Source organism: Actinocorallia sp. API 0066 (assembly GCF_020991275.1).
In the GTDB taxonomy this organism is placed as follows: domain Bacteria; phylum Actinomycetota; class Actinomycetes; order Streptosporangiales; family Streptosporangiaceae; genus Actinocorallia.
In genome coordinates this window covers 1-56,787 of sequence record NZ_JAJLQY010000012.1, presented here as the reverse complement: position 1 = coordinate 56,787, position 56,787 = coordinate 1, and the positions used below count along the sequence as shown (strand labels likewise).

General features: G+C 70.9%; 52 protein-coding genes and 2 tRNA genes. 33 read left to right on the top strand and 21 right to left on the bottom strand.

Going from position 1 to position 56,787, the window contains the following annotated elements; all coding sequences use genetic code 11:
* The first annotated feature begins 93 nt into the window (after positions 1-93).
* Together LO762_RS26745 and LO762_RS26740 are read left to right on the top strand one after the other, a co-directional pair.
* Entirely contained in the window at positions 94-1,092 is a 999-nt protein-coding gene (locus LO762_RS26745) for a hypothetical protein (RefSeq protein ID WP_230618794.1), read from the top strand.
* 51 nt (positions 1,093-1,143) lie between these two features.
* A complete protein-coding gene (locus tag LO762_RS26740; RefSeq protein WP_230618793.1) occupies positions 1,144-2,088 on the top strand; it encodes a phosphatase PAP2 family protein in 945 nt (314 codons plus the stop codon).
* Positions 2,089-2,142: 54 nt separating this feature from the next.
* Here the strand turns inward: LO762_RS26740 and LO762_RS26735 are convergent, their stop codons facing one another.
* Entirely contained in the window at positions 2,143-2,406 is a 264-nt protein-coding gene (locus tag LO762_RS26735; protein ID WP_230618792.1) for a hypothetical protein, read from the bottom strand.
* A 337-nt stretch (positions 2,407-2,743) separates the two neighbouring features.
* Between LO762_RS26735 and LO762_RS26730 the strand changes: the two genes are divergently transcribed.
* Complete coding sequence (locus LO762_RS26730; protein ID WP_230618791.1) at positions 2,744-3,076, top strand: hypothetical protein; 333 nt, start codon at positions 2,744-2,746, stop codon at positions 3,074-3,076.
* A gap of 171 nt (positions 3,077-3,247) precedes the next feature.
* On the opposite strand, the gene LO762_RS26725 is transcribed toward LO762_RS26730, so the two are convergent.
* Positions 3,248-4,090 (bottom strand): RNA methyltransferase, encoded by an 843-nt coding sequence (locus LO762_RS26725; RefSeq protein ID WP_230618790.1) that lies wholly within the window; start codon positions 4,088-4,090, stop codon positions 3,248-3,250.
* A 40-nt stretch (positions 4,091-4,130) separates the two neighbouring features.
* Complete coding sequence (locus LO762_RS26720; RefSeq protein ID WP_230618789.1) at positions 4,131-5,093, bottom strand: endonuclease/exonuclease/phosphatase family protein; 963 nt, start codon at positions 5,091-5,093, stop codon at positions 4,131-4,133.
* 294 nt (positions 5,094-5,387) lie between these two features.
* On the opposite strand from LO762_RS26720, the gene LO762_RS26715 reads away from it, so the two are divergent.
* The gene (locus tag LO762_RS26715) at positions 5,388-7,550 is read left to right on the top strand and encodes a substrate-binding and VWA domain-containing protein (RefSeq protein WP_230618788.1); all 2,163 of its coding nucleotides are present in this window, start codon (positions 5,388-5,390) and stop codon (positions 7,548-7,550) included.
* A 176-nt stretch (positions 7,551-7,726) separates the two neighbouring features.
* Positions 7,727-9,244, top strand: a complete 1,518-nt coding sequence (locus LO762_RS26710; protein ID WP_230618787.1) for a sigma-70 family RNA polymerase sigma factor — start codon at positions 7,727-7,729, stop codon at positions 9,242-9,244.
* Here LO762_RS26710 and LO762_RS26705 read toward each other — a convergent pair.
* Positions 9,189-10,214, bottom strand: coding sequence for a phosphotransferase family protein (locus tag LO762_RS26705; protein ID WP_230618786.1), 1,026 nt, complete (start codon positions 10,212-10,214; stop codon positions 9,189-9,191). The two genes, LO762_RS26710 and LO762_RS26705, sit on opposite strands and share 56 nt — an antisense overlap.
* Positions 10,215-10,402: 188 nt before the next feature.
* Here LO762_RS26705 and LO762_RS26700 point away from each other — a divergent pair, with 188 nt between their 5' ends.
* The 5 genes from LO762_RS26700 to LO762_RS26680 all read left to right on the top strand — a co-directional run bounded on the left by LO762_RS26700 (position 10,403) and on the right by LO762_RS26680 (position 13,899).
* Positions 10,403-11,047, top strand: a complete 645-nt coding sequence (locus LO762_RS26700) for a hypothetical protein (protein WP_230618785.1) — start codon at positions 10,403-10,405, stop codon at positions 11,045-11,047.
* 35 nt (positions 11,048-11,082) lie between these two features.
* Positions 11,083-12,036, top strand: a complete 954-nt coding sequence (locus tag LO762_RS26695) for a DUF2510 domain-containing protein (RefSeq protein ID WP_230618784.1) — start codon at positions 11,083-11,085, stop codon at positions 12,034-12,036.
* A 182-nt stretch (positions 12,037-12,218) separates the two neighbouring features.
* A complete protein-coding gene (locus LO762_RS33225; protein ID WP_230618783.1) occupies positions 12,219-12,854 on the top strand; it encodes a hypothetical protein in 636 nt (211 codons plus the stop codon).
* Positions 12,855-13,150: 296 nt separating this feature from the next.
* A complete protein-coding gene (gene orn / locus LO762_RS26685; protein ID WP_230618782.1) occupies positions 13,151-13,765 on the top strand; it encodes an oligoribonuclease in 615 nt (204 codons plus the stop codon).
* 58 nt (positions 13,766-13,823) lie between these two features.
* A tRNA-His gene (locus LO762_RS26680) sits at positions 13,824-13,899 on the top strand.
* Between the two features lie 190 nt (positions 13,900-14,089).
* On the opposite strand, the gene LO762_RS26675 is transcribed toward LO762_RS26680, so the two are convergent.
* Complete coding sequence (locus LO762_RS26675; RefSeq protein ID WP_230618781.1) at positions 14,090-14,551, bottom strand: hypothetical protein; 462 nt, start codon at positions 14,549-14,551, stop codon at positions 14,090-14,092.
* A 552-nt stretch (positions 14,552-15,103) separates the two neighbouring features.
* Positions 15,104-15,739 (bottom strand): hypothetical protein, encoded by a 636-nt coding sequence (locus tag LO762_RS26670; protein WP_230618780.1) that lies wholly within the window; start codon positions 15,737-15,739, stop codon positions 15,104-15,106.
* A gap of 617 nt (positions 15,740-16,356) precedes the next feature.
* Here LO762_RS26670 and LO762_RS26665 point away from each other — a divergent pair.
* From LO762_RS26665 to LO762_RS26655, 3 genes are all read left to right on the top strand, one after another.
* On the top strand, positions 16,357-17,676 hold the full coding sequence (locus LO762_RS26665; protein ID WP_230618779.1) for a S1 family peptidase: 1,320 nt from the start codon (positions 16,357-16,359) through the stop codon (positions 17,674-17,676).
* Between the two features lie 217 nt (positions 17,677-17,893).
* Positions 17,894-18,385 carry a SigE family RNA polymerase sigma factor gene (locus LO762_RS26660; RefSeq protein WP_230618778.1) on the top strand — a complete coding sequence of 164 codons (492 nt, stop codon included), beginning with the start codon at positions 17,894-17,896 and terminating at the stop codon, positions 18,383-18,385.
* Positions 18,386-18,389: 4 nt separating this feature from the next.
* A complete protein-coding gene (locus LO762_RS26655) occupies positions 18,390-19,190 on the top strand; it encodes a hypothetical protein (RefSeq protein ID WP_230618777.1) in 801 nt (266 codons plus the stop codon).
* A gap of 405 nt (positions 19,191-19,595) precedes the next feature.
* Here the strand turns inward: LO762_RS26655 and LO762_RS26650 are convergent, their stop codons facing one another.
* Positions 19,596-20,147, bottom strand: a complete 552-nt coding sequence (locus LO762_RS26650; protein WP_230618776.1) for a hypothetical protein — start codon at positions 20,145-20,147, stop codon at positions 19,596-19,598.
* A gap of 286 nt (positions 20,148-20,433) precedes the next feature.
* On the opposite strand from LO762_RS26650, the gene LO762_RS26645 reads away from it, so the two are divergent.
* A complete protein-coding gene (locus tag LO762_RS26645; RefSeq protein ID WP_230618775.1) occupies positions 20,434-22,308 on the top strand; it encodes a glycoside hydrolase family 15 protein in 1,875 nt (624 codons plus the stop codon).
* An 82-nt stretch (positions 22,309-22,390) separates the two neighbouring features.
* On the top strand, positions 22,391-23,167 hold the full coding sequence (locus tag LO762_RS26640; protein WP_230618774.1) for an MBL fold metallo-hydrolase: 777 nt from the start codon (positions 22,391-22,393) through the stop codon (positions 23,165-23,167).
* 19 nt (positions 23,168-23,186) lie between these two features.
* On the opposite strand, the gene LO762_RS26635 is transcribed toward LO762_RS26640, so the two are convergent.
* Entirely contained in the window at positions 23,187-24,923 is a 1,737-nt protein-coding gene (locus tag LO762_RS26635) for a GMC oxidoreductase (protein ID WP_230618773.1), read from the bottom strand.
* A 121-nt stretch (positions 24,924-25,044) separates the two neighbouring features.
* Between LO762_RS26635 and LO762_RS26630 the strand changes: the two genes are divergently transcribed.
* Positions 25,045-25,323, top strand: coding sequence for a DUF6401 family natural product biosynthesis protein (locus LO762_RS26630; RefSeq protein WP_230618772.1), 279 nt, complete (start codon positions 25,045-25,047; stop codon positions 25,321-25,323).
* 144 nt (positions 25,324-25,467) lie between these two features.
* Here the strand turns inward: LO762_RS26630 and LO762_RS26625 are convergent, their stop codons facing one another.
* The 6 genes from LO762_RS26625 to LO762_RS26600 form a co-directional block, all read right to left on the bottom strand.
* Entirely contained in the window at positions 25,468-26,334 is an 867-nt protein-coding gene (locus tag LO762_RS26625; protein ID WP_230618771.1) for a hypothetical protein, read from the bottom strand.
* A gap of 193 nt (positions 26,335-26,527) precedes the next feature.
* Entirely contained in the window at positions 26,528-27,796 is a 1,269-nt protein-coding gene (locus LO762_RS26620) for an ABC transporter substrate-binding protein (protein ID WP_230618770.1), read from the bottom strand.
* Positions 27,793-28,374: an ATP/GTP-binding protein gene (locus tag LO762_RS26615; RefSeq protein ID WP_230618769.1), complete on the bottom strand. Its 582-nt coding sequence runs from the start codon at positions 28,372-28,374 to the stop codon at positions 27,793-27,795. The genes LO762_RS26620 and LO762_RS26615 overlap by 4 nt, the downstream gene beginning before the upstream one ends.
* On the bottom strand, positions 28,355-28,726 hold the full coding sequence (locus tag LO762_RS26610; protein ID WP_230618768.1) for a DUF742 domain-containing protein: 372 nt from the start codon (positions 28,724-28,726) through the stop codon (positions 28,355-28,357). Before LO762_RS26610 ends, LO762_RS26615 begins: the two co-directional genes overlap by 20 nt.
* 1 nt (position 28,727) lies before the next feature.
* The gene (locus tag LO762_RS26605) at positions 28,728-29,135 is read right to left on the bottom strand and encodes a roadblock/LC7 domain-containing protein (RefSeq protein ID WP_308104611.1); all 408 of its coding nucleotides are present in this window, start codon (positions 29,133-29,135) and stop codon (positions 28,728-28,730) included.
* Positions 29,125-31,389 carry an ATP-binding protein gene (locus tag LO762_RS26600; protein WP_230618767.1) on the bottom strand — a complete coding sequence of 755 codons (2,265 nt, stop codon included), beginning with the start codon at positions 31,387-31,389 and terminating at the stop codon, positions 29,125-29,127. Before LO762_RS26600 ends, LO762_RS26605 begins: the two co-directional genes overlap by 11 nt.
* A 128-nt stretch (positions 31,390-31,517) precedes the next feature.
* Between LO762_RS26600 and LO762_RS26595 the strand changes: the two genes are divergently transcribed.
* From LO762_RS26595 to LO762_RS26580, 4 genes are all read left to right on the top strand, one after another.
* The gene (locus tag LO762_RS26595; protein WP_230618766.1) at positions 31,518-32,429 is read left to right on the top strand and encodes an LLM class F420-dependent oxidoreductase; all 912 of its coding nucleotides are present in this window, start codon (positions 31,518-31,520) and stop codon (positions 32,427-32,429) included.
* 113 nt (positions 32,430-32,542) lie between these two features.
* Positions 32,543-33,052, top strand: coding sequence for a response regulator transcription factor (locus tag LO762_RS26590; RefSeq protein ID WP_230618765.1), 510 nt, complete (start codon positions 32,543-32,545; stop codon positions 33,050-33,052).
* A 170-nt stretch (positions 33,053-33,222) separates the two neighbouring features.
* Complete coding sequence (locus LO762_RS26585; RefSeq protein WP_230618764.1) at positions 33,223-34,527, top strand: nitrate/nitrite transporter; 1,305 nt, start codon at positions 33,223-33,225, stop codon at positions 34,525-34,527.
* A 6-nt stretch (positions 34,528-34,533) separates the two neighbouring features.
* Positions 34,534-34,610 (top strand) — tRNA-Lys (locus tag LO762_RS26580).
* Positions 34,611-34,805: 195 nt separating this feature from the next.
* Here LO762_RS26580 and LO762_RS26575 read toward each other — a convergent pair.
* The 3 genes from LO762_RS26575 to LO762_RS26565 form a co-directional block, all read right to left on the bottom strand.
* A complete protein-coding gene (locus LO762_RS26575; RefSeq protein WP_230618763.1) occupies positions 34,806-35,042 on the bottom strand; it encodes an EF-hand domain-containing protein in 237 nt (78 codons plus the stop codon).
* 86 nt (positions 35,043-35,128) lie between these two features.
* On the bottom strand, positions 35,129-35,983 hold the full coding sequence (locus LO762_RS26570; protein ID WP_230618762.1) for an alpha/beta hydrolase: 855 nt from the start codon (positions 35,981-35,983) through the stop codon (positions 35,129-35,131).
* Positions 35,980-36,168: a hypothetical protein gene (locus LO762_RS26565; protein ID WP_230618761.1), complete on the bottom strand. Its 189-nt coding sequence runs from the start codon at positions 36,166-36,168 to the stop codon at positions 35,980-35,982. Before LO762_RS26565 ends, LO762_RS26570 begins: the two co-directional genes overlap by 4 nt.
* 85 nt (positions 36,169-36,253) lie before the next feature.
* On the opposite strand from LO762_RS26565, the gene LO762_RS26560 reads away from it, so the two are divergent.
* A complete protein-coding gene (locus LO762_RS26560; protein WP_230618967.1) occupies positions 36,254-36,616 on the top strand; it encodes a helix-turn-helix domain-containing protein in 363 nt (120 codons plus the stop codon).
* An 88-nt stretch (positions 36,617-36,704) separates the two neighbouring features.
* Here LO762_RS26560 and LO762_RS26555 read toward each other — a convergent pair whose 3' ends face one another.
* Both LO762_RS26555 and LO762_RS26550 read right to left on the bottom strand, forming a co-directional pair.
* Positions 36,705-37,442, bottom strand: a complete 738-nt coding sequence (locus LO762_RS26555) for a polysaccharide deacetylase family protein (RefSeq protein WP_230618760.1) — start codon at positions 37,440-37,442, stop codon at positions 36,705-36,707.
* A gap of 129 nt (positions 37,443-37,571) precedes the next feature.
* Positions 37,572-38,474, bottom strand: a complete 903-nt coding sequence (locus LO762_RS26550; protein WP_230618759.1) for a family 16 glycosylhydrolase — start codon at positions 38,472-38,474, stop codon at positions 37,572-37,574.
* A gap of 198 nt (positions 38,475-38,672) precedes the next feature.
* Between LO762_RS26550 and LO762_RS26545 the strand changes: the two genes are divergently transcribed.
* The 3 genes from LO762_RS26545 (at position 38,673) to LO762_RS26535 (ending at position 41,144) form a co-directional block, all read left to right on the top strand.
* A complete protein-coding gene (locus LO762_RS26545; RefSeq protein ID WP_230618758.1) occupies positions 38,673-40,208 on the top strand; it encodes a glycosyltransferase family 2 protein in 1,536 nt (511 codons plus the stop codon).
* Positions 40,205-40,375, top strand: a complete 171-nt coding sequence (locus LO762_RS26540) for a hypothetical protein (RefSeq protein ID WP_230618757.1) — start codon at positions 40,205-40,207, stop codon at positions 40,373-40,375. Before LO762_RS26545 ends, LO762_RS26540 begins: the two co-directional genes overlap by 4 nt.
* A gap of 424 nt (positions 40,376-40,799) precedes the next feature.
* Positions 40,800-41,144 (top strand): hypothetical protein, encoded by a 345-nt coding sequence (locus tag LO762_RS26535; RefSeq protein WP_230618756.1) that lies wholly within the window; start codon positions 40,800-40,802, stop codon positions 41,142-41,144.
* 181 nt (positions 41,145-41,325) lie between these two features.
* On the opposite strand, the gene LO762_RS26530 is transcribed toward LO762_RS26535, so the two are convergent.
* A complete protein-coding gene (locus LO762_RS26530; protein WP_230618755.1) occupies positions 41,326-42,198 on the bottom strand; it encodes an alpha/beta hydrolase in 873 nt (290 codons plus the stop codon).
* A gap of 202 nt (positions 42,199-42,400) precedes the next feature.
* Between LO762_RS26530 and LO762_RS33720 the strand changes: the two genes are divergently transcribed.
* The 8 genes from LO762_RS33720 (at position 42,401) to LO762_RS26490 (ending at position 52,342) form a co-directional block, all read left to right on the top strand.
* Entirely contained in the window at positions 42,401-43,564 is a 1,164-nt protein-coding gene (locus LO762_RS33720) for a sensor histidine kinase (protein WP_230618754.1), read from the top strand.
* A complete protein-coding gene (locus LO762_RS26520) occupies positions 43,561-44,223 on the top strand; it encodes a response regulator transcription factor (protein WP_230618753.1) in 663 nt (220 codons plus the stop codon). The genes LO762_RS33720 and LO762_RS26520 overlap by 4 nt, the downstream gene beginning before the upstream one ends.
* 130 nt (positions 44,224-44,353) lie before the next feature.
* Positions 44,354-47,497: an efflux RND transporter permease subunit gene (locus tag LO762_RS26515; RefSeq protein WP_255687910.1), complete on the top strand. Its 3,144-nt coding sequence runs from the start codon at positions 44,354-44,356 to the stop codon at positions 47,495-47,497.
* A 656-nt stretch (positions 47,498-48,153) separates the two neighbouring features.
* The gene (locus LO762_RS26510; protein WP_230618751.1) at positions 48,154-49,743 is read left to right on the top strand and encodes a sensor histidine kinase KdpD; all 1,590 of its coding nucleotides are present in this window, start codon (positions 48,154-48,156) and stop codon (positions 49,741-49,743) included.
* Between the two features lie 17 nt (positions 49,744-49,760).
* Positions 49,761-50,186, top strand: coding sequence for a roadblock/LC7 domain-containing protein (locus LO762_RS26505; RefSeq protein ID WP_230618750.1), 426 nt, complete (start codon positions 49,761-49,763; stop codon positions 50,184-50,186).
* On the top strand, positions 50,183-50,539 hold the full coding sequence (locus tag LO762_RS26500) for a DUF742 domain-containing protein (RefSeq protein WP_230618749.1): 357 nt from the start codon (positions 50,183-50,185) through the stop codon (positions 50,537-50,539). Before LO762_RS26505 ends, LO762_RS26500 begins: the two co-directional genes overlap by 4 nt.
* Positions 50,520-51,134: an ATP/GTP-binding protein gene (locus LO762_RS26495; protein WP_230618748.1), complete on the top strand. Its 615-nt coding sequence runs from the start codon at positions 50,520-50,522 to the stop codon at positions 51,132-51,134. The genes LO762_RS26500 and LO762_RS26495 overlap by 20 nt, the downstream gene beginning before the upstream one ends.
* A complete protein-coding gene (locus tag LO762_RS26490) occupies positions 51,131-52,342 on the top strand; it encodes a cytochrome P450 (RefSeq protein ID WP_230618747.1) in 1,212 nt (403 codons plus the stop codon). The genes LO762_RS26495 and LO762_RS26490 overlap by 4 nt, the downstream gene beginning before the upstream one ends.
* Before the next feature lie 7 nt (positions 52,343-52,349).
* Here the strand turns inward: LO762_RS26490 and LO762_RS26485 are convergent, their stop codons facing one another.
* Positions 52,350-53,537 carry a cytochrome P450 gene (locus LO762_RS26485; protein ID WP_230618746.1) on the bottom strand — a complete coding sequence of 396 codons (1,188 nt, stop codon included), beginning with the start codon at positions 53,535-53,537 and terminating at the stop codon, positions 52,350-52,352.
* 429 nt (positions 53,538-53,966) lie between these two features.
* On the opposite strand from LO762_RS26485, the gene LO762_RS26480 reads away from it, so the two are divergent.
* On the top strand, positions 53,967-56,787 hold a 2,821-nt coding region (locus tag LO762_RS26480; protein ID WP_230618745.1), incomplete at its 3' end, for an amino acid adenylation domain-containing protein.

Genomic DNA, 56,787 nt, shown 5'->3' with positions numbered 1-56,787 from the left:
GAAAGATCCGGGCATCCGATAGATTCGAGATGCCGGCTCGTGGTTCGATGTCGGCGATGGGTGGAGAGCTCTTGATATGGAGGTCGCGGAGTCGTGCGCCCGACATCCCGGTTCGGCACTGCACTGGCGACGGCGGCGCTCGTCCTGACGGCGACCCCGGCCGTCGCGGACGACCCCCCGGATCCGACGGCCGCCCCGTCGCCCACGACGGGCACGAGCGCGTCACCGAGCCCGACCAGCACCTCCAAGGCGCCGGGCGACGACGACGGCGCTGAGACGCCCACCGCGGCCCCGACCGACGACGAGCCGACCCAGGAGCCCCCGGCCGCCCCTCCGGTCCTCTACATCGCGCTGACGCTCCCGCAGGCGACGCTGGCGCCCGGCGACCAGGTCACCGCGACCGTCCACGTGTACGCCACCGAGGCCGTCGCGCGCGCGGCGCGGCTCGCGCTCAGCGCGACCGGCGGCGTCGAGCTGTCGCCCACCTGCACGCTCGCCGCCGGCGCGTGCAACCTCGGCGACGTGACGGCGGCGGGCGACTTCGTGCCGGTCCGGCTCACCGTGCCGGCGACGGCCGCCGCAGGCCAGGTCAGGCTCACCACGACGGCGAGCGCGACGGGCGCCGCCGACCGCACGGTCGTCCACCTGCTGACGGTCGCCCCGAAGGCGTCGCCTTCGCCGAGCGCACCGGCGACGCCCTCGTCCACGCCGACGCCGACGCCGAGCCAGCCGCCGTCCACCCCGCCGCCCGTGGTGCCCCCGGCCGTCGTGCCTCCGGTCACCGTCACGCCGTTCGTCCCTCCGGCCGACGCGGGTGGCGCACCCCCCGGCGCGCTGCCTCCGGCCGACCCGACGGAGGGCTTCCCGCAGGTCCTGGACTCGACGACGCGGCAGCCGTACACGATGTCGGTGTCCACGATCCGTCCGGACACCTCGGCCGACCCCGTCCTCACCTCGCTGGTGCGCGCGCAGGCGGTGTGGCTCGGTGTGCTGTTCGCCGTCGTCGGCCTGCTGTTCGCCCGCGCGCGCCGTACCCCGGCCGTCGCGCGGGGCGCCCACCGCAGACCGGGACGGGGCAGGTTCGCACGCTGAGCACACCGACCCGAAACACGACCATAACCACTTCGCCCATAGCATTTCCCAATGCGTTCACGTAGCCAAGGCGCCGGGATGGGCAGGCCGGTCATCCGGTACGTCCTGATCCTCCTGATCCTGACGCTTGCCGTGTCGCACTACACCGTCTGGCCGCCGGACACCATGCTGATGCTGGTGCTGCTCGTGTGCGCGGGCCTGGGCCAGTTCCGCGCCTTCACCCGGCACCTCGTCCCGTTCATCGCGCTGTTCGCCCTGTACTCGGTGGCCAGCGGCGTCGCGGACGACATCAACCCGAACGTGCACTACCTGCCGATGGCACGGTTCGACGAGTGGCTCGGAGCCGGACGGCTGCCCACCCACCACCTCCAGGACCTCCTGTGGGACGGGCACGTGCAGTGGTACGACTACTACTTCTACGTCCTGTACACAGCCCACTTCGTGGCGCCCGTCGCGCTGGCGCTCTTCCTGTGGAAGCGCCGGGGGCGGCTGTACTGGGGCTACCTGACGAGCCTCGCCCTACTGTCGTTCGCGGCGTTCCTCACCTACGTGCTCTTCCCGGCGGCCCCGCCTTGGATGTCGTCCCAGTACGGCTACATCGAGCCGCTGCACCGGGTCTCCTACGACATCTGGACGGCCGTCGGCATCGACAGCCCGGACACGCTCTACAGCAAGCTGTCACCCAACCTGGTGGCCGCCGTGCCGTCCCTGCACTCGGCGTTCCCGCTGCTCATCTTCTTCTTCCTGGTACGCAGCTTCGGCCTGCGCCGCGTCTGGTGGGCGGGCCTCTACCCGGCGTCCATGTGGCTGGGCGTCGTCTACCTGGGCGAGCACTACGTCTTCGACGTCCTGTGCGCCATCGTCTACACGTGCTTGGCTTACGTCGCGGGCACGCGGCTCGCCTCTCGTTGGCGTGAGCGGCTTCCCTCTCCCACGCCGCCTCCCGAGCCCGTCCCGACGCCTGTGCCCGCGGACGCCGCGGTTCCCCACCCCTGAGCACGGGAAAGGCCCCGCCACGACCCGGGGTCGCGGCGGGGCCTCACTCCTTGATCACATCATGGGCCGGCGTTCCTCGGACTCACCCGAGTGCGGGTCGCGCTCGTCGTACTGGTCGCGCGCCTTGTTCGGGTCCCTGTCCTTGCCGGAACGCTGCTGCTGCTGGTCCCGCCGGTTCTGCTGCGCGGCCTTGTCAGCGGGCGTCTGCTGCCCCCTCTGCTGCTGCTGCTGAGCCTTGGCCCTGCTGTCGGTGTCCCGCGCGGCCCCCGACTGCGTCCGGTGAGCCCCGCCCTTGTCCATCGGAGTGTTCTTCGCCATACCCCCGTCATACCCACCCACCGCACCCAATATGTCACCCTCAGTGACTTTACCGTTCTTTTCCCGACAAAGCCGACGGCGCACCCTGCGCGCATGAGGGGTTCCTCATGGGGGGCTCACTGGTGGCTCATGGGGGGTCGGGAGGGTCGGGGGCATGAGGAAATCCGTGGTTCTGTTGCCCCTGGTGTTCGTTGCTTCGCTTGTTGGGGGGGCGGGGGCGTCCGCCGGTGATGATGTGACGTGTCGGGGGACGATCGGGGTTCGGTCGATCGACGGTGACGTCAACGTTCCGAAGGGGGCCACGTGCCGTCTTGTTGGGACTCGGGTCGATGGGAACGTGAAGGTTCGGAAGAACGCGACGCTGGTGGCGCGGGGCATCCGTGTCAACGGCAACATCCAGGCGGCGGGGCACAAGCGGGTGGACGTTCGGCCGCGTAAGAACAGTCGCTCCTATGTTGACGGGAGTATCCAGTTGGTGCGGGGGCGCCAGGCCGTTCTTGTTCGCACGACCGTGAACGGCGACATCCAACTCTTCAACAACCGCGCCCGCCAACAGGTCAGTTCCAACCGGGTCGACGGCAACCTCCAGTGCAAGGCCAACAGCCCCAGACCGCACGGTGGTGCGAACCGCGTCAAGGGCAACAAGGAAGACCAGTGCCGCCGCCTCTGACCAGGGACCGAACCGCCACCACCGCCTGAAGGCTTTTGCCGGACGCGCGGAATCCAGGCGGGAGAAGAATCACCTGGATCGCCGTTCGACGACCTCGTCCATGGGGTCCGTCGATTACCGACCGGCCCATTTTCCGCTAGGAGAGATCGCGCCGGCTCGTTTGGCGGGGGATTAGTGGGTGACGAGGGTGTGGCAGGCGATGGCGGTGGCGGCGACGACGTTGAGGGAGTCGACGCCCTGGGCCATCGCTGACGCGCTCATGGGGATGGTGACGGCCTGGTCGGCTTCCTTGATCCAGTGGGGGGACAGGCCGTCGCCTTCGGAGCCCAGGAGGAGGGCGACCTTGGGGCCCATCTCGGCTTTGTCGAAGGGGACGGCGGACTGGTCCGGGGTGAGGGCGAGGAGGCGGAAGCCGGCGGTGCGGATCACCGAGAGGTCGTGGTGCCAGTCGGTCATGCGCACATACGGCACGGCGAACACGGCCCCCATCGACACCTTCACCGACCTTCTATAGAGGGGGTCGGCACAACGGGGGCTCAGGACGATGAGATCAACGCCCAGAGCCGCGGCGCACCTGAAAATGGCCCCGACGTTCGTGTGATTCGTCAGATCTTCCAAGATCAGGACGCGTTTGGGCTCGGAAGTGGGCTGTTCAGGGATGTGAGGGGTGAGGGCGGAGTGGAGGGTGGGGAGGGGGAGGCGGGAGAGGGAGGCTAGGGCGCCTCGGTGGACGGCGAAGCCGGTGAGGGACTCGGCGACGGCGTCGGAGACGAGGTAGACGGGGCAGGAGAGGGTCGCCAACAGGTCGGCCAGGGAGGGAAGCCACTTTTCGGTCATCATGACGGAGCGGACCGGATGGCCCGTCTCGACGGCACGGCGGATGACCTTCGCGCCCTCGGCGATGAACAGGCCCTGCGACGTCTCCAGGCTCTTGCGCAACTGGCCGTCGGTGAGGCGCACGTAGTCGGCGAGCCGGGGGTCGTCGGCGTCGGGGACGTGGAGGATTTCCGCCATGCGCGGCATTCTCCCAGGTCGACGGGCCCGCCCGGGACGATCAGGGCAACTGCAACTCGGCGAGCACCGCCCGGTGGTCGCTGCCCGAGACGGCGTGCACCGCGTAGGACCGGACCGCCACCGACGACGTCACCAGCACGTGGTCGAGGGTGAGCGGCGGCCCCATCATCGTCACGCCCCAGGTGGGGGTGAACCCGGCTCCGCGCGCGTCGGCGGCATCGGTGTACCCCCGCGCGAGCAGGCCCCGGAACCGTGCGTGGTCCAGGCTCCCGTTGAAGTCCCCGGCAAGCACCTGGATCGCCCCGCCATCGCCGGACGGGAACGCCGCGTAGGTGCGTCGCCAGTCCGAAACCCCGGAAGGGCTGATCGGCGGAAGCGGATGGACGGCTGTCACGTGCACCGCCCGCCCCGAGACGGTCAGGGAGGCACGCGGCTGGTGGAGTGTCGTCTCCGGGATGGCCGGTAGGGCCGTCAGCGGGTAGCGCGAGTACAGGCCGGATCCCTCCGCGCCCCATTCAGCGGCGAGCACCTCGTAGGGCAGGTGGTCCTGCAGTCCGTTCTCCCGGAAGGCGGCCTGCGCGTCGTAGGTGAACTCCTGGACGCTGAGCACGTCCACCCGGTGCGCGGCGACGAGGTCGACGATCTCGGCGGCGTCCGCGCGGCCGAACATGAGGTTCGCGGTGAGCACCGTGAGCCGGGGCCCGGTGGCGTCGGGCGGGGTGGCGGCGACGGCGCGCGGCAGCGTCACGGCGGCGAACACCACGGCGACCCCGGCGGCGGTGAGCGCCGCCCACCGGTCGCGCACGAGCAGCGCGAGCCCGACGGGGACGGCGGACGCGGCGGCGACGAAGGGGGTGAGGGCCATCAACGGAAGTCCAAAACCGTCGAGGACCGGTATCCGGTCGGCGCCGGCGACGCGGGCCACCGCCCAGGCGCCCCAGAGCGCGGTGAGGGCCCAGGCGATGCGGCGTCGGGTCCCGCGTCCGGGCAACGTTTCGGTCACGGATTCAGTGTCCACGACAACCCCAACGAACGGAGGCGGAAGGGAGTTGTCACCACGGGGCGAGAGACCGCTAACTCGGCGCAGGGTAGGGATGCGGTCGCGCACCGTACCTCGAACACCGCTCAAGTTACTGCTTGGTAATGCAAATAAATCAGGACACGCGCGCTTGTACCGATAGATCGCCTGTTTGCAGCCCTTTGTAACCGATGGGTGATAACGCTACAGTGCCTCCGACCGACGCCCGGCGCCCTCATGACCAGGCAGGGCCCCCGATGACAGAACCCGGAGAGCACCATGACTCGTCCCCCCGGAGACCTCCCGGGCGAGGGTGGATACGGCTCCTCCTCGGAGTACCCCTCCCCTGACAGCGCCGACTGGTTCAGCCCTCGGACGGGCGGTTCCTCCTCGTCGCACGGTCTTTCCGCGGGGCCGCCGCCGCGCCCCGGCGACTCCGCCTGGTCGCAGGACCGCTACGGCGCGGGCACGTCCGGCGCCGCCTACGGAGCCAACGGGGCGGGCGGCCCCGGCGCACCGGGCAGCGGCTCCTACCCCCAGAACTCCGCCGAGGGCTCCTACTACGGCGCGCCCGTCACGGGCAGCGCCTACGACCGACCGTTCCCGACCGGCCCGGGTGAGCCCTCCCCCGGCGCGTCCAACGGCGGCGGAAGCAGCGACTACGGCTTCGGCTCGGGCGAGCACGGCGGCCGCAAGCGCAAGAAGAGCGCGCTGATCGGGCCGCTCGCCGGCGCGGTCGGCCTCGCGATGCTGCTCGGCGTCGCGGTGTGGGCGTTCAACGAGAAGGCCGGCGGCTGCGCCGGCGACCGCACCACCCTGACGGTCGCCGTGGCCAAGGAGATCGCCCCGGGCGTGGAGAAGGCGGCGCAGGCGTTCACCGACGCGGGCAAGGACTTCGGCGGCGTCTGCTACACGGCCGAGATCGTGGCGACGGAACCGAACGCGGTGCGCACGGTGCTCACCGGCGAGGGTGTCTCCGGCGGCCAGACCGACCGCCCCGACGTGTGGATCCCGGACTCGTCCCTGTGGGTCGGCCTCGTCCAGGCCGCCGACCCCAAGCTGGTGACGCCCACGACGTCGTCGGTGGCCACCTCGCCGGTCATCGTGGCGGTGCCGCAGACGCTCGCCGTGCAGCTCGCCAAGGAAGGGATCATCGACAACCCGTCCTGGGACAACCTGCTCCAGGCGGCGGGCGGCGTGCGGGGCGGCGGCGTCACCAAGAACCAGCTGATCCCGGCCGAGCTGCTCGACATGCGGGTGCCCGACCCGGTGAACACCGGCACCGGCATGTCCGCCATCTCGATGCTGCGCACCCTGCTGGCCAGCGACAAGGCCGCCGACACCATCTTCACCGGGGTCGCGCAGACGATCCGCAGCCACACGGTGCCCAGCACCGAGGCGCTGTTCAAGAACTTCCGGCAGAACGCGCGCGGGCAGTTCCCGCTGCTCATCGCCCCTGAGTACGCGGTCTACCAGCACAACACGGGCAAGCCGAAGGTTCCGGCCGTAGGCATCTACCCGAACGAGGGCATGGTGAGCCTCGACTACCCCGTCGCCATCACCACGACGGACTCCAAGAAGGCGGAGGCCGCGCAGGAGCTCGCGAAGACGCTGGCCGCCCCCGAGGCGCAGAAGAACTACGCGGCTCTCGGCTTCCGTACGCCGGACCGTAAGGCGCCGACGACCTTCACCCAGGACATCGGCCTTTCCCCCGGCCGGATCGAGAAGCTGCCGCTGGCCGGGCCGAAGGAGATCTACAAGATCACCCAGGACTGGTCGAAGCTGTCGCTGGCGATCCGGATGCTGTCGGTCCTCGACATCTCCGGCACGATGAACCAGCCGGTCCCCGGCGGCAACGGCGCCACCCGCATGCAGGTCATCCTGCAGATCGCCGCGCAGGGCCTCACCCAGTTCCCGCCGGACAGCCAGATCGGCACCTGGGTCTTCGCGGACCTGCTCGAAGGCAAGCAGGACTGGAAGGAGATCGTGCCGGTCGCGCCGCTGAACAAGCGGTTCGGTTCGGTGACGCAGCTGGAGCGGCTCAAGCAGAGCCTGCTCACCACCAAGGCGATGCCGGCGAACAACACCGGCCTGTACGACACCGTCCTGGCGTCCTACCGGTACATGAAGAAGACGCACCAGCCGGGCCGCATCAACTCGATCGTGCTGTTCACCGACGGCCTGGGCAACGACGACCCGCACGGCGGCATCACGCTCCCGCAGCTGCTGAAGACGCTGAGGAGCGAGGTCGACGAGCGCAAGCCCGTCCAGTTCATCATGATCAGCATCGGCTCCGGCAAGGAGCAGCTGAAGATCATGAACCAGATCACCGGCATCACCGGCGGTGACGCCTACATCCCGAAGAGCGCGTCGGAGATCCAGCAGATCTTCCTGAAGGCGCTGGCGAAGCGCATGTGCGCGGGCGAGCAGACCACCTGCTGACCGCGGCACGGCCCTGACGACGAGGGGGGCACGGTCACCGGCGACCGCGCCCCCCTCGGCACGCAAGATCGGAATTTCTCCGACAGATAATGGACGTACCACTGTCAACCGTGACACAGTGCGAGCCGTCCTTCCTGTCGGATCCCTACACCCGACTCCGCGCTGGAGGTCCCGAGTTGACCGCATGGCAGGGTCAGCACGAGCATGTGCCCGACAACCCGCGCGAGGACCACGACCTCGTCAAGGCGCTGCGCAACCGCTCCACGGACGCGCTCACGCTCGTCTACGACCGGTACGGCCCGCAGCTCTTCGACTACTGTCACGCGATCCTGCGGGACGAGCCGTTCGCGTCACGCGTCGTGCACGACACGCTCCTCGCCGCCGAGGCGCACATCGAGCAGCTACCCTCGACCGACCGTCTGCGCGGCTGGCTGTACGCGCTCGCCCGGCGCGAGTGCCAGCGCATCCTGCGCGGCCCCGACCGGCCCACCCGGCGGCGTCCCGCGGCCGAGGCGCCGGACCACTTCGCGTCCTACGAGGAGCAGCAGCGCCACCAGGACGCCAGGCTGCTGGCCCACGGGGCGCTGAACCGGCTCTCGGGGCGCCAGCGCGAGGCGGTCGACCTGACCGTCCGGCACGGGCTCACCGACACCGAGCTGGCCGGGGTGCTGGCCATCCCGCTGGACGAGGCCGCCGCGCTGGCCGAGGGTTCGCGTGACGACCTCGCCGAGGCGGTCTCCGAGCTCGTCGGGCACGACCGGATCAGACTCAGCAGGCTGCTTTCGGTGCTGCCGATCGCGATGGCCCCCGAGACGCTCCAGTCGCGGATCCTCGCGAGCGGGCTCGACCCGGAGATGAACGCCGAGCGGGCGGCGATCGCCCGTCGTGCGATGCCGTTCGCCGCGAGCGGGTGGCCGGTGGAGGGCGACGGACGGCAGGGGCACCGCGCGCCCGTCACGGACCGGACGACGGTGGACCGCGCGCCGCGGCGCAAGGAGAAGCCCGACGGCGTCCCGGCGTACGTGTGGCCGCTGGTCGGGGCCGCCGCGGTCGGCGCGCTGATCGCGGGCCTGTTCGCGGTCGGGTCGGGTGATCCGAGCCCGCAGGCCGCCGAGACCGTCGCGCCCGCCAGCCCGTCGGAGAGCGCGGACGACGCCTTGGACGAGGAGCCTACGGAGCGTCCGACGAAGACGAAGACGCCGAGCGCCAGCCCGTCGGAGGAGACCGAGACGCCTACCGCGACGCCCAGCGCGTCCACCTCCACGCCCACGCAGACGCCCAAGCCCACCCAGACGGCGCCCAAGACGGGCCAGCTCGTCGTCGGCAACGGTTGTGCGATCGGCCCTCAGGCCGCCCAGTGCTCCATCACCATCGCGGCGAGGGGCGGGCCCGTCAGGTGGTCGGCGCAGGGGTACGGGCCGGTGGCGGGGGGCGGCTCGGGGCTGCTCACGGCCGGGGCGACGAGGCTCGTCACGTTCACCGTCACGCGCGAGGAGCCTTGTGTGGAGGGCGAGGTCGTCATCGACTTCAGCCCGGCGGGCACCAGCACCATCACCTGGGACTGCCCGCCGGTGGCACCGCCGCCCGCCCCCGACCCGCCGCCGCCCGGCGACGACGGGGACGACGCCAGGACGGTCGTCAGCGCAGCGTCTCGTGCGCGCGTTCCAGCAGGATGGGCACTGCCTCGCCTATGAGGTCGAACCCTTCACCGACGGTCTTGCCCTGCACGAAGCGCGCGTGGATGCCCTCAAGGATGACGGCCAGCTTGAAGCAGCCGAACGCGACGTAGTAGTCGAGGCCGCTTACGTCGAAGCCGGTGAGTTCCGCGTACCGCTCGGTGAAGGCGGCCCGGGTGGGGAACCCGGGCGCCGCGGTGATGGTCGAGCCCACGGGCAGTTGCGGTTCGCCCGGCTCCGCCCAGTAGACGAGGGTGAGCCCCAGGTCGGCGAGCGGGTCGCCGAGCGTGGACATCTCCCAGTCGACGACGGCGGCGATCGTGGGCTCGGGCTTCAGCCGCACGAGCGCGTTGTCCAGCCTGAAGTCGCCGTGCACGAGGCTGCTGCGCGGGTTGTCCGGCAGCCCGGCCTCCAGCCGCGCCACGAGCCTGTCGTAGGCGGGCAGCTCCCTTGTGTTCGAGCGCTCCCACTGCTGGCCCCAGCGCTTGAGCTGACGCGCCATGTAGCCCTCGGGACGGCCGAAGTCGCCGAGTCCGGCTTCGGCCACGTCGAGGGTGTGGATGGCCGCGAACGCCTCGGCGAGCCGGTCGGAGATCACGGCGGCCTGTCCGGGCTCCAGCCGCTCGGCGTCCTCCAGCGTGCGCAGGATCGTCCCGTCCACCCAGTCCATGACGTAGAAGTCGGCGCCGAGGACGTCCTTGTCGGTGCACAGGCCGAGCGGGCGCGGCACGGGCACGCCGCCCGCGGCGTCGAGCGCGGACAGGACGCGGTGCTCACGGACCATGTCGTGCGCGGTGGGCAGCACGTGCCCGAGCGGCGGGCGGCGCAGCGCGACGGAGCGGTCCGCGAAGTCGACGCGGTAGGTCAGGTTGGACCGGCCGCCCGCGATGAGCGCGGCGCCGGTGGGCTCGCCCGCGTCGGGCAGCGTCTCGGCGAGCCAGCGCGTGAGACGGGGGAGGTCGAGGCCGGGTACGGGTTCGAGGCTCATGACGTCCTATTAGAACGCAGCTCGGTCCGGCAGCGGCCAGCGGCCCCGCCACAGTGAGCACTTTCTCGCCGTGTGGGGGACTTTCCGCACGGGTAATGCCTGACTGGACTATTGCCGTAGTCATGGGCATGTTTCGCTTAATCAGCCAGACGCGACGTCACGGGCAGGCGTCGCGGATAGGGGGAGATGTGGTCGAAGCCTGGATACCCGGCGCCGGGAGGGTACACACCGGCGCGGACGGAGGGGCGCTGAAGGGCGGCGCGCCGCGTGCCGTCTGGAGCACCAGCGAGAACGACCCGGACACCGTCTCGGCGCGGTCGGCGGCGCAGGTGCTCGCCGCCTCCGGCGCCGCCGCGCACGTGGTCTGGAACCCCGTGCGCGGCGAGCTCGTCCAGCTCCTGCCCGCCACCCGCGCGGCGCTCCTGCTCGGCGGCGACGTCGGCCGCGAGGGCCGGGCCTGCCTCCAGATCGCCGTCGTCGGCACGGCACGGACACCGTTCACGCACGGCCCGCTGCTCGCGCTCGACCGGCTGCTCGCCTGGCTCGACGCCTGGGGCGTGCACCGCCGCTGGCCCGCCGGGCCGCCCCTGGCCGTCCCGGCCGCCTACGAGCCCGCGCACGGCCGCCGCACCTGGGCGAGCGGAGGGCACTTCGGCCACTCCCAGGTGCCGGGCGCGGGACGGCCCAGCCCCGGCGGCATCGACGTCCGCAAACTCACCGGACCCGACACGTTCCCCGCCGAACTGCCCAGGCCCCGGCTGAGCACCGAGCAGCTCGGCGTCCTCACCGCGCGGCGCGCGCCCCGGCGGCTGGAGGCGGCAGGCGGTGTTTGACACCTTTGTGACTCTTATGCCATAGGGTCTGCGCCATGAACGGCCAGACTCCGCCAGGCTGGTACCCCGACCCGTACGGGGCTCCCGGTCTGCAACGCTGGTTCGACGGCACCCAGTGGACGCAGGCCACCCAGCCGACCGGACCTTCCACTCCCCCGCCATGGCAGCCGTCCGGGACCCCGGCCCCCTGGCAGCCGCCCTCCGGCAACCCCGGAACACCTCCCCCCTGGCAGGGCCCCGGACAACCCGGCCTTCCCGGTCCCCCCGGCACTCCCGGCGTGCCCCGACAGAACAACAAGGGCGTCCTCCTGGCCCTCGTCGGCGGCGGCGTCCTCGTTGTCGTCGTCGTGCTCGTCCTCGTGCTCGTCGCGGTGCTGTCAGACGACGACCCGAAGGGCACCGTCGCCCGTCCCAACCAGCCGACGCCGAGCGCCAGCGCCCCCGCCGGCACGTCCTCACCCGTCGTCGGGACGATCAACGACAGCACGTCCGGACTCTCCTGGCCGAGGCTCGGCGGCGACTGGTCGGTCCCCACCAACGGCACCGGCGACGACGCGCACGGCCTGAGCACCGGCCAGACCGCCGTCGTCCAGCAGGCCTACAACGGCGTCGGCGACTACGTGGCCTCGGTCTACGCCGCCGTCCTGCCCGCCACCGTGCCCTACGAGGGCGGCGCGGGCGCCGACCTGGAGGCCGCCGCCAAGCGGTGGTTCGACAGCGTCAAGCCCGACTTCTACCCGGCGAACGAGGCGGCGCAGACGGTCTCGCGCGCGCACAGCGTCAGCGGGAAGAAGGCGTGGTACCACGAGGTCCTCATCAAGTTCCCGCAGGCGCAGGCCGAAGGCTGGAACTTCAGGCAGGAGCGGGCCATCATCATCCTCGTCGACCGCCCCGGCTCCCGCCCCGCCGGGCTCTACCTGTCCGTCCCCGACAGCTGGAAGAACCAGGCGGACATCGACACCATCATCAGCGGCCTCAAGGCGTCCTGAACGCCCGGCCCCACGCCGTCACCCGACGCCCCCGTCCGCACCCGCCGGACGGGGGCGTCGGCGTCTCCGCCGGGCACCTCCGCGACGCGACACGCCGGAGATCCACGACAGGATGGTCAAGCCTGCCAAAAACTCTTGATCTTGGCTGATCCTTCCCGGCTCGGGCGGGGACCTAGCCGAACATGATCACTCTGAAATCGGTCGCCCCGGCGCTGATGGCGACGGCCGTGGCGGCACCGGTGCTCGCCCTGTCCTTCGCCGTCCCCGCCCGCGCGGCCACGCCGTGCGTCGAGGGGGAGGACCTCAGCGACCTCACCCGCGTCGCCACCCACTGCTGGCACCAGGGCCAGGTGGGGCCCGTGGGCCCGCCCGGCCCTCCCGGACCGCAGGGCCCACAGGGGCCCCCCGGGGCGCAGGGTCCCGTGGGCCCCCCTGGGCCTCCCGGGCTGCAGGGGCCCGCGGGTGCGGACGGCGCGGACGGCGCCGACGGCGTGGACGGTGTGGACGGCGCGCCCGGCGCGCAGGGCCCGCCCGGACCCCAGGGGCCCGCGGGCCCCGGCCCGGTGCTGAGCTTCGGCATCGGCACGGTCGCCACCATCCCGGCGGGCGGGAGCGCGACGGTCCGGGGCGGCAACTGCCCGGCCGGCACGCTTCCGATCAACGGCCAGTTCACCACCGCGGGCACCGGCACGCTCCTCGTCACCGGCGACCGGATCACCGACGACTTCGTCGCGTGGCAGTTCGGGTTCACCGAGTCCACGGGGGTGAACGCGATGAACGTCCTCGTCATCACCTACTGCATGAACGTCACGGTCTGACCCGCCGCCCGGCGAACCGCGGCGCCGCTCCCGTCCCGTCCTGCCGACCGGACGGGAGCGGCGGCCCCGCGCGCACGGCTGGAATGCCGTCACGGAGACCACAAAGCCGGGCGTAGGGTTGGGTCGTTATTCAACAGCGTTGTGGTGAGCCAGAACCGGGGGTGAGAGGCGTTGCGGAGCCGTCAGCCGAGGCCACGGGCCGTGCTGCGACCGTGCTGCGACGCGTCTGGATTTCCCTGGATTCTGGTGGATGCACGAAACGTCACTCTATGACGTTTCCGCAGGTGAGAGGGCAGATGGCAGCCGACAAGTTGGTGTGGATTGACTGCGAGATGACGGGGCTCGACCTGAGCCGGGACGCGCTGATCGAGATCGCGGTCCTGGTGACGGATCCCGAGCTCAACATCCTCGACGAGGGTGTCGACCTGGTCATCAAGCCGCCGGAGGAGTCGCTGACGCAGATGAACAAGGTGGTGCGCGACATGCACACCAGTTCGGGCCTGCTGAAGGAGCTTCCCGGCGGTATCACGCTCGCCGAGGCCGAGACGGCGGTGCTCGACTACGTCAAGCGGCACGTGCCCGACCCGAAGAAGGCGCCGCTGTGCGGCAACTCGATCGCCACCGACCGGTCTTTCCTGGCCCGCGACATGCCGGCCCTCGACGCGCACCTGCACTACCGGATGGTGGACGTCAGCTCGATCAAGGAGCTGTCGCGCCGCTGGTATCCGCGCGTCTACTTCGCCAGCCCGGAGAAGAAGGGCGGCCACCGCGCCCTCGCCGACATCGCCGAGTCGATCCGCGAGCTGCGCTACTACCGCGCCGCCGTGTTCGTCCCCCAACCCGGCCCGGACACCGAAACCTCCCGCACCCTCGCCGCCAAGGTGATCGCCGAGGCCCCCGATATCCGGTGACGACCACCTCCCCAAACCCGCTACACTGTTTCTCGCCGCTTCACCTCGAAGCGACATGGTGGGTGTAGCTCAGTAGGCAGAGCACCAGGTTGTGATCCTGGGTGTCGCCGGTTCAAGCCCGGTCATCCACCCCAAGCCCAGAGGCCCCGTCGCTCCAGCGACGGGGCCTCTGCCTTTTCCCAATGTCCGATTCTGGGGGCGAGTTGGGGGTGATCTTGCTCTAGAGCCCCTTCAACAGCCGGTCCAAAACGGGCACGAGTGAGGTCGGGTGAAGCTTCGCTCGGTCCTTCAGGGACTGCTCCCAGAGCCTTTCGAGTTCGTCGATCAGGCGGGTCCGCATGGTGGGGCTGACGTGGCTGTAGACGCCGCGCGAACGGCTTGCCGGGCTCGGCGGCGGGCCAGGACGGGCCGGCCGGGCCAGCCGTCGGTGAAGTCGACCAGGACGGGCTTGGCGGGCTTCGGGCGCCGCTCCCCCTCGTTCTTCGGGAACCAGCCGTCCATCGCGGGGCGCATGTAGCGCGAGCTGTAGTTCGAGCGCCGGTGGTGAGCCCGCGACGGCGTGAGGAACACGTAGTCCATCCCCAGGCACCAGGGTTCCTCCGTATTGGTGCAGGTGCAGCGGCGGCTACCCGCGGTGTTGAGGAAGTCCATGAGGAGTGTCCGGATGCCGAGCGCTGACGAGGCCCGGCTGGTTGAGACGCCGCGGGCGATGCCCGTCCTGGAGCTCGTCCGCGTCGGCCGATCCGCCTGCACCGGAGCCCTGATCGAGGTCACCGTTTGCGTCATCCCCGGCGTGTGGGGAGGTCGGAAGGACGGGGGTCCTTCCGACCTCCCCACGTTTCAGTCTGTCGTCTGCTGCCGGGGCATCGGCGGGTGGTGTGGGGCTGGTTGCCGGGGCGGTGGTGGGTGTTGATGACCCAGCGGCGGTCGAGGGTGGGGAGGTTGCCGCATGTGGGGCAGATGATCGAGGCGAGGCGGCGGCCGTTGAACCGTAGGGCTCCGGCGGGGAGTTGGCTTGCCGGGATCGGCGGGAGCGCGTTCTTGGGGTTCCTGCTCATCTGGCCTCCTCTGTGGGGCCGTTCCGTGGGCTTCGTGTCGCGCCGCTGCGGAACCAGGGCGGGGCCGTCGCTGGTCGGCGGGCGGCCCCCGGCCGGGGTGGTGGTGCTCCGGTCAAGGCGTTGAGCTGCGTGGGCAAGGTCCGAACCCCGTCCGGCCGGTTGGGGGCTGAGACGGGCAAGGCGTTGCCCCGGGCGTCGGAGAGGTCGGCCAGTGCGGTGGGCAAGGTCTTGCCCCTACAGCTCAGCGGCTGGCAGGGGCTGAGATGCCTAGGGCGAGTGGTCACAAGCCGAACCCCCGCTCTGGGCTGAGCATCGGGTTGGGGCGCGGTGCCTTGGAGCGGGTGCTGTCGCCGCGTCGCAGGAGTTCCTGCGGGTGGATCTCGTTGAGGAGCCGGATCGCGTTGGCGACGTGGTCCATCTCCCAGTCAGTCATCCCGTGAGCGGCGGGTCGGGCTTGCGGGCGAGGCTGGACGCCGCGCCGCAGGACGCGATCAAGCTGGGCTTGACGGGCATCGGCGAGCTGGACGGCGCGCAGGGCCTGGCCTTGTGCCCGGTTGGCTTCGAGGATCACGCCGACCAGCCGGACCAGGGCCTTCACCAGGGCGATCCACGCCTGGTGGGCGCGGCCGGTGATGCGCGGAACGGCGGCCTGGACGACGCGTGCGGCACCGCAGAGTGGCCGGTGGTAGGCATCCCCTACCCCACGTCGGCGGTGTTGGGCGGAGCGGGCCAGGGCGTCGACGGCTCCAGCGAGCGGGCCCGGCCGGTCGACCTCGATCCGGCGCCACAACACCGCGTAGACGCCGGCGGTCTCACGCGCCGCTCGCGCCCACACGACCGTGTGGGAGGACGGCGTCTTTTCGAGCCGGTCAGCGAACACGTTGACCCGGTCGATGGCGTCCGCCCACGCGCTCAAGTCCCCGGCCGGGAGCTGCCGAGGCGAAGTCGCTCCGAGGGCCGCGGCCTCCCACGCCTCGACCGCGCGGGCAGGGTCGCTCCCCTGCCAGCCCGTCCGCAGCCGGGGCAGCGTGAGGTCAGGGGCGAGCTTCCCCCCGCCGAACCAGACCGGCTTCCCGCCCTCGAGAGGCGGGAGGGCGACCGAGTAGCAACGGCTGGAGCGTCAAGAGGCCAGAAACGCGAGGTGGAAGATGCTCTAGGCGAAGCCGCCGTCGCAGGACCAGTCGCTGTCGGCCAGGCCCTGGTCCATGGCTAGCGATCCCTCGCCGATCGCCAGCTCGTGCTCACCATCAGCTATGCGGGCCCCCGATACCCGACCCGGGCCGGTCGCAACGATCGGTAACGTCCCCCATATTGAGCGAGGCTGCAGTCATCCCCTGCTGGACTCCCACGCGCGAATCCGGAGTTTAAAGGCTCCACACGTCGGATGCGATGGATGCGACCTTCCCCAATTTCTGGGGTGAGAATTCTAGGCGACTTCCAAATGAACATCAATGGACAATTAGAATATCGACCGACCCCTGTCGTTACCCCTCATGACGGCCTCCGTTAGCTGCCGTTCAGAATTCTGTGGTAGTGCCGCCGACCATCACCACAAAGCTGCTGATCATGAGCCGAAGCAAAATACATGGAATGGGGCGTAACGCTTTCGGGGTCACCCTCGCGGTGATCGTCCTGCTCATCCCTGCCGCGACTGGCCCCGCCGTCGCGGACGATCCGGGTCCAGCCGCGGTGAACCAAGCGGGAACATCCGCTACCGATCAGTTCATCGCCGAGGTAGGGCCCGATTTTCTCGGCAATCAGGAGCAGCTTCAGCTCTTCAAGAGCTGGATTCTGGAGCTTCCCGGCATCGATGACAGCGGCTATTTCGAATCCGTGAATAATGCCACGGAGAAGAGCACCCGCCTGCTCTGGTCCGGGTCGTCGCCCCTCCGCGCCGAGATCAAGGCCGAGGGGGCCCGGCGCGGAATCGCCGTGTCCTTCCAGTCGTGGAGGTACACCAGAGCCCAGGTCGACGGAGTCATCGACGCGATCCTGGTCGCGTCCGAAAAAGGGACGTGGGACGGAGTCAAGATCACCCAGATCGATGGGCCGACGGTCGGACAAGAGAACATCGTCGTCCATGCGGAGACGGCGCTGGACATGGTGAAGAGTTCGGCGGCCATTCCCGACAGCATCGGCGGCGTTCCCGTCGAGGTCTCCGAGAATCCGGGGGCCGATCTTCTCGTCGGAAGGAGCACCGATTCCGCGCCCTTCAACGCCGGCGCCTTCATGCGCTCTCCCGGCAACAACACCATCTGCAGTACGGGGTTCGGCATCTACGGAGCGAACGGCAACGCCCGAACCATCACCGCGAGGCACTGCAACCGCAACGACTACCGGATGTACGACAACAGCAACACGCTCGGAGCGTCGATCGCGACGTCGACCGATGGCGCGGCCCGTATGCTCACCGCCACCGGAAGCCCGCTGATCTGGGACGGGACCTGGAGCCAGCAGGAATACCGTAAGACGGTGGTCGGCAAGGTCGCGCTCAGCTTGAATGACGTCGTGTGCACGAGCGGCGGGAACTCCGGTGTCCACTGCGGGATCAATGTCGGCAACCTGAACGTCACCTTCAACGACGGCTTCGGGAGCTTCCGTACCATCCGGGGCAATCAGGCGTCGGGTAAGACCGCCGCGGTCGGGGGAGACAGCGGTGGACCGGTCTTCGTCCCGCTCAGCAACGGCACGCAGGTGTACGCCACCGGCATGATCCAGGCGGGCGTCATCGGTACTGCGGTGACCTGCCCCAGCATCCACGCCACGGGGAACTCGTGCTATTCCAGCGTCCTCTTCTCGTCGATCCAGCGGATCCTCAACGGATTCTCGGGTTCCAGCCTCAGGACCGGATGACCCTCCCGGCCACCCTGCCAGCACGGCCGAGAAGCCGCTGACCAGCAGGCCGTGAACGCCACCCTCCTGATGCCGGCCGGGTCGCCACGCGACCCGGCCGGCCGCTCGTTGCGTGGGCTCCCTCGCCTCGGCGTGACAATCCTCCGCTCCGGCTGCACACCTCGGCCGCCCGGTGACGTTAGTACGACGAGGCTCACACCTCGGCGGGAAGGAATCCATGGACTTCGAGGGCTTCGTCAACAGCGAATACGCCGCCCTTGCTCAATTCACCGGAGCTCTCACGGGAGACGTTCACACCGCTGAGGACGTTCTGGCGGACGCGCTCCTGAAGGTGTCCGACCGGTGGAGCAGGATCTCGGCGATGGACAAACCGTCGGCCTACGTGCGGCGCGTGATCGTCACGACCTACCTTTCAGATCGGCGGAAGACGGCGCGCCGGCAAACCGCCCCGTCCGGTGACGACCGTCTTCTCGATCGTGCCGTCCCAGATGGCAGCGACCAGGTGGTCGACCGGGACGAAGTCCAGCGTCTCCTCTCCCGGCTCTCACCGAAACAACGGGCCGTCATCGCGCTGAGATACCTGGCGGACTGGAACGACCGACAGATCTCCGAAGCGCTCGGTTGCTCCCCGGCCACGGTCCGTTCGCAGGCATCTCAAGCGCGGGCGGCCCTCCGTCTGTCCGACAAGGCACCGATAGAGAGGTACTGACCCGATGGATCAGCAGCAGCTTCGCGATGCCCTGACATCAAAGGCTCCCGATCAGGCATCCGTCATGGCGAAGGTCCGATCGAAAAGACGGCGGCGCACCCACATGCGCATCGCCTCGGCATGCGCCTCAGCGATCCTCGTGACCGGATCGGCCATCCTCATATGGCCGCACCTGTCCCAGGGCGAAGTAGACGATTCCCCGAACGCCCTTCCGCAGGGCTCCCTGGGCGCCCTTCTATCGAAGACCAACTCGCCTTCTCCGGAGGCCAGCGCCGACGTGCCCGTCTCCGGATGCGATAACAGGCCGCTGAAAGACGATTTCGCCGAGGCACGGCGCGCGGGAGCGACCATCGTCATCGCCCGGGCGACCCTGACCGGCCGTTCCTCCGATGGTCCGGAGATCTTCGCCGAGGCCAGACTGGACTCCGTCCAGGTGCTTGCGGGCCCACCGGTAGCAACCGGCTTCTCCGCCTGGATCTCCGGAGCACGCGGACGGAGCGGCCCGTTCCCAGGAACCGACAGCGGCGCCCTCTGGGCACCCGATGGCAGAATGCTGGCGATCATCTGGCGTGGATCCCCGCCCGATCAGACCACCAAGATCGACGCGACCATGCGCGTGGCCCCGATCGTGGGCGAGGAGCTGATCCTCAGCACCGCGGGGTGCTGGTCCGCCAGAGACCTCCCCTCCACACCTTTCACCGGCCGCCTCTCCGAGATCCCCGGCAGCGACTCCTACGCCCGCGCGGCCGAGCGCGGCTTCCACGCCGTCCCTCTGCCCATGGCGATCTCCCTCGCACGAGCGTAGATCTCATCACCCCCGGACATGCCTCATCGCCCCCACGATGAGGCGGAAGCGTTCGCGTGGTCATGCAAAGGCCGGAAACGCACGAAGGCCCGTCCCGCGCGGAGGAGCGCCGAACGAGTGTTCTCGTTGACCTAGGGCCGCCTGGGCCCGACATGGTGGGGGCGGCTTGGGGGTGATCATGCTCGGGTTGACGCGGTCAGCCGAGGTCACGCGATGCTGGATGTGGCCTCCTAGCTGGGCCTGAGCACGTCAGCAGGGGGGTTCGGGCGGATGATCTTGGTTGTGATCCTGGGTGTCGCCGGTTCAAGCCCGGTCATCCACCCCGAAGTGAAAGGCACTGGGCGTCGGTGACGGCCAGTGCCTTTTTGTTTGGGGGAGGGCCCGGGGGCCGGGCCCTCGTGGGGGTCAGCCGCCGGCCCACCAGCGGTAGCCGCCGTCGAAGTTGCCCTGGATGGTGGCCCAGGGCTTGTAGGTGCGGCCGTTGCCGGTGTAGTAGAACTTGCCCTGGGTGCGGGTGGTGACCGAGCTCCAGGAGCCGGTGTGCGTGAGACGCTTCTTGGCCCAGCCGCGCCAGCGCCACGTGGCGCGGTCGTAGGTGTAGCTGCGGTACTTGGCCTTCGCCGAGACGACCTGGTAGCCGTCGTAGCACCAGTTCAGCCGTACCTTCACCCAGATCAGCCAGCGGCCCTTCTTGGAGGCGCGACGGCCCTGCTGGCGCTCGTACCAGCGGCAGGGGGCCTTGCGGATGGCCTCGGCCTCGGCGGCGGTGTAGCGGGTGCCGTCGCGCCGGGCCTGGGCGAGCACCTCAGCACCGGAGATCGTCCCCTGCCGGATCACGGTGTCCTCGACACCGAACCCGTCAGCGCCGGGAGATGCGGCGGCGGCCGGGGAGACCACGGCGGCGTGTCCCGCGGCCAAGGCCAGGGACAGTGCCGCCACGGTGATGAAACGTCGCATGAGCGTCTCCTCACGTAAGGGATCAATAAGGCCCGGCGAGCGTAACAAGATCGAAGCAATCAGGTCAGCTCACTACAAAGAAACCTAGATCACACTCTTCCCCTCCGATTCGCTTTTTGGACCGCTCCACTGCCGCACCCGCCCCGGCCGACCTGCGCTTTCGCCGGACCCGACACCCGCCGCCCATGACAAAAGCGAAATTCCGGGAATGTGTCGTATGACCGGGTTCCTGGCTTCGCGGCGCGCGGGGGACACCAGGGACAAGACGGCGAACGGGGGTGCCGCGATGACGGACTATCCGGAGATCGGCGACCACGGCATGGTCGGCGACCTGCAGACGGCGGCGCTGGTGTCGGGCGCGGGCGAGCTCGACTGGTGGTGCGTGCCGAGGTTCGACTCCCCCAGCGTCTTCGCCTCTCTCCTCGACAGGGAGCTCGGCGGCTTCTGCGCGCTGTCCGCGCGCGCTGACTCGACGCGTCAGCTGTACCTGTCCGACACCGCCATCCTCCTGACGCGCTTCATGTCACCGGACGGCGTGGGAGAGGTCGTCGACTTCATGGTGCCGCTCGCGGACTCCCCCGCGACCGACACCCACCGGCTCATCCGGGTGGCCCGTACTGTGCGCGGCTCCATGCGGTTCACCCTGGAGTGCCGCCCGCGCTTCGATTACGGACGCGCCCCGCACACCCTGGAACAGCCCGCAAGGGGAGCCGCCGTCTTCCACGGCCCCGCTTTCGACCTCCACCTGGACTCGCTCGGGCCCGTCGAGCTCACGCGGGACGGCGACGACGTCACCTCGACGTTCACCCTGACGGCCGGGCAGAAGGCCGCCGTCATCCTCACCAGCTCGTCGTCGGGGCCGCCGCCCGCGCCGTCCGAACCCGAGGTGCGGGCCGCGTTCGACGCCTGCCGCCAGTTCTGGCACCGCTGGCTGCGGCCCTGCCGCTACCGGGGCCGCTGGCGCGACATGGTGAACCGTTCGGCCATCACCCTGAAGCTGCTCACCTACGAGCCCACCGGCGCGCCGATAGCCGCCGCGACGATGGGCCTGCCGGAGCAGATCGGAGGCGAACGGAACTGGGACTACCGCTACACGTGGGTCAGAGACGCCTCCCTCTCCGTGCGCGCGCTCATCGAGCTCGGCTTCACCCGCGAGGCCGACGCGTTCCGCCGCTGGATGCGCGACCGCCTCGACGCGGGCGGGACGGCCTCCGGCGAGCCGCTCCAGATCATGTACCGGGTGGACGGCGACACCCGGTTCACCGAGGAGGCGCTCCCCCACCTGGCGGGCTACCGGGGCTCCACGCCGGTCCGGGCGGGCAACGCGGCGGCGAACCAGATCCAGCTCGACATCTACGGCGAGGCGGCGTGGGCGCTCGCGCAGGGCCCCGGCGTCGCCCAGGTCCACGGCTGGCAGGCGCTCGCCGACGTGCTGGACTGGCTCGCCGTCCACTGGGACCGGCCCGACGAGGGCATCTGGGAGACGCGCGGCGGCAGGCAGGAGTTCACCTACAGCCGCCTCATGACCTGGGTCGCGTTCGACCGGGGCATCCGGCACGCGTTCGAGCACTCCCGGCCCGCCGACATCGAGGGCTGGTGGGCCGCACGCGACGCCGTCTACCGCCAGATCGTCGAGCGCGGCTGGCACGCGGAGCGGCGCGCGTTCGTCCAGCACTACGCCACCGACGTCCTGGACGCCTCGCTGCTGCTCATGCCGAGCGTCGGGTTCGTGTCCCCGCGCGACCCGGCCTGGACGAGCACGCTCGACGCGATGGACCGCGAGCTCGTCAGCGACGGCCTCGTCTACCGCTACAACCCGGCGGCCTCCCCTGACGGCCTCCTCGGCGAGGAGGGGACGTTCAACCTGTGCAGCTTCCTCTACGTGGAGGCCCTGGCCCGTTCGGGCAGGGTGCAGCGCGCCCAGTACACGTTCGACAAGATCCTCACGTATGCCAACCATGTGGGGCTGTTCGCCGAAGAGCTCGGGCCGTCAGGCGAGCAGTTGGGCAACTTCCCGCAGGCGTTCACGCACATCGCGCTCATAGGCGCCGCCATCGCCTTGGACGAGTGCCTGGACGCGGCGTCCCCCTGGGAGGCGTCCGGCCCTGAGACGTCACCCTTCGAGGGATCTTCTTTCGCGCCGCCTCCTTGGAGTCCTTGACGCTGCGCCGACCCTTTCGGAGTGGTCGCGTCGAGATGCGGCCCGATATGACGGAGTGAGGAGACGGACCTCGGGGGGCGAGATGAAGGGGACGGTCACCGTCGTCGGCAAAGGGCAGGTGAAGGCGCACAGCTACCGGGCGCCCGCCGACGGTCTGCACGTCACGACGCAGCTGATCGAGACGCCTAAGCGGATCATCGCGATCGACGGCCAGCTCACGCTGGAGTACGCCGACGAGGTGGTCGAGTACGCGCGGGGCCTCGGCAAGCCGCTCGACCGGCTGATCATCAGCCACGCCCACCCGGACCACTTCCAGGGCGCGGGCCGCTTCGGCGTCCCGATCCACGCGCTCCCGGAGACGATCACCGCGATCGGCGCGATGGGCGATCTCACCGACCCGTCGGGCCGGGCCGTGCCCCTCGCCGACGTCATGCCGGGCGTGAAGGTGGTGGAGGGCACCGACCTGATCGACGGCATCCCGTTCGTCTTCGACCATCTGCGGGGCGGCGAGGTGGCCGACACGCTGGTGGTGGGCCTGCCCGAGCACCGGATCCTCGCCGCGCAGGACGTCGTGAGCGACCGGGTGCACCTGTGGCTCGCCGACCGGGACTTCGCCGGCTGGGAGGCCAACCTCTCCCGGCTGACGAGCCAGCACTACGAGACGATCCTGCCCGGCCACGGCGCCCCCGTGGGCCCGGAGATCTGGACCGCCGTCACCGACTACCTCACGATCGCCCGCGACTTCGCCGACGCGGACGCCGACACCTACAGGGCGGCGATGACCGAGCGGTTCCCCGACCACGGCGGCACCGAGATGATCGACCTGGCCTTCGCGCACCGCGCCGCGCCGCACTCCTGAACCCGGGGCGCGGAGGCGCTCAGCCCCAGCCGGGCGCCTCGTCGGGGTCCGGGCCGACCCCGACCATGGGCAGCGGCAGCAGCAGGGCGCCACGGGCCGTCTCGGGCACGACGGGACGGCGCGGGGCGACCGGCGCGAGCCTGACGTACGCGTCGCCCTGGGCCGGACGGCGGTCGGGGTCGCCCCTGTTCGGCCACAGCGCCATCGCCCGCTCGGCCTGTGCGGTGATCGTCAGCGCGGGTCCGGTGCCGGGGTCGGCGGTCAGCGCGGAGGCGTCGACGACGTGCAGGTTCGGGTAGCCGTGGACGCGGTGGTAGGGGTCGATCACCCCGGTGATGCGGGAGACTCCGATGGGGCAGCCGCCCAGGAAGTAGGCGGTGGCGCGCACCCCGAACAGGTCGAGGAGCGAACCCGACGCCTTGGCGTGCATCCGGCGGGCCATGACGCGGACCGTCCCACGGACCTGCGGGAAGCGCTCCGATCCGGCGCGCGGCTCACGGAAGCGCAGGCGGAAGCCCGTCAGGGTGCGTTCCTCGAACACGGTGAAGACGGCGGCCTTCGTCCTGGTGGCCATGAGCAGGACGCTGCGGTCGGACCAGCGGCGCTGGTCGAGCCGGCGCAGGGCGCTCGCGGGATCGGCGGCGACCTGCCGCAGCGCCTTGCGCCACCTGGCCCTCGCGCCGGGGTCGACGAGCGGGCCGCGCAGCAGCCCCACGACGTTCGAGCCGCTGCCGTAGCGGACGGGTTCAAGGCGGACGCCCGCCTCCGGCATCACCGACGAGGTGACGGCGACGCCCCGGTTCACCTGGGTCTCCGGGGGCCCGGTGAGCGCGCGGACCGTCATCGGCGCCGCCCTGCAGAACGTGCCCAGCGTGTCGGAGAGCTTGGGGAGGAGCCGCGCCGCCTTCATCCGGTGCAGGAGCCGCAGGGTGCCTTCGGTCCCGGCGGCCAGCACCACCTGGGGCGCGCGGAACGTCCGCCGCCCCGACGGCACGGGCCCTGGGCGCACGCACTCGACGGTGAACCCTCCGGACGCGTCGGGGCGCACCGCCACCGCCTCGCAGGAGGGGAACACGGCGGCCCCGGCGCGTTCGGCGAGATGGAGGTAGTTCTCCGGGAGGGTGTTCTTGGCCCCGTGACGGCAGCCCGTCATGCATTCGCCGCACTCGATGCACCCCCGGCGGGCGGGCCCCGAGCCGCCGAAGTACGGGTCGGAGACCTGGGTTCCGGGCGGGTCGTTGAAGAACACGCCGACCGAGGCGCGCCGGAAGGTGTCGGGGACTCCCGTCTCGGCGGCGGTCTGGCGCAGCAGGAGGTCGGCGGCGGTCGTCGTCGGGTTCTCCACGACGCCGAACATCCGGGCCGCCTGGTCGAAGTACGGTTCCAGCTCGCTCTTCCAGTCGGCGATGTGCGACCACTGCGGGGCGGTGAAGAACCCGTCGTCGGGCCGCTGGAAGACGTTCGCCGAGATCAGTGATCCGCCGCCCCAGCCCGCGCCGCCGAGGACGACCATCCGGCCGCCCCGGTCGCCGCGCATGATCGCCGTTCGCTGGATGCCGCGCAGGCCGAGGGCCGGGTTCCACAGGTAGTCGCGGATCCGCCATGACGTGGCGGGCAGCTCGGCCCTGCGGCGTCGGCGGCCCGCCTCCAGGACGCCGACCCGGTAGCCCTTCTCGGTGAGCCGGAGCGCGGCGACCGCGCCGCCGAAACCGCTGCCGATCACGAGCACGTCGAAGTCCGTCGCCGCAGTGTCCATGCCGGGGAGGTACCCCGCCGGTTAATCCGACAGATCTTGAAATGGCCCTTATTTGCAGGGTTTCGCTAATTATTTACCCCCGGATTTTCTCTTGACGCGAACTTGACTTAGAGTGAGTGCCATGCCTGGAGAGACCCCCTCGATGACCCCCCTCGGCCCGCTCGACCGGATCGGCTTCGCCCCCGGCCTGCGCGCCGCCACCGACCAGCACGCGGCGGCCGTCCGCGACATCCTGCAGACCAGCGGCCTGGAGACCAGCCGCCAGACGCTCCAGGAGTACCTCGACGGCTTCCTCAGCGGCTGCGCCGAGACGGGCTGGACACTCGGCCCACGCCTTGACTGGCACGCCCAGCGGATGCTCGCCGTGCAGCGCATGATCGAGGCCGTCCCGCCTGGGTGAAGGCGGAGACGGCCTCGGAAGAGCGTCCCTGCGGCCCGGTCCCCCGGGCTTCTCGGAATGCTCGGACTGCTCGGACTGCTCGGACTGCTCGGACTGCTCGGACTGCTCGGACTGCTCGCGGCTTTTGGGTGGTGCGTCCCGGCGCTAGGGCGTCTGCGGCGGGCGCTGGCCCTGCCACGGGTCGCCGCCCTGGCCCTTGCCGCCCGTGCCGGTGCCGGTGCCGGTCGTGCCGCCCATGCCCCGGCCGCCGGTGCCCGCCGGGCTCGTCGCCCCGGCGTCGTGCGGCATGCCCGACGCCACGCCCTCGCCGCGCATCGCGTCCTCACGGCCGCGCTCGCGCGCGCCGCCCCGCCGCGAGCGGGTCTCGCGCTCCACGCCCTCCAGCCAGCGCTCCCAGCGCGCCTGCATCGGCCGGATGAGCCCGCCGCCGAGGCCGATCGCCAGGATCGCGCCGACGGTCGCCAGCACCGCCACCAGCACCGGGCCAGTGATCGCGGTCGCCACCCCGATCTGGTTGAGCGCGGCGATCACACCGAGCGCGACCACAAAGATCTCGACGATGTTGGCGAGCAGCCGCCCGTAGGAGAGGTCGCCCAGCGCCGCGTTGGTGATGTTCTTCAGCGCGTGGCCGACCGCGGCGGCGATCACGACGAGCACGATCGCGACGATCAGCCTGGGGATCCAGGCGACGATCGCGGTGAGGAACGCGCTGATCGGGTTCGCGCCGAACACGCCGAACGCCATCTGCAGCGCCACCAGCAGGATGGCGTAGTAGACGAGCGTCCCCACCAGGCCCGACGCCGTGTAGTCGCTCCTGGAGAGCGCCTGGCCGACGAAGCCGCGCTCGGTCAGCCGGTCGAAGTGCACCTTCTGCAGCAGCCGGGTGACGACGTTCCGCAGGATCTTCGCGATGATCCAGCCGACCACGAGCACAACGACGAACACGACGATCTGCGGCAGTGTCCGCACGACGGTGTCGAACATGCTCTGAAAACTCTGTCCGATGTTCATGGGCCACTCCCCCGAAACGGTCCCTGTCGTCCAGATCCCTACCCCCGCCCCCGTCCGGAAAGGTCCGCAAAGAGGAAAGATCAGGCATTTCAGGAAGCATTTCGGGAAGAGGGGGGAGCGCCGGAGACGCCCCCCGCCCTTCCGTCACCACCCGGTCCGCCGCGCACGGCCCAGGGTGGCCCGGTGAGCCCGGTCAGCTCACCGCGTTGTAGCAGGCGGAGTTCAGCGCGTGCCCCTCCGCCGTCGCCCCCTCGTAGAAGTCGGTGACGACCCGCACCCCGGTGTACTCCCGGGTGTCCGGCCTGCTGATCACGTTCCCCCGGTAGGGACGCGTCAGGTCGCCCGCCTCCGCCGGGAGGATGCCCTCGTAGTCGACGCCCTTGAGGTCGCGCACCGCCTCGAGCAGCCGGGCGCGGGTGAGCGGCCCCGAGGCCACGGTGGCGCGCAGCGCGGCGGCCAGCGGGTAGGAGAACGCCCAGCCGCTCACATAGGCGTCGTCGGGCACGACGTCGCCGAGTTCGCGGCGCATCGCGGCGTGGCCGGGCGAGTCCGAGGCGAACGGCCACCAGGGGCCGGCCAGCCAGTGCTGCTGCCGCACGCCGGGCAACTGCGCCATGGTGTGGTGCCAGCTCGTCGTGCTGCCGAGGAACCTGCCCTTGTACCCCGCCTCGATCGCCCCGGTGATCAGCGCGGACGCGTCGGTCGGCGTCGTCGCGATGACGATCAGGCTGGGCTTGGCCTTGAGCACCCGCTCGACGGCCCCCGCCCCGCCGTTCGTCTCCAGGACGATGTCGGTGAAGCCGTACCCGTGCCGGGTAGCGGCGAGCTTGGCGCCCGCCGCGGAGTCGGCGCCGAACTCGCCCGCGTAGTGCACCGAGACCACGTTCTTGATCTTGAAGGGCTGGTCCTCGAGCGGGAAGTACTCGGCCGCGTAGTCGATGAGGTTCATCGACTCGAAGCAGTAGTTCGCCGCCGACTCGACGACGTTCGTGGCGAACGCCCACTGCGAGCTCCAGCTCACCGGCGTCGTCACGAGCTGCAGGCTCTCCATCTGGGGCAGCACCTTCAGGGTGTGCGGCGAGCCGACCATCTGGGCGTACGCGAGCACGTCGTCCTTGGTCTCGTTGAACAGCCGCTCGTGCGTGGCGACGTCGTAGCGGGTGTCCCGCAGGTAGGTGCGCACGTCGATGTCGTAGCCGCCGATGCCGCCCTGCTTGTTCACCCGGTCCCAGAACGCCTGCTGGCCGTCGGTGGTGAGCGTCGTCAGCGGGCTGAACGGCCCCGAGAGGTCGGCGAGCGTGCCGAGGTAGATGCAGCCGTTGCCGGGGTTCACCGGGCGCGGACACGCCGCCTCGGTGACGCCCGGCGTGCCCGGCGCGGGCACCCGGGAGCCGTCGGAGCAGCCGGTGAGCAGGGCGAGGGACGCGACGACGGCGGTCGCGGCCGCGGTGATCCGCTTCATTCCGGACGCTCCGTACGCTCAAGGACATGCCGGACGAGTGTCACCAACGCGTTCTTGGCGGACTCCCGCATCCGCGCGTCGCACAGCACGACGGGCACCCGCGGGTCGAGGTCGAGCGCCGACCGCACGGTGTCGGAGTTGTAGCGCTTGGCCCCGTCGAAGCAGTTCACCGCGACGACGAAGGGCAGCCCGCGCTCCTCGAAGTAGTCGACCGAGGCGAAGCAGTCCGCGAGCCGCCGGGTGTCCGCGAGGACGACGGCGCCGAGCGCGCCCGTGGCCAGTTCGTCCCACATGAACCAGAAGCGGTCCTGCCCCGGGGTGCCGAACAGGTAGACGCTGAGCCCTTCGCGCAGGGTGATCCTGCCGAAGTCCATCGCGACCGTCGTGGTCGCCTTGCTCCGCACGTGGTCGATGTCGTCGATGCCCTCGCTCCGCTCGGTGAGCGGCGCCTCGGTGCGCAGCGGCCTGATCTCGCTGACCGCCCCGACGAGTGTCGTCTTGCCGACGCCGAAGCCCCCGGCGACCATGATCTTGATGGCCACCGGGTCCTGGTCCTGGCTAGAGCGCTGAAAGTCCATCCATCACTTCCTTGAGCAGGCGCGCGTCCGGCAGGCGCGACACGGAGGCGGGCTTGCGTACACGGATCAGCCCGTACCGCAGGAGGTCGCCGAGCAGCACCCGGACGACGTCAACCGGAAGATCGAGGTCGGCGGCGACCTCCGCGACCGAGGGGTGCTCGCCGGCCATCCGCCGGATGAGCTGGTGCTCGGGCCCCAGGGACATCGCTGCCGTGGCCTCGACGTCACCCGGGGCGACGAGATCGACGAGGTCGAGCGCCGTGCCCGACTCGTCGCGGGTTCGGCCCCCCGTCAGCGCGTAGGGGCGCACTATCGGGCCGGCGTCCTCCTCGGCCCATGCGGGCTCGTCCACGTCAGCGGCCCGGCACCCGCGACTGCGCGGACAGGTGCTCGCCGACCCTGCTGACGAGCAAGGCCATCTCGTAGGCGATGACGCCCACGTCGGCGCCATCCTCGGCGAGCAGCGCCAGGCACGCCCCGTGCCCGGCCGCCGTCACGAAGAGGAAGCCCCCGTCCATCTCGACGATGGTCTGCCTGACGCCGCCCGCGCCGAAGTGCTCGGCGGTGCCCCGCGCCAGGCTCTGGAAGCCCGACGCGACGGCCGACAGGTGCTCGGCGTCCTCCCGCAGGAGCCCGCGCGAGGAGGCGATGCGAAGCCCGTCACCGCTCAGCACCACGATGTGCCGCGCCTCGACCACCCGGTCGAGCATCGCGTCGAGCAGCCAGTTGAGGTCCCCCTGGGAGGTGAAATCAGCGCTCACGGTCTTCCCGTCCTTCCTCACGCGCCTGAATTTCGGCCCGCCCGCGCTGCCAGCCCTGCTGCATCGCGGACAGGACGCTGCGTGCCTCTTCCGGCGGCCGGATCACGGGCTGCCCGGGCCCGGACGCGGCCGCGTCCCTTTCCTCGCCGGTTTCCGCGGTCGCCGTCCCGTCGCCGCCCTGGGCGCGCAGCTGCGGCGCGAGGCTGCGTTGCCGCACCCGCTTGGGCAGCTCGCCCTCCCGGTCGGGGACCTTGACGACGACGGGTTCCGGCCGCACCCTGTGTCGGTTCTCCTGCGCCCCAGGGTCCACGCCGGGAGGCTCCGGCGCGGCTTGGGGCACTGGTACGGGCTCCTGCTGTGCGAGCAGGGCTCCGGGGATAAGGGCGATCGCGGTGACGCCGCCGTAGGGCGACGGCTTCAACCGCACCCGGATCTCGTGCCGCTTGGCCAGCCGCGCCACGACGAACAGGCCGAGCCGGGCACTGTCGAACAGGTCGAAGTCGGGCGCCTCGGCGAGGGTCTCGTTGAACGAGGCGAGCTTGGCCTCGTCCAGGCCGAGGCCGCGGTCCTCGATCTCGACCGCGAGGCCGTGCGCGACGAGGTGCCCGGTGACCTCCACCCGCATCTCGGGCGGCGAGTACATGAGGGCGTTCTCGACGAGTTCGGCCAGCAGGTGGATGACGTCGGCCGCGACGGTGCCGGACAGCGCCGCCTCGGGCAGCACGGGCGACACCTTGACGCGGGTGTAGTCCTCCACCTCGGCGACGGCGCCGCGGACCACGTCCATGAGCGGGACGGGCCGCCGCCACGTCCGTCCGGTCGACTGGCCCGCCAGGATGACCAGGCCCTCGGCGTGCCGCCGCATGCGGGTGACGAGGTGGTCGATGGCGAACAGGTCGTCGAGGTCCTCGGGGGTGGCCGCCTTGCGCTCCATGCCGTCCAGGAGGCGCAGGAGCCGCCGCAGCAGCACCTGGTTGCGCCGCGCCAGGTTGACGAACACCGCGCTCAGCCCGCGCCGGGCGGCGGCCTCGCTGACGGTCGCGGCGATGACGGCGCGCCGCGACGTGTCGAACGCCTCGAAGACGCGCGCGATCTCGGCGATCGTGTAGTCGCCCTCGCGGACGTCGGACTCCAGCTCGATCTCGGCGCCCTCCTGGACGAGCGCGGGGATCGCGGGGAGCTTCTCGTGCGTGAACGTGTCGAGTTCCCGCACCATGCTGCGGTTCTCCACGATGAGGCGGCGGGCGAGCCGGTAGCCGACGACAACGGCGATGACGATCGCGGCGAAGCCCACGCCCGTGATCAGGGTGAGCCGGACGAGGCGGTCCCTGGCCCACGTGTAGGAGCGGGCGGCCAGCTCGGCCTGGGTGTCGGAGGCGTAGGCCGTCAGGTCGTTGTGCCAGCGTTCGGCGGCGGTGCGCCAGGTGCCGATGTCCACGGTCGGCGCCCGCGGGGTGCCGCGGTCGGCGATGAGGGCGTCCTCAAGGGTGGAGAAGGTTCGGTAATGCTGGGACTTGTGCAGAGTGTTGAGCTTCGCGGCGTCCGCCGGGTTCATCTGGCGGATCAGCTCGGCGTACCGCGCGCGCTGCGCGCCGACCGTCTTGACGAACGCGGCGTGCTCGGCGGGCGTCGGCGCGCCCGCGGTGAGCGCCCCGGCCAGCAGCGCGTCCTCGTAGTTGAGCAGCTCGAACGCGTCGGCGAGGCTCACCTGGACGCGGGTGTCGCGGTGGATCTCGCCGTCGCCCGCCTCGGCCGCGTCGTAGATGAGGTTCGCCGCGACGATGAAGTCGGTGTACTGGCGCAGCGCGTCGGCGCGGTCGATCTTGTTGGTGGTGACGGCCTGGCGCAGCTCGTCGATGCCCGCCATCCGGTCCAGGAGGTCGCGCGTCCTGGTGCGCGTCAGCTCGTTGGTCGCGCGCTGGTAGCCGCCGGAGCCGGTGTGCGCCCTGACGGCGTTCGCCGTCCGGTCGGTGATGGCGCGCTGGGCCTGCAGGCCCGTCGGGCCGATCGCCGGGTCCTCACCGAGGAACGCCATCGACATGCGGCGCTCGGCCTGCAGCGAGATCGTCAGATTCCGCACCGGCTCGACGACCATCGTCACGTAGTCCCGCGCCGCCAGCAGGCGAAGGCTGTCCTGGAGCGTCACCGACAGGATGACGCCCCACAGCACAACGAGCGCGACCACCGGCACCGCCAGCAGTGAGACGATCATCCGCCGGATGGAGCGCGTGCGGCGCCGTTTCAGCCCACCCATACACGCTTCCCTCGTAGTGTGACTCAGTTCACAGAAGGGATGATCTTAGCGTGACATTTGGCCGAAATTAAGACGTAAACGGAAACAGCTTGGCAACCGTGTCGACATCGTCAGGGAAGGTCCCCCGCATGGAACTCCGTATCTTCACCGAACCCCAGGAGGGCGCCGCCTACGGCGACCTCCTCGCCGTCGCCCAGCAGGCGGAACGCCTGGGCTTCGGCGCGTTCTTCCGATCCGACCACTATCAGAAGATCGCGGGCGGAGGCGACGGCCTACCGGGTTCCACCGACGCCTGGCTGACACTGGCCGCCCTCGCCCGGGAAACCTCGACGATCCGCCTTGGCACCCTCGTCACAAGCGCCACCTTCAGGCTCCCCGGGCCGCTCGCCATCAGCGTCGCCCAGGTGGACGACATGAGCGGCGGACGTGTGGAGCTCGGCCTGGGCGCGGGCTGGTACCTCGCCGAGCACGAGTCCTACGGCATCCCGTTCCCGCCCGTCGGGGAGCGCTTCGACCGGCTCGAAGAGCAACTGGAGGTCATCACCGGCCTCTGGCGGGCCGAGGGGGCGTTCGACTACGAGGGCGCCCACTACCGGATCAGGAACTCGCCCGCGTTGCCCAAGCCCGTCCAGGCGGGCGGCCCGCCTCTCATCATCGGAGGCGTCGGGCGCAAGCGGACACCGGCCCTTGCGGCACGGTTCGCCGCCGAGTACAACGTGCCGTTCCACTCCGTCGCCGACACCGGCGCCGCCTTCGACCGGGTGCGGGCGCTCGCCGACCGCGAGCTCGTCTACTCGGCGGCGCAGGTCGTCTGCTGCGGCAAGACCGAGGCGCAGCTCGCCCAGCGCGCCGCCGCCATCCACCGCGAGGTGGACGAACTCCGCCAGAACGGGCTCGCGGGCACCCCCGGCGAGCTGGTCGACCGGATCGGGAGGTTCGCCGAGCTCGGCGCGACCCGCCTCTATCTCCAGGTACTCGACCTTTCCGACCTGGACCACCTGGAACTCGTCGCGTCCGAGGTGATGCCTCAACTCGGATGAGCCCTTCCGCCGGTTCTCCCAGCGGGATCCGTGACTGAGAGGTATACCGCCGGTCACGTCCGGGGGGTTAGCATGCCCCCTTCCGGAACGGGCGATCTCAGGGAGAGCCGGCGATGGGCACGATGGGAGACGGACGGGAGCCCGTGAGGGTCCTTGTGGTGCACGCGGACGCACGCACCAGGGCGGACCTGGTGGCGCGCTTCTCCGTCCCCGACGAGACAGTGGTGGTCGGCGACACCCCCGCCGACCCGCTTCCGCATGTCCTGCGGCTGCGGCCGGACGTCGTCGTCCTGGACGACCCCGTCTTCGCGTCCGCGTTGGACAAGCGGTGCAGGGTGCTCCTCCTGGGCACCGACCTCGCTGAGACGGGCGGCCCCATGGACTTCATCCGGGCCGTCCGGGCGGCGGCCAAGGCCGGGCTCGGGCTTTCGGCACGGGAAGCGGAGGTGATGGATCTCATCGCCTCCGGGCGCTCCAACGGCGAGATCGCCCGCGAGCTGTACCTGAGCGAGAAGACGGTGAAGAACCACGTCAACCGGATCTACGCCAAGCTCGGCGTGCCCAACCGGGCGGTCGCCATCGCGCTGTGGCGGGGGGTGCTGGCCGACCGCGCGATCGGCTGACACCCGCTTTCACGGCGTGACCGAATGGTTACCCTCTGGAAGACAACCGTTGGCCCACGTGGCGCATCCTCCTCATCGACCGACGACGGGGACGGACGGGGAGGCGCCGCATGTACTGGATCTGACCCTGGGGGACGGGGCGGAGTCAACGAACCATAAAGTTATGGATCGTGCCAAACGCCCCGATCCCTCCCGCACCCGCGTCCCGGGACCGGCTGACCACCGCCTGGGTGCTCAGCGCCGTCGCGGTGCTCGCCTACGTCGCCGCGGTGCTGCACCGGACGTCCTTCGGCGTCGCGGGCCTCGACGCGTCCGAGCGGTTCGGGATCTCGGCGGGCGTGCTCTCCTCCTTCACCGTCCTGCAGATCCTCGTGTACGCGGGACTCCAGATCCCCGTAGGGATCCTGGTCGACAGGTTCGGCCCGCGCACGACGATCGTCATCGGCGCGCTCCTGATGGCCGGAGGGCAGGCACTGCTGGCGTTCGCCCCCGACGTCGGATGGGCGATCTGCGCGCGCGTGCTCGTAGGCGCGGGCGACGCCACGACGTTCATCAGCGTGCTCGGCATCGTCAACGGGTGGTTCCCGCCACGGCACGCGCCCCTGGCCACCCAGCTCGTCGCCATGCTCGGGCAGATCGGGCAGATCCTCAGCGCGATACCGCTCGTCGCGCTCCTGCACGGGCCCGGATGGACGTCGGCGTTCACGTCCGTGGCGGCCGTCGGCGTCGTCGTCGCGGTGCTGTGCCTGCTCGTCCTCCGTGACCCCCCTGTGCTCGCCGCGTCCCGCCGGGCCGCCGCGGGGTCCTCCGGGGCGCGCCCGGGGCTCCTGACGTCGCTGAAGGCCGCCTGGCGGCTCCCCGGGACACGGCTGGGCATGTGGACGCACTTCACCACGCAGGTCGCGGCCAACGCCTTCGCCCTGATGTGGGGCTTCCCGTACCTCGTCACCGCGCAGGGGCTCGCGCCGGCCACGGCCGGGACGCTGCTGACGGTGTTCGTCATCGCGGCCATGGCGGCCGGACCCGTCCTCGGGCACGTCCTGGGGCCACGGCCCGCCCTACGGGTGCGCGCGGCCGTCGTCATCGTGCTGGTCCTCGCCGCCAACTGGACCGTCGTGCTGCTCCTGCCGGGCAAGTCGCCGCTCTGGCTGCTCGTCCTCCTGACCGTCACGACGGCCGTCGGGGGGCCCGCCAGCATGATCGGCATGGACCACGCCCGCGACCACAACCCGCCCGAACGGCACGGCGTCGCCGCGGGCATCGTCAACGGAGGCGGCTTCTTCGCCGCCGTCTGCGCGATCCTCGCCATGGGCCTCATCCTCGACTTCGCCAGCCCCACCAACGCCTTCACCCCCACCGCCTTCCGCCTGGCCTGGCTCGCCCTCTACCCCATCTGGCTCATCGGCCTCGTCAACATCGCCCGTTCCGCCCGCACCACCCGATTCGCACAAGTCCCCCACCCCCGCTACCCTTGACCCAACGCGCCGCTAGCTCAGTTGGTTAGAGCAGCTGACTCTTAATCAGCGGGTCCGGGGTTCGAGTCCCTGGCGGCGCACCACCGAACAGCGCGGCTCCCGAGCCGCGCTGTTTCGCGTTCCAGGCCCGTTCCCGGCCTCCTGCCGACCCACCGCGAGAGTCTTGTGCCGTCGCCGTCGGAGGTCGGCGGCGGAGTTGTTGAGGCCGCTGGCCCGCTTCGGTCGGGGCCGGAGCGGGCCGGGCGGTCGTTGTTCGTGGGGTGGGGGCGGGGCCGGGGTCAGTCGGCGTTGAGTTCGGGGAGGTTCTTGGCGAGGGGGATGAACTCGGTGACGTCCAAGTATCCGTTGTGGTCAGTGTCGTACTCGGCGAAGAGGGCATTGATGATGCCGGAGAGGTCGTCGATCTCGGCGGCGGGGAACATGCCGGCGATCGCGGCGGTGACCTCCTCGACGGTGAGTTGGCCGTCGCCGTCGGTGTCGTAGCGGGCGAAGACCGCCTCGTACTGGTCGGACATGGTTCCCTTCCGGGTGGGAGCTGGCGTCGGCCCTGATCGTAGCCAGTCGCGGAAGGGGGCGGCGGGCGGCGCGCGCCACATCGGCGCTAGGCCGTGCGCACGCGGTGGAGGAAGGCGGCGGTGGCCGTCACGGCGGTGGTGACGTGGGGTTCCACGTCGTAGAGGTCGATGTGCTCCTTGGCGTCGACCCACAGGATCTCCTTGGGGCCCGGCGAGCGGGCGTGGAGCGCCTCGGCGAGCTCCGGCGAGCAGTACGCGTCGGCGCGGCCGTGCACGACGAGCAGGGGCGTGTCGCCGAGCAGGTCGGCGGCCGAGAGGGCGTCGAAGGTCATGAGTGAGTGCAGGGAGCCGTGGGTGACGTGCGGGTTCCAGTGGGGGGAGGCGGATCGGGAGGTGCCGTAGTAGGTGTAGGGCTCGTCGCCGGGCATCGCGGCCTCGCCGCCGTCGGGCGCGACGGCGGGCAACAGCTCGTCGTAGCGGTCGAGGAACCCCGCGAGGGCCGCACGGTAGTTCGCCACGCCCATGCCCGAGACGATGTGGGCGGGGCTGTTGTAGGCGCCGGCGATGCCCACGACGGCCGCGACACGCGGGTCGGAGGCGGCGGCGCGGACGGCGTAGCCCCCGCCCAGGCAGACGCCGACAACGGAGACGCCGGACACGTCGGCGCGCTCCGCCAGCACCGTGAAGGCGTCGCGCAGGTCGGCGAGCTTCCCCTGGACGTCCTCGTGCCCGCGGCGTCCCCCGCTCTCGCCGAAACCGCGATGGTCGAACGCGAGGGTCACAAAACCCTCGGCCGCCAGCCGCTCCGCGTACAGGCCGACGACCTGCTCCTTCACCCCGGTGAACGGCCCGGTGAGCACCACGCCGGGCCACGGCCCGGCACCCGACGGCAGCCGGAGCACCCCGACAAGGTCGGCCGCACCGAAGACGAGCCGCGTCATCGCCCCTCCCCGACGAGTTCGGCGCCGAGCGCGACGAGCCGGTCGAGGCCGGCGCCGACCTCCACCAGAGCATCGGAATCGGCGCGGCCCTCCGGGCCCACGCCCTTGGTCGTCTCCGGGAGGGAGCCGTGGGGGTGGATGCCGGTGTCTGCCGCCGTGTAAGGGTGGGCTCTAAGCTCGGTCATGAGCGGGACGTTAGGCGGCCCGTCCACGACCGGAAAGAAGGCACTTCCGCGTGCCCTTCACCTCGGGGAGGCCCCCTTGTCACTGGTGATACCGGATGTGCTCGAGGAGGCGTGCGCCACCCGGCAGGCCCTGGAGCGGCTCGGCTCCAAGTGGCGGATCCTGCTCGTCTACGGCCTGCTGGCGGGCCCGCAGCGCCACTCCGAGCTGCGCCGCCGCGTCCCCGGCATCACCCAGAAGATGCTCACCGAGACCCTCCGCGGCATGGAGGCCGACGGCCTCGTCCACCGCGAGGTCCTCAAGGAACGCGCCCCCCAGCACGTCGAGTACTCCCTCACCCCCCTGGGCAAGACCCTTCAGGAGCCCCTGGCCGCCATCTGCACCTGGGCCACCGCGAACCCCCCGAACCTCCCCCACAGCACGACATCCACCCACGAGGGCAGCCACTAAGGCAGACGACACGGCTAACGCGCCCCTCAAGCACGTCCACGACAGCAGCGCGGGCGACGGGTGTGCCCGTCGCCCGCGCTCAGGGGTCCTACCAGTGGGCGGCCTCGGCGTAGTGGTACGTGCCGGGCCACGCCTCGACCGGCGTCGTCGTGGGAACGATCTTGCCCGCGCAGATGCCGCGGTCGGCGAGCCCGGAGACGATGTCGGGAATCGCCGCGAGCGTGGTCTCGTAGCCCTCGTGGAGCAGGATGATGCCGCCGGGCTCGACCTCCAGGGCGTTGTCCACGATCTCCTCGGCGGTGACGCCGTTGTAGTCGTAGGAGTCGGCGGTCCACAGGGCCTCGGTCATGCCGAGCGTGGTGGCGTGCGCGCGGATGGCGGCGTTGGTACGCCCGTACGGGGGCCGGAACAGAGTGGGGGCCACCCCGGTCTGGGAGAGCAGGATCTGGTTGGTGCCGAGCAGTTCGTTGAACGCGTCGGTGCTGTCCAGTTCGTCCAGGAACGGGTGGGAGAAGCTGTGGTTGCCGATCCAGTGCCCGTACTGCGCGAGCAGGTCGACGTGCTCGGGGTACTCCAGGGCGTGCGCGCCGGTGAGGAAGAACGTGGCGCGGACCCATCCCGCGTCGTAGAGCGCCTGGACGTAGTCGGGAGTGAGCTCCGAAGGGCCGTCGTCGAAGGAGATGGCGACGAAGCCGTTGGCACAGGGTTCGTCGGCGGAGGCTGACGTCGAAGGGGAGGCCACGGTGGCGAGCGCCGTGGTCAGGGCGAGAACGCAGGCGGTGAGGCGGCGGCGGCCGCGTCGGGAGCCCGGGGGACGAGGCGACATGGGAATCCTGAAGGTGCGTAAGCCGAAGGGGCGGTCGGCGCGTCCCAGCCCGAGGGAGGCGGCGACCGGCTGCGCTGATCGTAGCCCTCGCGCCGACGGCGTCACCTCACCGGCAAGGGAACGATGCAGTCACGACGCGGTGTCAGAAGGCAGGGCGTAAGCGCGGACGTAGTCCACGACCATGCGTGCGGGAAACGGCGTCTCGGCGTCGGGGTCGCCGGGGAAGGGGCCGCCCACCGCCAGGTTGAGGACGACGAAGAACGGGTGGTCGAACACCCACTCGCCCGGGATCGTCGCGCGGGCGACGGTGTGCACGACGTAGCCGTCGATCATGAAGGTGAGCGCGTCAGGCGTCCAGTCGAGGCTGAAGACGTGGAAGCGCGCTGAGAAGTCGGTGCCAGGGCCCGGTGAGTACTGCCTGCTGATGCCGACGCCCGAGTAGCCGGGCCCCTGGACGGTGGCGTAGTACCTGTCGATGAGGTCGCCGCGCCGCTCCATGATGTCGATCTCGCCGCAGGCGGGCCACGGGTTCTCACGGTGGTCGCCGCCCAGCAGCCAGAAGGCGGGCCACAGGCCGCGTCCGTTGGGCGTCTTGATGCGCGCGGTGATCCTGCCGTAGGTGGGTTCGAACTTGCCCTCGGTGGTGATGCGCGCGGAGGTGTGCTTCCCGGCGGCCGTCTTGCGCGCCGTGATGACGAGCCTGCCCTTGCCGTCCAGGGCGACGTTCCTGCGGCTGTTCCGCTCGATCTCGCCGGTGTCGGGCGTGGTCGTCTCGATGTTCCACCGCGCCGGGTCCGGCTTGGCGCCCCGGGGGCCGGTGAACTCCTCGCGCCACACCAGGCGCAGGCCGTCCGGGCGGTCGGCCCTGGCGACGTCCTCCGGGCCGAGCACCGGGTGCTCGACCGGGGCCGCCGCCTCCTTCTCCCAGAGGCCGCGCATCCAGGCGGGCGGCCCCAGATTGATGACCACGGCCACGGTGAAGCAGACCGCTACAAGAACGAACATTCCGAGGGTGCGGAGGGCTTGTCTCACGTCGTTTCCTGAGGGGCCGGGGTCGGGGCGCGCGCCGATCGGATGAACGGGGAGGAATCATCCGTCAACCGCCCTGTGACCTCACATAACGGCTGCGCGACGATTTCCTGGTGAAACAGCCGGTTTTCCAGAGAACGTACGATACTGCCTGCTGGGGCTCGTGCTCCCCGAAGTGATGGTGATGGAGCTTGATGCGCGATGTCCGCGGACGAACCGACCCCCGGCGGGTATCCGACGCCCCAGCCGATCTCCACCTGGGTGCCGCAGATCGACCGGAGATTCGACGGCGACCCGCTGGTGACGCGGCCCGAGGGGTTCGTCCCCGTGCGGTCCACGCCCGCGCGGGCGCATATCCCTCCGGAGCTGCGCAAAGGGCCCAGCCCTGCGGCGTGGGGCGCCCCTCCCCCGGCACCGCCGCGTAGGCCGCCGTTCCAGAGCCCGCGGCCCGCCGGGGCGCCGCCACCCTCCGTGCCGGTCGCACCCCGGCGCCCGCAGTCGCCGCCCGGGACCGGGACCCCGGGACGCACGGGGTTCGCCCCCGGCCGCCAGGACGTCCCGGTGGCGCCGCGGAGCGCGCCGCCGCCGACCGGCTCGCGGCCCCGCGTCGCGACGGCCCCTCCGCCGCCTCAGCGCCGCCGCAAGCGGCACACGGGTGACGGCAAGCGCGACCTGCCGCGGATGGATCCGGCGGCGCTGCGCGTGACGGTGCTGATCCCCGCGCACAACGAGGTCAAGCAGATCACCGAGACGATCGCCTCGCTGCGGGGACAGATGCGGCCGCCGGACCACATCGTGGTCATCGCCGACAACTGCACCGACAAGACCGCCGCGCTCGCGCACCTGCTCGGCGCGGAGATCGTCGAGACCAGGGACAATCCACACAAGAAGGCGGGCGCGCTGAACCAGGTGCTCGACCGGCTTCTGGACGTCTGCGACGACCATGACGTGATCATGGTGATGGACGCGGACTCCTCCCTCGACGCCGGGTTCATCCACTACGGCGTGGAGTATCTGGCCTCGGGCGACTACGCGGCGATCGGCGGGACGTTCACCGGCAAGCCGGGCGGCGGCCTCGTCGGCATGTTCCAGCGCAACGAGTACGCCCGCTACGCGCGCGACGTCCGCAGGCTGGACGGCCAGGCCCTCGTGCTCACGGGGACGGCGACGCTGTTCCGCGCGGGGGTGCTGCACGAGGTCGTCGAGACGCGGCGCAAGGGCGACCTCCCGGGCAAGCCGACCGTCTACGACGTGCGCGTGCTCACCGAGGACAACGAGCTCACCCTGGCGATCCTCCACATGGGGTTCAGGATCCTGTGCCCGCCGGAGTGCACCCTCACCACCGAGGTCATGCTCACGTGGGGCGACCTGTTCCGGCAGCGGCTCCGCTGGAAGCGCGGGGCGCTGGAGAACCTCGTGGACTACGGGTGGACGCCGGTGACCCGTCCCTACTGGGGACGTCAGGCGCTCTCCCTCATCGGGATCATCGTGATCATGACCTATCTGGTCACGCTCGCGTACGCGGTGGCGGTCGGCGAGTTCCACCTGCATCCGCTCTGGCTCGGCGTGACCGTGGTCTTCATGGTCGAGCGCGTCGTCTCGGTGCGCCAGCGGGGCCCGGTCCAGATGGCGATCGCCGCGACCATCTGGATCGAGATGGTCTTCGACGTCTTCCTCCAGGTGGCCCAGGCGAAAGCGTTCTGGGAAGCCGCCCTCAGTAAAGAGAGAAAGTGGTGACGATGTACAACAACGCCCCCCTGGGGAGCATCGCGGCCGGTGCCGGAGGCGCCGCCGCGTCCGCTCCCTTCATCGGCCTGCAGGCCGTGTGGATCGGCCTGGCGACCTTCACGCTCGTGTCGGCCTGCCTGGCGGTGAAGCGGATCCTGCCCAAGCGCGGCGCCTGAGGCCGTCGCCGTCGCCGTCCTACGGGCGATCCGGGCAGATGACGAGCATGGCGACGACAAGGCGACGCTCACTGGGCGACCTTCTGTGATCGGGGCTACCGGAGCCTCCGGTCACAGGCGGCGCCCCCCGCACGAAGACCGGCGCGTCCCGTAAGGGGACGCGCCGGTTTTGTTCCCCCCGGGAGGGTGGTCGGGCGGGGACGGCGCTGTCCACGGAGTCCCAGGCGTCCGCCGTCGGGGCGGGCCTCCTGAACCAGGTGGCTTTTGTGCTCGTCGGACACGGTGGAGAAGAGTGGGGAAGGGATGGGGCGCTGTGGGGCACCGAGGACAGCTCGTGGCGGCGGGTGTGATGGTGGCGGGTCTCCTTGGATTCGGTGCCCTTGCGGAGGCGGGATGGTTCCAGAGGGAGGACGCGCCCTTTCACGTGGCGCAGAAGCAGGTCGATATCCGCGTGTCGGGGGCTGTCCAGGAGGAGTTCGGCAAGGCCGAGGTCACCTGTCGTCGCTCGGGGCGGTCCATCCGCCTGGAGGCGTCCACCTACCGGGACGGCGAAGTCCACAAGACCCTCCTCATCTCCTACGACGACGGCTCCCCGCCGAGCGCCCTCCTGTGGACCCCCGGGCTATTCCAGAACCGGGAGGCCACCGGCGTGTCCGTCGACCTGGACACTCGGACGGTCCGGCTGACGGACGCGCCCTTCACGTCCCCGTCAGGCGAGGTCGTCCGCCTCGACGGCGCCTGGCGCTGCGACCGCTGGGCCCGCCGCTGACCCGGTAGCCGCAGAACACCGGCGATCCCTCCCGGCTACGCCAGGAGGGATCACACCGGGGACCCGGAACGGCCCCCACCCGGATCAGGCGCCCCGGCGCCCACCCCGGAGGCCGCCAGGGCCGCGGGGGTGGGCGCCGGGCTCGCGAGCGCCCGATCACGTCGGGGCGGAGCCGCGACGATCAGAGCGGGCAGCTGTTGCGGTACTCCTCGACGAGGGTGCTGCGGGACGGGCCGGGGCAGAGGAACTGCGTGTAGCGGGTGTCGTTGTCCACGAAGCGCTTCAGCCAGGAGATGGAGTACTTGGCGATGGTGGTGTTGGAGCTGTTCGGCGCGAAGTGGCTCGCGTTGTTCAGCTCCAGGTACGCCTTGTCGGGGGTCGACGGAAGGCTCGTGTAGAAGGGCTCGGAGTGGCTGGAGACCGGCGCGACGCTGTCGGACTCGGCGCCGATGATCAGGGTGGGCACGCGGTTGCCGGACCAGTTCTTGGTCAGGTTCCACGGGGTCAGCGGGATGCCCGCCTTGATGGACGGCCTGGTCTTGATCGCCTCCAGGACGCCGCCTCCGCCCATGGAGTGGCCCATGAGGGCGACGCGGGTGGTGTCGATGCGGGTGCGGACGGAGCTGCGCTGCGTCAGGTAGTCGGCGGCGGCGAGGAGCTGGCGGCCGCGGCTGTCGGGCTGGTCCAGTGTGGTGTTCGTGTCGATCGTGAAGATCACGAAGCCCTGGGAGGCGAGGCGGGGCCCGAGCCAGGCGATGCTCGACTGGTAGGCGGTGAAGCCGGGCGAGATCACGACGGCGCCGAAGGTTCCGGCGCTGGTCGAGGTCGGGTAGTAGATCGTGCCTCCGCCGAAGCCGCTGACGACCAGGCTCGACACCGACGTCTCCGACGTGGCGAACGAGCCACGGGTGGCTTCGATGCTCGCGTTGGTGGGCGCCGGGCCGCGCTCGTAGGGGTTGGCCGCGTGAGCGGGCGCCGCCGCGAAGACGCTGATGGCCGCGACGGCCACCGCGGCCGGGAGCAGGCGCAGGGCGTCCAGGTGCTTGCGGAACATGGGGGGACTCCTCTCGGGCACCGCGGCGGGGCGGATGCCGCGGGCGTTGCGAGGAAGTCTGTGGTGGCGGGGGTGGGCGGGGCATCGGCGAAACGACCTGCCCTCTCGGAGGCCGTCCTGGCACGTTCCGAAATGGGTGGGCGACCGAGCGGCGGTGGGCGGTTCGTCCATTTCCTGGTGAGTCGTCGCTTACCGTGGTCGTGTGTGGTTTCCGAGGTGGCGCCGCTGGTGGCGCGGGCGTCCGGCGCTGGTCGGCGCGGCGCTGTGCCTCGCCGTCTTCGCGATCTCGCTGATGCTGCTCCAGGTGGACCCCCACGGCCAGCAGCGGGAGCTCGTGCCCGCGAACTACGTGTTCGCGGCCCTGGCGAGCCTGCCGCTGTTCTTCCGCGACCGCTGGCCCGTCGGCGTGCTCGTCGCGGTGACGGCGGTGTCCACCGTCCACCAGGTCTGGCCCGGAGGGGAGCTGCTCGCCCTGCCCGTCCAGGTGGCGCTCTACGGGGTCGCGCTGCGCACCGACCGGCTGAAGGGCTGGACGGCGGGCGGCTGCACCGCCCTGTGGACGATCTCGTTCGTCGTCCTGGAGGGCAGCTGGGAGTGGGAGCGGCAACTGCTCGGGATCTGCACCGGCGTGGCGCTCGCGGTGGCCCTGGGCGACGCGGTCCGCACCCGCCGCGCCTACGTGGCGGCCCTGGAGGAGCGGGCGGCGCGGGCCGAGCGGACCAGGGACGAGGTGGCGGCGCGCCGGGTCGCCGAGGAGCGCATGCGGATCGCGCGCGAGCTGCACGACGTCGTCGCGCACCAGCTCACGCTGATCAACGCGCAGGCGGCGGTGACGCTGCATCTCAACGAGGCTTCGGGACGGGTCGCCGAGGTGCTCGCGCACATCAAGGACGACTCGCGGGAGGCGCTGACCGAGTTGCGGGCGATCGTCGGGCTGCTCGGCGACCGCGAGGAGGAGGCGGAGACGCCGCGCAGCCCGGTGCCGGGACTCGATCGCCTGGACGAAATGGCCAAAGCGTTCGAACGGGCAGGAATGGCTGTGGATATCTCCGTCGACGGGTCGCCGGGGGCACTACCGTCGGCGGTGAACGTGTCGGGTTTCCGGATCATCCAGGAGGCCCTCACGAACGTGCGCAAGCACGCGGGCGTCGCGGCGGCCAGGGTCAGGCTCAGCTACGCGCCCGACATGCTGCGCATCACGGTGGAGGACGACGGAACGGGCGGTCCGGGCGCCGGGGAGGGCGCGGGCCGGGGGCTGGTCAACATGCGCGAGCGCGCGGCGGCGGTGGGCGGCGCGCTCGCGGCGGGCCCGGCGGACGGCGGCGGGTTCAGGGTCGAGGCGGAACTTCCCCTGGGGGTGCGATGATCAAGGTGGTGCTGGCCGACGACCAGGCGCTCCTGCGCGGCACCCTGCGCTATCTGCTCAGCCGGGAGTCCGGCATGGAGGTCGTGGGCGAGGCCGCCGACGGCGGCGAGGCGGTGGCGGTCGCGGTCGAGACGGCCGCCGATCTGGTGATCATGGACATCAGGATGCCGGGGATGGACGGCCTGGAGGCCACCCGCAAGCTCAAGGAGTCCATGCCGTCCTGCAAGGTGCTCATCCTCACTACGTTCGAGCTCGACGAATACGTGTTCGAGGCGCTGCGCGCGGGCGCCAGCGGGTTCCTGGGCAAGGGCGTCGAGCCGGTGGAGCTGCTCGCCGCGATCCGCACCGTCGCGGCAGGCGAGTCGCTGCTGTCGCCCGCCGCGACGAAGGCGTTGATCGTGCGGTTCCGCGAGACGCCCGCGGCCCCCTGGCTGGAGGGCCGGGAGCGGCTGGCCGAGCTCACTCCGCGTGAGCGTGAGGTGCTCTCCCTCGTCGCGGGCGGCCTGTCCAACGACGGCATCTCGCTCAGACTTCACTTGAGCCCACATACAGTAAAGACGCACATCAACCGCACGATGTCCAAGCTGGGGGTCAGCGACCGGGCCCAGCTCGTGGTCATCGCCTACGAGACGGGCCTCGTCCGTCCGGGCGAGCGGTGACTCTCCGCATACCGCGGACGCGGTAGGCGAACTACCCGCCGTGCTCCGATTCGGGAGCCCCGTGCGCGGCGGCAAAGTGAATAGCGTCTTGTCCGAACTCTCGCGAAACGAGCATTCCCCCGTGTCCTGGTTGTCCAGAGTCAGTCTCAAGCACCGGAAGCTGGTCCTGTTGATCACGCTCGCGGTGCTCGCCGTGGGCGCGTACGCGATCCCGACGCTGAAGCAGCAGCTGCTGCCCAACATCAGCTTCCCCGGCGTCTTCATCACGGCCGTCTACCCCGGCGCCTCCCCCGAGGTCGTCGAGGAACAGGTCGTCAAGCCGATCGAGGACGCGATCAAGGGGACCGACGGCCTGGAGACCATGGCCTCGGTCTCCCGGCAGAGCTTCGCGACCATCAGCGTCGGCTTCGAGTTCGGCACCGACACCGACCGGATGGCCAGCGACGTCCAGCAGGCGGTGAACAAGCTCTCCGCGCGCCTGCCCTCGGCGGTCGAGCCACAGGTCATCACCGGCTCCACCGGGGATCTCATCCCCACGCTGGTCCTCGCCGCCTCCGGCAGCGGCGACCAGCGCGCCCTGGCCGAACGGCTCCAGACGTCGGTCCTCCCACGGATCCAGGCGGTCGAGGGCGTCAACGAGGTCACCGTCTCCGGCGAGCGCGCGCGGAGCGTCCAGATCGTGCCGGACGCCGCGGCCATGGCGGCGCGCGGGCTCGACCCGACGGCGATCACCAACGCGCTGGCGACCGCGGGCAAGACGGTGCCGGGCGGCCAGATCGCCCAGGACGGCAAGAGCCTCAGCGTCCAGATCGGCGGCCCCATCGCCTCGCTGAAGGACGTCCAGAACCTCTGGATCACCCCGGCCGGGCCCGCCGCCGGAACCACCGCGACAGCCGGTCCGGTCCGGCTCGGCCAGATCGCCCAGGTCGCGCTCGTCGACGCCGACCCCAGCTCGCTGACCCGCACCAACGGCCAGGACAGCCTCGGCCTGACCATCACCCTCGACCGGGACGGCAGCGCCCCCGACGTCTCCGAGGACGTCCTCGGGATGCTGCCGGAGCTGGAACGCGCCCTCGGGCAGGGCGCCGAGCTCACCGTGATCATGGACCTCGGTGAGCCGGTCGCCGCCTCCGTGCGCGGCCTGGTGGAGGAGGGCGCCCTCGGCCTGATCATGGCCGTGCTGGTGATCGTCGTCTTCCTGCGCTCGGGCCGCTCGACCCTGGTGACCGCGGTGTCCATCCCGCTGTCCCTCGTGGTCGCGCTGATCACGCTCAAGTTCTACGACTACACCCTCAACATGCTCACCCTCGGCGCGCTCACCATGGCGGTCGGCCGGGTGGTCGACGACTCGATCGTCGTCCTGGAGAACATCAAGCGCCACCTCGGCTACGGCGAGGAGAAGCGCCAGGCGATCATGGACGCGGTCAAGGAGGTCGCGGGGGCCGTCACGTCCTCCACGGCCACCACCGTCGCGGTGTTCCTGCCGATCGCCACCGTGGGCGGCATGGTCGGCGAGCTGTTCGGCCCGTTCTCCATCACCGTCACGGTCGCGATGGTGGCCTCGCTCGTGGTCTCCCTCACGATCATCCCGGTGCTGGCGTACTGGTTCCTCAAGGCGCCCGACACCGGCGGCGACGTCGCCGCGTTCCGCGCCCGGGTCGAGGAGGAGGAGCGCCAGGGGCTGCTCCAGCGCTACTACGTCCCGGTGATCGAGTGGGCGGTGAAGTCCCGCAAGACGGTGCTCACCGGCGCCGTCGTCATCCTGATCGGCACGTTCGCGCTGGCGGGCGGCCTGAAGACCAGCTTCATCGGCGACTCCGAGGTCAACTCGCTGCGGGTCACCCAGACGCTGCCCGTGGGCACCGACCTGGCCACCACCGACGAGGCGGCGCGCAAGGTCGAGGCCGTGCTGAAGAACGCCGACGGCGTCACGTCCTACCAGGCCGTCGTCGGTGAGGGCAGCGGCGGCCCGATGGGCGGCGGCGGCGGGGCCAACACCGCGGGCTTCACCGTGGCGCTGGCCGACGACGCCGACCAGGAGACGGTCCAGGAGCAGTTGGAGCAGCGGCTCAAGGCCCTGCCCGGAGTCGGTGAGATCACCATCGGCGCCGACACCGGCTTCGGCGGCTCCAGCACCATCCAGGTGCTCGTCAACGCCGACGACGACAGGGCGCTGGCCGCCGGCGCCGAGCAGGTCCGCACCGCCCTCGCCGACCTGCCCGAGCTCAAGGAGGTCACCACCGACCTCGCCCAGAGCGCGCCGCAGATCAGCATCCGCGCCGACAACGTCAAGGCGGCGCGGGCCGGGCTGTCGGAGATCGCGATCGCGCAGATCGTCGGCCAGGCCATCCAGGGCTCGACCGTCTCCACCGTCACCATCGACGGCGCCGAGACGGACGTGGTGATCAAGAGCGGCGCCGACAAGCCGACCTCGCTGGCGCAGGTCCGCAACCTGCCGATCCCCACCGCGGGCGGCGTCGTGAAGCTCGGCGACATCGCCGACGTGGCGCGGGTCGACGGCTCGGTCGAGCGCAGCCGCCTCGACGGCGAGCGCACCGCCACCGTCTCGGCGGCCCCCGCCGGGGAGGACCTCGGCAAGGCGAGCATGGCCGTCCAGAAGGCGCTGGACGGGCTCAAGCCGCCCGCGGGCGTCAGCTACACCCTGGGCGGCGTCACCGCCGACCAGGAGGACGCGTTCGTCCAGCTCGGGCTGGCGATCCTCGCCGCGATCCTCATCGTGTTCCTGATCCTCGTGGCGGTGTTCGGCAGCATCCGGCAGACCCTCGTGCTGCTGGTGTCGATCCCGTTCGCGGCGACCGGCGCGGTGGTGCTGCTGCTCGTGACCGGGACGCCGCTGGGCGTCGCCGCGATGATCGGTCTGCTGATGCTCATCGGCATCGTCGTCACCAACGCGATCGTCCTGGTGGACCTCATCAACACCTACCGCGAGCGCGGTATGTCGATCCATGAGGCGGTGATCGAGGGCGGCCGCCGCAGGCTCCGGCCGATCCTCATGACGGCGCTGGCGACGATCTTCGCGCTGATCCCGATGGCGCTGGGCATCACCGGCCACGGCGGCTTCATCTCCAAGCCGCTCGCCATCGTCGTCATCGGCGGCCTGCTCAGCTCCACCCTGCTCACCCTCGTCCTGATCCCGACCCTCTACACCATGGTCGAGACCCGCCGCGAGGCCCGGCAGGCCAAAAAGCAGGCAGCCCCGGCCACCCCGCCCCCGACCCGAGAAGACACCGAAGAACTAGCACCGGTCTCCTGACCACCACCCACCGTGGCCCCCGCCCCTCCCCGGCCGGGGGCCACCCCTTTTCCCCGATCTCTCCCCGATCCCCACCCACCCGACCGACCCCTCCACGTCGCCCGTCGGAGCCTCCCGGCCCGCCACACGGCTTGGGCGGTCGTCGTGTCGAGTTGCTTGTCTGGTGGGGTTCTCGGGAAGGGGCCGTTCGGGCTTGGGGATAAGGGTTCTTTTAGGGCGGGGTGGGGCTGGATCGGGGCTGGACCGGGGGGAATTGGAATGGGTGAATGGTGTGGTTTTGGTGGGTTAGGACGGGGGATTCGGACATTCGTGGGGTGAGGTGGGGATTTGTCGGATGATGAGAGGTTTGGGGGTTGGGGGTGAGTTTTGGGGGTTTGGTGGAGGGAGGTGGATTTGGGGGGTTGGGCTTAATGCAAGCGGTGAATATGAGTTCCGACACAACGGAACGGAGTGTTCCCGTCACTTGGGTGGCTGGCTAGCTGGGGGTTAGCACTATGGAACGTGACAATTCACCGGCGAGGGGAGATCGTCCAGCGTCGCATGAGATACCGGAAGTCGTCGGCAGATAACAGAAAATGTCACGTCGGAGCACCGGAATGAGGCATGCTGCGAGCTGCGCAAAGCATCGTGTCCGGCACGTGATGAGGACCTGATCCATGTCTTCGGCATCCCCACCCCGCAAGGCCCCCCGTCCACCCGTCGAACGGGCCCTGCTCGTCTGGCTGTGCTGCGTCCTGGCCGCCGGGGCGGGCTGGGTGTGGGCGGTCACCGCGGTCCCCGGCGAGCTGCGCGCCGTCACCGCCTGGGCCGGCGGCGGGCTGGGCCTGGCGCTGTGCCTGTCGTGCGCGCTCACCGTCTACTTCGCGGCGCGCGGAAGCTGGGACCGGAGCCGGCTCGCCTACGCCAAGGCCGAGCTGGCGAGCGCCGACAACGAGCTGTACCGGGTCGGCGAGGAGTCGCTGCCGATCCTGGTCCGGCGGGCCCGCGAGGGCGCCTCCCTGGAGACGGTGCTGGGCGAGATCCGCAGGCCGGAGAACGTCACACTGCAGCGGCTGCTGCACACCGTCGCCGCCGAACTGCACGCCGCCGAGCAGCGCACCACCGCCGCGGTGGCCGCCGCCGCGCACCGCGAGGCCGAGACGGTCCGGGTCACCGACGAGTACCTGCCGGAGATCGTCCGCCTGGCCCGGGACGAGCACGCCTCGTTCGAGACCGTCATGGCGACCCTGGACCGTCCCGAGGACCCGGAGGCGGAACGGCTCATGGAGGCCGTCACCGCCGCCGTCACGGGCTCCGAGCGGCGCGGCGGCGCGGCCATGGCGGCGTGCGCGAACGCCGCGGCGCGGGTCCAGGCGCAGACGACGAGCCTGCTGGCCGAGCTGCGCGAGCTGGAGCACCGCTACGGCGACGACAAGGTCTTCTCCGACCTGCTGGAGATCGACCACCGGGTGTCGCAGCTCGGCCGGCTCGCGGACAGCATCGCGCTGCTCAGCGGCGGCCGCACCGGACGCCGCTGGACCAAGCCGATCGTCATGGAGAGCATCCTGCGCGGCGCGATGGGCAGGATCGACGCCTACCGCCGCGTCCGGCTGCACAACACGAGCCAGTCGGCGGTCGTCGGCTACGCGGCGGAGGGCGCGATGCACGCGCTGGCCGAGCTGATGGACAACGCGACGACGTTCTCGGCGCACGGAAGCGAGGTCCACGTCTACCTGGAGGAGGAGGACGCGGGCGTCATCATCACCGTCGAGGACAGCGGCCTGGGCATGCGCAAGCGCGAGCGCCAGCGCGCCGAGTCCCTGGTCAACGGCACGATGGACATGCGGACGATGTCCGGCACCCGGCTCGGCCTCGCCGTCGTCGGCAGGCTGAACACCAAGTACGGGTTCAAGGTGAGCTTCCGGCCGTCGGCCAGGGGCGGCACCGGCGCGATCATGATGATCCCGCGCCAGCTCGTCACCCAGCCGAGGCCCGACCTGTCCCGGGTCGCGATCGCCGCCCGCCGCCGCGCCGAGGCCCGGACCGTCGCGACGACCGGGGAGCAGCCGGTGCCGGGCGGCACGCCCGGCGGCACGTCCTGGCCGGACCTGCCCAAACGCCCCAGGGGCGCGTCGCTGGCCGCGGCGGCCCATCACGAACTTCCGGCCGAACCGCCGCCCGCCGCGGACATCCGCGAGGCGGGCGCCCGGTTCTCCGCCTTCCGGCGGTCCGGAAAAGACGCGCCGCAGACCCAGGACGAACGATAGGAACCGGCTTTCCTGATATGAGCACTCTCGACTCCCCAAGTGCGACGGAGCAGACCCTGGAATGGCTGCTGGAGGCCCTGCGGCAGAAGACGCCGGGCATCCGCCACATCCTCGTGCTGTCCAAGGACGGCCTGAAGATGTGCTACACGACGGGCCTGAACGTGGACAGAGCCGACCATCTCGCGGCGATCGCCGCGGGCATCCAGAGCCTGTCGCTGAGCGCGTCCGCGGAGTTCGGGGAGCGTCTCGGCCCCGGACAGGCGATGGTCGAGTTCTCCGGCGGCCTGCTCCTCATCGTCCCGGCGGGCGAGGGCGCGCACCTCGCCGTCGTCGCCGAGGAGGACTCCGACGTGGGGATCATCGGCCACAACATGAGCGGGCTCGTCGAGCGGATCGGCGGGTTCCTCACCGCCGCGCCCCGCCGACCCGATCCGGCGCCGTGAGCGCGGGGCCGCTCGCCGAGGAGGACCCCGACCGGTTCTACACCGTCACCGGGGGCCGCACCGACGCCGCCGACACCGGCCTGGACATCGTCACGCTCGTCATCGCCGAGTCCGCGCCGACGCCCCGCATGCAGTCGGAGTTCGCGGTGATCCTGACGCTGGCACGGGCGCCCATCTCCGTGGTGGAGCTCTCGGCCGAGATGCGGCTGCCGATCAGCGTGGTCAAGCTCCTCCTCACCGACCTCATCGACACCGGACGGCTCGTGGTGCGCGCCCCCGCCCGCCCGCGCACGTCCGCACACCCCGACATGGAAACGCTGAAGCAGGTGCTCCTTGGACTCCAGAGTCTCTGATCCGGCCGTGCGCACCCCGCTGCGCGGTACGGCCACCGACGGGCTGAAGATCGTGATCGTGGGGGGCTTCGGCGTAGGCAAGACCTCGATGGTGAGCGCGGTCAGCGAGATCAACCCGCTGAGCACCGAGGAGATCATGACGCAGGCCGGGGTCGGCGTCGACGACATCGACAAGGTCGCGGGCAAGCGCACGACGACCGTCGCGTTCGACTTCGGCCGGATCACCCTCAACGACTCGCAGGTGCTCTACCTGTTCGGCGCGCCCGGCCAGGACCGCTTCTGGTTCCTGTGGGACCAGCTGTTCGCGGGCAGCCTCGGCGCGGTCGTCCTCGTGGACACCCGCAGGCTGAAGGACTCCTGGTACGCGATCGACAGGCTGGAGTACCACGGCATGCCGTTCGTGGTCGCCGTGAACCGGTTCGAGCCGCACGAGCCGAGCCTGGAGCAGGTGCGGGACGCGCTGTCGCTCGATCCCGGCGTCCCGCTGCTCGACTGCGACGCCCGGATGCGCGAGTCGGGCAAGCTCGTCCTCATCACGCTGGTCCGCCATCTGACCCGTCTCTCGGAGGCCAAGATCTCGGAGGCAAAGCCTTGACCGCGCAAGAGCCGATCCGGCTGTACGGCACGCACATCGCCGCCGACCCGACCGACCTGTACGAGGAGATCCGGCGCTCCCACGGGCCCGTCGCGCCGATCCTCCTCGACGACGACGTGCCCGCGTGGTTCGTCATCGGGTACCGGGAGGCGCACCACGTCACGAGCAATCCGCAGCTGTTCGCGCGGGACTCGCGGCGCTGGAACCAGTGGGAGCGCGTCCCCGAGGAGTGGCCGCTCATGCCGTACGTCGGCTGGACGCCCTCGGTGATGTTCGCCGAGGGCCCGGCGCACCAGCGGCGGGCCGGCGCGATCGGCGACGCGCTGGACATCTTCGACCGGACGGAGGTCGCCGCGGTGTGCGAGCGGGCGGCCGACCTGCTCATCGACGAGTTCTCCGGCGACGGCACCGCCGACCTGGTCGAGCAGTTCGCGTCGCAGATCACGCTGCACGTGCTGGCGCGGCTGTTCGGGCTGCCGGAGCACGACATCCCGGTGCTCGTCCAGGACGTCGCGGAGTCCCTGGACGTCGACGAGAAGGCGGCGCTGGCGCACGGCCGCATCCAGGAGCGGATGCGGCGCCTCGTGACGGACAAGCACGACCGTCCCGGCTTCGACGTGCCGTCGCGGCTGCTCGGGCACGAGGCGGCGCTGAGCGACGACGAGATCATCATCGACCTCCTCGTGGTGATGGCCGCCGCGCAGGCCCCGGTCGGGAACTGGATCGGCAACGCGCTGCGCCTCATGCTCATCGACGACGAGTTCTCCGTGTCGTTGCAGGGCGGGCGGAGCAGCGTGTCGCACGCGCTGATCGAGGCGCTGTGGAAGGACACCCCGACGCAGAACTTCATCGGCCGCTGGGCGGTGCACGACTGTGAGCTGGGCGGGCGGCGGATCCGGCGCGGCGACCTGCTGGTGCTGGGGTACGCGGCGGCCAACCGGGATCCGCAGGTGTCGCCGTCCTACCACCAGGCCGGGACGAACCGGGCGCACATGTCGTTCGGGCACGGCGAGCACGGCTGCCCGTACCCGGGGCCCGAGATCGGCGAGGTGATCGCGAAGACGGCGATCGAGGTGCTGCTCGACCGGCTTCCCGACGTCACGCTCGCGGTGGACGCGAAGGAGCTGCAGTGGCGGCCGTCGTTCTGGATGCGCGGCCTGTACACCCTGCCCGTCGCCTTCACGCCCACCACCCGCGTGGACCTCTAGCCGCCGGTCAGGCCGGGGTGAACGCGACCCGCAGCTCGGCCGGGCCACGGGTGAACACACCCTTCTCGACCGGGACGAACCCGTCGGCGAACCGCAGGTCGGGGAACGCGTCGAGCAGCTGGTTGGCGGCCACCTCGACCTCGGACTTGGCGAGCAGCGCGCCGACGCAGAAGTGCCTGCCGAGCGCGAACGCCAGATGGTCGGCCGCCGCCGAGAACGCGCTCGACGCGGTGAGGTCGTCGCGGAAGATGTCGAACGCGTCGGGGTTCTTGTACCGCTCGGGGTCGCGGTTGGCCGAGCCGATCAGCGCGGTGACGGTGCTGCCCGCCGGGATGACGCCGCCCGCGATCTCCACGTCCTCGGCCGGCTGGCGCATGATCATGTGCACCGGCGGGCGGAAGCGGAGCGTCTCGGCGAACGCGGGCGCGATGAGGCTCCGGTCGGCCCTGACCGCCTCCAGCTGCTCGGGGTGCTGGAGCAGCAGCGCGAACATGCTGGCGATCGCCTTGTCGGTGGTCTCGCCGCCCGCCGCGAGCAGGAGGCTGCAGAACGCCTTCACGTCCTCGTCGCTCATCGTCTCGCCGTCGATCTCGGCGCTGACGAGCGTGGACAGGAGGTCGTCGCCGAGCGCGTCCCGGCGGGCCCGGACGACGGGGATCATGTACGCGGCGAACTCCTCCTTGGTGCGGAGGCCGTCCGCCGTCACCTGCTCGTCGCCGCTGAGGTTGCCGAGGAACGCGATGATCGACGTGTACCAGCGCTGGAAACGGTCGTGGTCGGCCTTGTCGAGGCCGAGCATGTCGACGATGACGCCGACCGGGAAGCGGTTGGCGAACTGCGTCACGAGGTCGGCGCTCCCGGCGGCCCGGAAACGGTCGATCAGTTCCGCCGAGTTCTTCTCGATGACCGGCAGGAACTTCTCCTGGAGTTCGCTTCCACGGAACGCGGGGGCGACCAGGGCACGGCGCACGGAGTGTTCGCGTCCGCTCAGCTGGAGAATGGTCTTGCCGTGGACGGGTTCGAGCTGCCAGTCGTAGTTCGCGGTGGTGAAGACGGGGTCCTTGAACGTCCGCTCGACATCCACGTAACGCGAGAGGACATACGACTGCATGACCTCGTGGTAGAAGAGGGGCGCCTGCTCTCGGAAGGCGGCGTACGCGCTGTACGGGTCCGCTGCGAATTCCGGTGACAGCATATCGGGAATTGTCCCGGGCACGGTTGAACCTCTCGTCGGGGAAGTTTCCGCCTTTACCCTAAAGAGCTGGAAGCACAAGATCCAGATCTGCTTGCGTCACGGGCCGTCACCCGAAGTGCCGGGGCCCGGAAGGGGTATGGCGTTGTGTCGGCTATGTCCATGTATGGCACTCATGGCCTGTCCGATTTTGGTGGCCGTTGTCGGAGTGCGGCGCGGGTAGGGGCGGCCGCCGGACGGACGTCACGACGGGGTCGCGGGGCGGGCTCGCGGGCGGCGTGGGCGGGGCCGGGGTCGGGACGGCCGGGCGGCGCCGTGTCGGCTCAATTTTCGACAGAATCGCGACGCCGTTTTGTCGTCGCCGGACAGCCCGGGTCCGGCCAATTCGGCTCGGTTGCCAGGTGAGTTAGGTCACTGTACGGTCCTGAATTCATGGAACTCTCGCCGGCGCAGTTCAGCATCTGGGCGGCCCAGCAGCTCGCACCGGAGCTTCCGCTGAAGATCGGCCTTTACGCCGACCTGGACGGGGCGTTCGACCCGGAGCTACTCTGCTCCGTAGCGTCCCGGATACTGAGCGAAATCGAGGCCCTGCACGTCGGGATCGACGTGCGGGACGGGGTTCCCGAGCAGACGCCCGGCCATTGTCTTGACAATTCGGTGACCCGTGTCGATTTCGCCGGGGAATCCGATCCCGAGGCGGCGGCGCTGCGCTGGATGCGGGCCGACCTCGCCGCGCCGTTCCGGCTCGGCACGGACCGGCTGTACAAGATCGCCCTCCTGACGCTGGGGCCCGGCCGCGGCCACTTCTACGTGCGGTCGCACCACATCGCCCTCGACGGGTACGGCGGGCAGATCATCGTCAGGCAGGCCACCGAGGCGTACACGGCGCTGCTCCGGGGCGAGGAGCCCGTCATCGACTTCGGCTCGCTCGCCGAGGTCGTCGCGGCCGAGCACGCCTACACCGCGTCCGACCGGCACACGCGCGACCGCGCCTACTGGACCGGGCGGTTCGCCGAGCCGCCCGAGATCCGCAGCCTCTCCGGACGGCACGCGCCGGTGCCGCCGTCGGCCGCCGCGCACCGCGTCAGCGGCACGCTCGACGCCGGACTCGCCGCGCGGGCGCACGCGCTCGGCACCAACGTGCCCGGCCTGCTGCTCGCGGCGATGGCCGCCTTCACCGCGCGCACGACCGGCCTTGATGACGTGAGCCTGGGTGTTCCCGTAACGGCCAGGACCACCCCGGCGGCCCGGCGGACCCCGGCGATGATGTCGAACGTGCTTCCGCTGCGCACGCGGCTCGACCCCTGGCAGCCCGTGGCGGAGTTCGTCAGGGGCGTCACCTCGGACGCGGCGGGGCTGCTGCGCCGCCAGCGGTACCGGTACGAGGAGCTGCGGCGCGACCTCGGGCTCACACAAGACCCGAGGTCGCTGTACGGGCCCGTCGTCAACATCCTGCGGCTCGACAAGCCGATCACGCTGCCCGACGCGTCGATCGCGCTGCGGGTGCTCTCCCTCGGGCCCACGCAGGACCTCGCGGTCAACGTCTACGACGGGTTCGAGGACGCGCTGCGCGTCGACTTCGACGGGCACCCCGCGCTGTACCCGCCCGAGACGCTCACCGCGCTGCGGGACGGCTTCCTTTCGGCGTTGGACGTCCTCGCCTCCTCCTCTCCGGACACCCCGATGGGGCGTCTCGATCTTGTGCCTGTGCCCGGTGTCCTCGCGGGGCCTCCGGCGTCGTCGCCTCGCACGCTCGCCTCGCTCGTGGAGCAGCACGCGCAGAAGACGCCGGACGCGCTGGCCGTGGCGGCGGACGGCGTCCAGCTGACGTACGGCGAGCTGGACGCCGAGGCGGACCGGCTCGCGGGGCTCCTGCGCGGGCGCGGGGCCGGGCCCGGCGAGATCGTCGCCTTGGCGCTGCCGCGTTCGGCCGACCTCGTCGTCGCGATCCTGGCGGTGGGCAAGACGGGCGCCGCCTACCTGCCGCTCGACCCGTCCTACCCGGCCGAGCGGCTGCGGTACATGCTCGACGACGCCCGGCCGCTGCTCGCGCTCGCCGCGCCCCCGGACGTGCCGGGGCTGCCCGCGCGGGAGTGGCTCGCCGTCGCCGACGCCGCCGGGCTGCCCGCTGATCCCGTCCGGTACGAGGCGCACCCGGATGAGGCCGCCTACGTCATCTACACGTCGGGGACGACGGGGCTGCCCAAGGGCGTCGTCGTCTCCCACCGGGGGCTCGCCTCCTTCGCCGACCACCAGGCGGAGCTGTTCGACGTGACGCCGGACGGGCGGGTGCTCGCCGGGTCGTCGCCCAGCTTCGACGCGTCCGTCCTGGAGCTGCTGCTCGCGTTCGGGCCGGGCGCCGCCCTCGTGCTGGTGCCGCCCGGCGTCACCGTGGGCGCCGAGCTGCGCGAGCGGCTCGCCGGGGTGACGCACGCGTTCGCCATCCCGTCGGCGCTCGCCGCCGTGCCGCCCGGCGGGCTGCCGGGGCTGCGCGCGATCGGCGTCGGCGGCGAGGCGTGCCCGCCCGAGCTCGTCGCCGCCTGGGCCCCGGGACGGCGCATGGTGAACATGTACGGGCCCACCGAGACGACGATCGTCACCGTGCTCGGGCCGCTGCCCGACGGGCCCGGCGCGCCGATCGGACGGCCCGTCCGTGGCTCGCGGCTGTACGTGCTGGACTCGGCGCTGCGGCCCGTCCCGGACGGGGTGCCCGGCGAGCTGTACGTCTCCGGCGGCGGCCTCGCCCGCGGCTATCTCGGCCGACCGGCCCTGACCGCCGAACGCTTTGTGGCGAACCCGTACGAATCCGGCACCCGCATGTACCGGACCGGCGACCTCGTCGTCCGCCGCCCGTCCGGCGTCCTCGACTACGTCGGCCGCGCCGACGCCCAGGTCAAGATCCGCGGCTTCCGCATCGAACTCACCGAGATCGAAACCGTCCTGCGCCGCCACCCCTCCGTCGCCCACGGCCACGTCATCGCCCGCGAGGACAACGGCATCCGCCGCCTCACCGCCTACCTCGTCCCCACCCCCTCCCCCCGACCCAGCCCCAACTCCGAGACCGACGCCCAGGTCGGGGCCAGTGTCCAAACGGGCTCCGGCACCAGAACCAACACGGGTGCCGAGGCCGAGGACCACATCAGCGCCAGGGCCAGCGTCAGTACCCAAACCGAGGCCGGAACCCGAACCGACGCAGGTGCCGGGGCCGAGGCCAGTGTTCGACCCGAGGCCGAGGGCCGCATCGAGGCCAGTA

Excerpts from the sequence above, each read along its gene's own strand:
- LO762_RS26660 (WP_230618778.1), top strand. The coding sequence starts at position 17,894 with ATGGACTTCGAGGGCTTCGTCAACAGCGAATACGCCGCCCTTGCTCAA.
- LO762_RS26590 (WP_230618765.1), top strand. The coding sequence starts at position 32,543 with ATGGGCACGATGGGAGACGGACGGGAGCCCGTGAGGGTCCTTGTGGTG.
- LO762_RS26695 (WP_230618784.1), top strand. The coding sequence starts at position 11,083 with ATGAACGGCCAGACTCCGCCAGGCTGGTACCCCGACCCGTACGGGGCT.
- LO762_RS26740 (WP_230618793.1), top strand. The coding sequence starts at position 1,144 with ATGCGTTCACGTAGCCAAGGCGCCGGGATGGGCAGGCCGGTCATCCGG.
- LO762_RS26650 (WP_230618776.1), bottom strand. The coding sequence starts at position 20,147 with ATGCGACGTTTCATCACCGTGGCGGCACTGTCCCTGGCCTTGGCCGCG.
- LO762_RS26555 (WP_230618760.1), bottom strand. The coding sequence starts at position 37,442 with ATGTCGCCTCGTCCCCCGGGCTCCCGACGCGGCCGCCGCCGCCTCACC.
- LO762_RS26575 (WP_230618763.1), bottom strand. The coding sequence starts at position 35,042 with ATGTCCGACCAGTACGAGGCGGTCTTCGCCCGCTACGACACCGACGGC.
- LO762_RS26530 (WP_230618755.1), bottom strand. The coding sequence starts at position 42,198 with ATGTTCCGCAAGCACCTGGACGCCCTGCGCCTGCTCCCGGCCGCGGTG.
- LO762_RS26545 (WP_230618758.1), top strand. The coding sequence starts at position 38,673 with ATGTCCGCGGACGAACCGACCCCCGGCGGGTATCCGACGCCCCAGCCG.
- LO762_RS26600 (WP_230618767.1), bottom strand. The coding sequence starts at position 31,389 with ATGGGTGGGCTGAAACGGCGCCGCACGCGCTCCATCCGGCGGATGATC.
- LO762_RS26655 (WP_230618777.1), top strand. The coding sequence starts at position 18,390 with ATGGATCAGCAGCAGCTTCGCGATGCCCTGACATCAAAGGCTCCCGAT.
- LO762_RS26725 (WP_230618790.1), bottom strand. The coding sequence starts at position 4,090 with ATGGCGGAAATCCTCCACGTCCCCGACGCCGACGACCCCCGGCTCGCC.
- LO762_RS26520 (WP_230618753.1), top strand. The coding sequence starts at position 43,561 with ATGATCAAGGTGGTGCTGGCCGACGACCAGGCGCTCCTGCGCGGCACC.
- LO762_RS26630 (WP_230618772.1), top strand. The coding sequence starts at position 25,045 with ATGCCTGGAGAGACCCCCTCGATGACCCCCCTCGGCCCGCTCGACCGG.
- LO762_RS26565 (WP_230618761.1), bottom strand. The coding sequence starts at position 36,168 with ATGACCGAGCTTAGAGCCCACCCTTACACGGCGGCAGACACCGGCATC.
- LO762_RS26615 (WP_230618769.1), bottom strand. The coding sequence starts at position 28,374 with ATGGACTTTCAGCGCTCTAGCCAGGACCAGGACCCGGTGGCCATCAAG.
- LO762_RS26645 (WP_230618775.1), top strand. The coding sequence starts at position 20,434 with ATGACGGACTATCCGGAGATCGGCGACCACGGCATGGTCGGCGACCTG.
- LO762_RS26625 (WP_230618771.1), bottom strand. The coding sequence starts at position 26,334 with ATGAACATCGGACAGAGTTTTCAGAGCATGTTCGACACCGTCGTGCGG.
- LO762_RS33225 (WP_230618783.1), top strand. The coding sequence starts at position 12,219 with ATGATCACTCTGAAATCGGTCGCCCCGGCGCTGATGGCGACGGCCGTG.
- LO762_RS26510 (WP_230618751.1), top strand. The coding sequence starts at position 48,154 with ATGTCTTCGGCATCCCCACCCCGCAAGGCCCCCCGTCCACCCGTCGAA.
- LO762_RS26505 (WP_230618750.1), top strand. The coding sequence starts at position 49,761 with ATGAGCACTCTCGACTCCCCAAGTGCGACGGAGCAGACCCTGGAATGG.
- LO762_RS26715 (WP_230618788.1), top strand. The coding sequence starts at position 5,388 with ATGACTCGTCCCCCCGGAGACCTCCCGGGCGAGGGTGGATACGGCTCC.
- LO762_RS26620 (WP_230618770.1), bottom strand. The coding sequence starts at position 27,796 with ATGAAGCGGATCACCGCGGCCGCGACCGCCGTCGTCGCGTCCCTCGCC.
- LO762_RS26485 (WP_230618746.1), bottom strand. The coding sequence starts at position 53,537 with ATGCTGTCACCGGAATTCGCAGCGGACCCGTACAGCGCGTACGCCGCC.
- LO762_RS26675 (WP_230618781.1), bottom strand. The coding sequence starts at position 14,551 with ATGACGCAAACGGTGACCTCGATCAGGGCTCCGGTGCAGGCGGATCGG.
- LO762_RS26735 (WP_230618792.1), bottom strand. The coding sequence starts at position 2,406 with ATGGCGAAGAACACTCCGATGGACAAGGGCGGGGCTCACCGGACGCAG.
- LO762_RS26595 (WP_230618766.1), top strand. The coding sequence starts at position 31,518 with ATGGAACTCCGTATCTTCACCGAACCCCAGGAGGGCGCCGCCTACGGC.
- LO762_RS26705 (WP_230618786.1), bottom strand. The coding sequence starts at position 10,214 with ATGAGCCTCGAACCCGTACCCGGCCTCGACCTCCCCCGTCTCACGCGC.
- LO762_RS26570 (WP_230618762.1), bottom strand. The coding sequence starts at position 35,983 with ATGACGCGGCTCGTCTTCGGTGCGGCCGACCTTGTCGGGGTGCTCCGG.
- LO762_RS26635 (WP_230618773.1), bottom strand. The coding sequence starts at position 24,923 with ATGGACACTGCGGCGACGGACTTCGACGTGCTCGTGATCGGCAGCGGT.
- orn (WP_230618782.1), top strand. The coding sequence starts at position 13,151 with ATGGCAGCCGACAAGTTGGTGTGGATTGACTGCGAGATGACGGGGCTC.
- LO762_RS26640 (WP_230618774.1), top strand. The coding sequence starts at position 22,391 with ATGAAGGGGACGGTCACCGTCGTCGGCAAAGGGCAGGTGAAGGCGCAC.